General features: G+C 41.2%; 45 protein-coding genes and 5 pseudogenes (2 of these 50 only partly in view). 23 read left to right on the top strand and 27 right to left on the bottom strand.

What is annotated here, in order from left to right:
- The 4 genes from LK453_RS02940 to LK453_RS02925 form a co-directional block, all read left to right on the top strand.
- A protein-coding gene (locus LK453_RS02940) for a hypothetical protein (protein ID WP_007394488.1) crosses the window boundary here: on the top strand, positions 1–106 show its 3' portion. It extends 464 nt beyond the left edge of the window; only the last 106 of its 570 coding nucleotides appear in the window; its start codon lies off the left edge, out of view; it ends in the stop codon at positions 104–106.
- 214 nt (positions 107–320) lie between these two features.
- Positions 321–1910, top strand: coding sequence for a Dyp-type peroxidase (locus tag LK453_RS02935; RefSeq protein ID WP_007394487.1), 1590 nt, complete (start codon positions 321–323; stop codon positions 1908–1910).
- Between the two features lie 81 nt (positions 1911–1991).
- Positions 1992–3146, top strand: coding sequence for a catalase family protein (locus LK453_RS02930; protein ID WP_007394486.1), 1155 nt, complete (start codon positions 1992–1994; stop codon positions 3144–3146).
- Between the two features lie 237 nt (positions 3147–3383).
- Positions 3384–5219 carry a 3-hydroxyacyl-CoA dehydrogenase gene (locus LK453_RS02925; protein ID WP_077449941.1) on the top strand — a complete coding sequence of 612 codons (1836 nt, stop codon included), beginning with the start codon at positions 3384–3386 and terminating at the stop codon, positions 5217–5219.
- A gap of 39 nt (positions 5220–5258) precedes the next feature.
- Here LK453_RS02925 and LK453_RS02920 read toward each other — a convergent pair.
- Positions 5259–6314, bottom strand: a pseudogene (locus LK453_RS02920) (HlyD family secretion protein); the annotation flags it as partial.
- Positions 6315–6426: 112 nt separating this feature from the next.
- On the opposite strand from LK453_RS02920, the gene LK453_RS02915 reads away from it, so the two are divergent.
- Positions 6427–7592 (top strand): IS3-like element ISPpy1 family transposase gene (locus tag LK453_RS02915; protein WP_227954061.1). Its coding sequence is split into 2 segments (ribosomal slippage): positions 6427–6700 and positions 6700–7592, totalling 1167 coding nucleotides; the frame shifts between segments, so codons are not numbered across the junction.
- Positions 7593–7735: 143 nt separating this feature from the next.
- Here LK453_RS02915 and LK453_RS02910 read toward each other — a convergent pair.
- Positions 7736–9388, bottom strand: a complete 1653-nt coding sequence (locus LK453_RS02910) for an MFS transporter (protein WP_201542067.1) — start codon at positions 9386–9388, stop codon at positions 7736–7738.
- Between the two features lie 355 nt (positions 9389–9743).
- On the opposite strand from LK453_RS02910, the gene LK453_RS02905 reads away from it, so the two are divergent.
- Entirely contained in the window at positions 9744–10748 is a 1005-nt protein-coding gene (locus tag LK453_RS02905; protein ID WP_007394481.1) for an oxygenase MpaB family protein, read from the top strand.
- A gap of 35 nt (positions 10749–10783) precedes the next feature.
- The gene (locus LK453_RS02900; RefSeq protein ID WP_455566952.1) at positions 10784–11092 is read left to right on the top strand and encodes a WCX domain-containing protein; all 309 of its coding nucleotides are present in this window, start codon (positions 10784–10786) and stop codon (positions 11090–11092) included.
- Between the two features lie 621 nt (positions 11093–11713).
- Here the strand turns inward: LK453_RS02900 and LK453_RS02895 are convergent.
- From LK453_RS02895 to LK453_RS02870, 6 genes and pseudogenes are all read right to left on the bottom strand, one after another.
- A pseudogene (locus LK453_RS02895) lies at positions 11714–11935 on the bottom strand (transposase); the annotation flags it as partial.
- Between the two features lie 85 nt (positions 11936–12020).
- Complete coding sequence (locus tag LK453_RS02890; protein ID WP_201542068.1) at positions 12021–15623, bottom strand: DEAD/DEAH box helicase; 3603 nt, start codon at positions 15621–15623, stop codon at positions 12021–12023.
- 100 nt (positions 15624–15723) lie between these two features.
- A pseudogene (locus tag LK453_RS02885) lies at positions 15724–16509 on the bottom strand (IS1 family transposase).
- A 91-nt stretch (positions 16510–16600) separates the two neighbouring features.
- Positions 16601–17227 carry a hypothetical protein gene (locus LK453_RS02880; protein WP_201542069.1) on the bottom strand — a complete coding sequence of 209 codons (627 nt, stop codon included), beginning with the start codon at positions 17225–17227 and terminating at the stop codon, positions 16601–16603.
- Between the two features lie 48 nt (positions 17228–17275).
- Positions 17276–20341, bottom strand: a complete 3066-nt coding sequence (locus LK453_RS02875) for a tyrosine-type recombinase/integrase (protein ID WP_201542071.1) — start codon at positions 20339–20341, stop codon at positions 17276–17278.
- Positions 20334–22841, bottom strand: coding sequence for a hypothetical protein (locus LK453_RS02870; RefSeq protein WP_201542073.1), 2508 nt, complete (start codon positions 22839–22841; stop codon positions 20334–20336). The genes LK453_RS02875 and LK453_RS02870 overlap by 8 nt, the downstream gene beginning before the upstream one ends.
- Positions 22842–23040: 199 nt before the next feature.
- On the opposite strand from LK453_RS02870, the gene LK453_RS02865 reads away from it, so the two are divergent.
- Positions 23041–24330: a molybdopterin molybdotransferase MoeA gene (locus LK453_RS02865; protein WP_201542075.1), complete on the top strand. Its 1290-nt coding sequence runs from the start codon at positions 23041–23043 to the stop codon at positions 24328–24330.
- A 39-nt stretch (positions 24331–24369) separates the two neighbouring features.
- Here the strand turns inward: LK453_RS02865 and LK453_RS02860 are convergent.
- A protein-coding gene (locus LK453_RS02860) for an IS5 family transposase (protein ID WP_265578863.1) occupies positions 24370–25121 on the bottom strand; the annotation gives its coding sequence in 2 pieces (ribosomal slippage) (positions 24370–24908 and positions 24908–25121; 753 coding nt in all).
- A gap of 478 nt (positions 25122–25599) precedes the next feature.
- Between LK453_RS02860 and moaA the strand changes: the two genes are divergently transcribed.
- The 6 genes from moaA (at position 25600) to LK453_RS02830 (ending at position 29938) form a co-directional block, all read left to right on the top strand.
- Complete coding sequence (gene moaA / locus LK453_RS02855; RefSeq protein WP_201542198.1) at positions 25600–26949, top strand: GTP 3',8-cyclase MoaA; 1350 nt, start codon at positions 25600–25602, stop codon at positions 26947–26949.
- 122 nt (positions 26950–27071) lie between these two features.
- Positions 27072–27599 (top strand): molybdenum cofactor biosynthesis protein B, encoded by a 528-nt coding sequence (gene moaB, locus LK453_RS02850; protein WP_201542200.1) that lies wholly within the window; start codon positions 27072–27074, stop codon positions 27597–27599.
- Positions 27592–28356: a molybdenum cofactor guanylyltransferase gene (gene mobA / locus LK453_RS02845; RefSeq protein WP_201542202.1), complete on the top strand. Its 765-nt coding sequence runs from the start codon at positions 27592–27594 to the stop codon at positions 28354–28356. The genes moaB and mobA overlap by 8 nt, the downstream gene beginning before the upstream one ends.
- 124 nt (positions 28357–28480) lie before the next feature.
- On the top strand, positions 28481–29032 hold the full coding sequence (moaC, locus tag LK453_RS02840; RefSeq protein ID WP_201542204.1) for a cyclic pyranopterin monophosphate synthase MoaC: 552 nt from the start codon (positions 28481–28483) through the stop codon (positions 29030–29032).
- A 72-nt stretch (positions 29033–29104) separates the two neighbouring features.
- The gene (gene moaD / locus LK453_RS02835) at positions 29105–29347 is read left to right on the top strand and encodes a molybdopterin converting factor subunit 1 (protein ID WP_201542206.1); all 243 of its coding nucleotides are present in this window, start codon (positions 29105–29107) and stop codon (positions 29345–29347) included.
- Positions 29348–29422: 75 nt separating this feature from the next.
- Complete coding sequence (locus tag LK453_RS02830) at positions 29423–29938, top strand: molybdenum cofactor biosynthesis protein MoaE (protein WP_201542209.1); 516 nt, start codon at positions 29423–29425, stop codon at positions 29936–29938.
- 77 nt (positions 29939–30015) lie between these two features.
- On the opposite strand, the gene modB is transcribed toward LK453_RS02830, so the two are convergent.
- Positions 30016–30771, bottom strand: a complete 756-nt coding sequence (gene modB / locus LK453_RS02825; protein WP_201542219.1) for a molybdate ABC transporter permease subunit — start codon at positions 30769–30771, stop codon at positions 30016–30018.
- 138 nt (positions 30772–30909) lie between these two features.
- On the bottom strand, positions 30910–31812 hold the full coding sequence (modA, locus tag LK453_RS02820) for a molybdate ABC transporter substrate-binding protein (RefSeq protein WP_201542221.1): 903 nt from the start codon (positions 31810–31812) through the stop codon (positions 30910–30912).
- A 306-nt stretch (positions 31813–32118) separates the two neighbouring features.
- Here modA and LK453_RS02815 point away from each other — a divergent pair, with 306 nt between their 5' ends.
- On the top strand, positions 32119–33237 hold the full coding sequence (locus LK453_RS02815; protein WP_201542223.1) for an RNA-guided endonuclease InsQ/TnpB family protein: 1119 nt from the start codon (positions 32119–32121) through the stop codon (positions 33235–33237).
- 508 nt (positions 33238–33745) lie between these two features.
- Positions 33746–34873, top strand: coding sequence for a transposase (locus LK453_RS02810; protein ID WP_227954059.1), 1128 nt, complete (start codon positions 33746–33748; stop codon positions 34871–34873).
- 305 nt (positions 34874–35178) lie between these two features.
- Here LK453_RS02810 and LK453_RS02805 read toward each other — a convergent pair whose 3' ends face one another.
- Entirely contained in the window at positions 35179–36267 is a 1089-nt protein-coding gene (locus tag LK453_RS02805) for an IS4 family transposase (protein WP_227954058.1), read from the bottom strand.
- Positions 36268–36366: 99 nt separating this feature from the next.
- Entirely contained in the window at positions 36367–37563 is a 1197-nt protein-coding gene (locus LK453_RS02800) for an amino acid aminotransferase (RefSeq protein WP_201542316.1), read from the bottom strand.
- Positions 37564–37780: 217 nt separating this feature from the next.
- Between LK453_RS02800 and nhaC the strand changes: the two genes are divergently transcribed.
- On the top strand, positions 37781–39178 hold the full coding sequence (gene nhaC / locus LK453_RS02795) for a Na+/H+ antiporter NhaC (RefSeq protein ID WP_201542318.1): 1398 nt from the start codon (positions 37781–37783) through the stop codon (positions 39176–39178).
- Between the two features lie 47 nt (positions 39179–39225).
- On the opposite strand, the pseudogene tnpC (LK453_RS02790) reads toward nhaC, so the two are convergent.
- The 7 genes and pseudogenes from tnpC (LK453_RS02790) to tnpA all read right to left on the bottom strand — a co-directional run bounded on the left by tnpC (LK453_RS02790) (position 39226) and on the right by tnpA (position 45597).
- Positions 39226–40887, bottom strand: a pseudogene (gene tnpC / locus LK453_RS02790) (IS66 family transposase).
- A 69-nt stretch (positions 40888–40956) separates the two neighbouring features.
- The gene (locus tag LK453_RS02785) at positions 40957–42258 is read right to left on the bottom strand and encodes an IS4 family transposase (protein ID WP_227954057.1); all 1302 of its coding nucleotides are present in this window, start codon (positions 42256–42258) and stop codon (positions 40957–40959) included.
- 168 nt (positions 42259–42426) lie between these two features.
- Positions 42427–42771, bottom strand: a complete 345-nt coding sequence (gene tnpB, locus LK453_RS02780; protein WP_115342938.1) for an IS66 family insertion sequence element accessory protein TnpB — start codon at positions 42769–42771, stop codon at positions 42427–42429.
- Positions 42768–42932, bottom strand: a complete 165-nt coding sequence (locus LK453_RS02775; RefSeq protein WP_227954056.1) for a hypothetical protein — start codon at positions 42930–42932, stop codon at positions 42768–42770. Before LK453_RS02775 ends, tnpB (LK453_RS02780) begins: the two co-directional genes overlap by 4 nt.
- 128 nt (positions 42933–43060) lie before the next feature.
- Complete coding sequence (tnpC, locus tag LK453_RS02770; protein ID WP_227953990.1) at positions 43061–44818, bottom strand: IS66 family transposase; 1758 nt, start codon at positions 44816–44818, stop codon at positions 43061–43063.
- 42 nt (positions 44819–44860) lie between these two features.
- Entirely contained in the window at positions 44861–45205 is a 345-nt protein-coding gene (gene tnpB / locus LK453_RS02765; protein WP_193031469.1) for an IS66 family insertion sequence element accessory protein TnpB, read from the bottom strand.
- A complete protein-coding gene (gene tnpA, locus LK453_RS02760; RefSeq protein ID WP_227945149.1) occupies positions 45202–45597 on the bottom strand; it encodes an IS66-like element accessory protein TnpA in 396 nt (131 codons plus the stop codon). Before tnpA ends, tnpB (LK453_RS02765) begins: the two co-directional genes overlap by 4 nt.
- 173 nt (positions 45598–45770) lie before the next feature.
- On the opposite strand from tnpA, the gene LK453_RS02755 reads away from it, so the two are divergent.
- Together LK453_RS02755 and LK453_RS02750 are read left to right on the top strand one after the other, a co-directional pair.
- A complete protein-coding gene (locus LK453_RS02755) occupies positions 45771–46118 on the top strand; it encodes a hypothetical protein (RefSeq protein WP_201542384.1) in 348 nt (115 codons plus the stop codon).
- Between the two features lie 170 nt (positions 46119–46288).
- Positions 46289–46441: a hypothetical protein gene (locus LK453_RS02750; protein ID WP_201542386.1), complete on the top strand. Its 153-nt coding sequence runs from the start codon at positions 46289–46291 to the stop codon at positions 46439–46441.
- A gap of 9 nt (positions 46442–46450) precedes the next feature.
- Here the strand turns inward: LK453_RS02750 and LK453_RS02745 are convergent.
- Positions 46451–47616, bottom strand: a protein-coding gene (locus tag LK453_RS02745) for an IS3-like element ISPpy1 family transposase (RefSeq protein WP_227954044.1) whose coding sequence is annotated in 2 segments (ribosomal slippage) — positions 46451–47343 and positions 47343–47616 — 1167 coding nt in all. Because the reading frame shifts where the segments join, the coding sequence is not laid out codon by codon here.
- 79 nt (positions 47617–47695) lie between these two features.
- On the opposite strand from LK453_RS02745, the pseudogene LK453_RS02740 reads away from it, so the two are divergent.
- The 3 genes and pseudogenes from LK453_RS02740 to LK453_RS02730 form a co-directional block, all read left to right on the top strand.
- Positions 47696–48454: pseudogene (locus LK453_RS02740) on the top strand (transposase); the annotation flags it as partial.
- 181 nt (positions 48455–48635) lie between these two features.
- Positions 48636–49378 (top strand): IS5 family transposase gene (locus LK453_RS02735; protein WP_265578862.1). Its coding sequence is split into 2 segments (ribosomal slippage): positions 48636–48837 and positions 48837–49378, totalling 744 coding nucleotides; the frame shifts between segments, so codons are not numbered across the junction.
- Between the two features lie 86 nt (positions 49379–49464).
- The gene (locus LK453_RS02730; RefSeq protein ID WP_227954054.1) at positions 49465–50349 is read left to right on the top strand and encodes an IS982 family transposase; all 885 of its coding nucleotides are present in this window, start codon (positions 49465–49467) and stop codon (positions 50347–50349) included.
- 150 nt (positions 50350–50499) lie between these two features.
- On the opposite strand, the gene LK453_RS02725 is transcribed toward LK453_RS02730, so the two are convergent.
- Both LK453_RS02725 and LK453_RS02720 read right to left on the bottom strand, forming a co-directional pair.
- On the bottom strand, positions 50500–51978 hold the full coding sequence (locus tag LK453_RS02725; RefSeq protein ID WP_201542326.1) for a capsule assembly Wzi family protein: 1479 nt from the start codon (positions 51976–51978) through the stop codon (positions 50500–50502).
- An 84-nt stretch (positions 51979–52062) separates the two neighbouring features.
- Complete coding sequence (locus LK453_RS02720) at positions 52063–52533, bottom strand: sugar transferase (RefSeq protein ID WP_265578861.1); 471 nt, start codon at positions 52531–52533, stop codon at positions 52063–52065.
- 38 nt (positions 52534–52571) lie between these two features.
- Here LK453_RS02720 and LK453_RS02715 point away from each other — a divergent pair.
- Positions 52572–53737, top strand: a protein-coding gene (locus LK453_RS02715; RefSeq protein WP_227945133.1) for an IS3-like element ISPpy1 family transposase whose coding sequence is annotated in 2 segments (ribosomal slippage) — positions 52572–52845 and positions 52845–53737 — 1167 coding nt in all. Because the reading frame shifts where the segments join, the coding sequence is not laid out codon by codon here.
- Here the strand turns inward: LK453_RS02715 and LK453_RS02710 are convergent.
- From LK453_RS02710 to LK453_RS02695, 4 genes are all read right to left on the bottom strand, one after another.
- Positions 53710–54561: a sugar transferase gene (locus tag LK453_RS02710; RefSeq protein WP_227674479.1), complete on the bottom strand. Its 852-nt coding sequence runs from the start codon at positions 54559–54561 to the stop codon at positions 53710–53712. The two genes, LK453_RS02715 and LK453_RS02710, sit on opposite strands and share 28 nt — an antisense overlap.
- Positions 54562–54771: 210 nt before the next feature.
- Positions 54772–55911: a glycosyltransferase family 4 protein gene (locus tag LK453_RS02705; protein ID WP_201542159.1), complete on the bottom strand. Its 1140-nt coding sequence runs from the start codon at positions 55909–55911 to the stop codon at positions 54772–54774.
- Between the two features lie 40 nt (positions 55912–55951).
- Positions 55952–57112, bottom strand: a complete 1161-nt coding sequence (locus LK453_RS02700) for a hypothetical protein (protein ID WP_201542157.1) — start codon at positions 57110–57112, stop codon at positions 55952–55954.
- Between the two features lie 13 nt (positions 57113–57125).
- Positions 57126–57671: the final stretch of a phenylacetate--CoA ligase family protein gene (locus LK453_RS02695; RefSeq protein WP_201542155.1), read on the bottom strand. Its footprint extends 801 nt past the window's final position; only the last 546 of its 1347 coding nucleotides appear in the window; the start codon falls outside the window, past its right edge; it ends in the stop codon at positions 57126–57128.

Genomic DNA, 57671 nt, shown 5'->3' with positions numbered 1-57671 from the left:
CGCTACCGGTTGGTATGTGGGTGTACCGCATCTGACGGTTCGTGATATTGCGCGTAATGACAAAATCGTGCGTGGCATTAATAAAGCAATTGAACAAGCCCAATAAGACGACTTAGAACCTGTATTCACCATATCACGTTTATCAGCTCACTTTTATCAGCGTACTATTCTAAGCGTACTCTAAATGGGCAAGCTTTAGGTTAAAATTTCGATACAAAAGCCATTTGTTGCGTGATTTTTACCATAAACGATATTTAGCGTGGTGTATGGTGAGCAGGTTCTTAGCATCAAATTTTTGAAATTCTCTGCTAGGAACGACCATGAATAACGACAACCCAGCGAATGAAAGCCTACTTGGCAAATTAAAAACCCATCTACAGGATGGTATCGAGCATGGCATAGAGGCCATTAAAGACAAATTTGAACACAGCGATACACCCGCTGAAGAAGGCAGTGTCAAAGAACGGGTACATGAAGCGAAACAAAAAATCAGCACGCAGCTGCACAGCGTCACCACACGGGCAACGAACGCTATCTATCCCAATATCGCCACGATGGAGCTTGAGGATATTCAAGCCATCATCTTACATGACCGCCCTGCGCCTTACTATGGCACGCTTGTCGCGCTAAAAGTCAATGATAGTAACGCGGGTCGTGAATTACTAAAAGCGGTATTACCAAACGTCACAGGCTCAAAAAATTTCCAAAAAGATATGGATGCTAATTTGACCATTGTGATGACGTATGAGGGGCTAAAAGCCTTGGGCTTACCGCAAAGCTCGCTTGATTCTTTCCCAGAAAATTTCAAAACAGGTATGGCAGGTCGCTCAGATATCTTGGGTGACAAAGGCGATAATGACCCGAGTAACTGGCTTGCGCCATTTGGTGATAAAGGCGATATTCATATTTGCGGCGCGGTGATTGCCGATAGCCAAGAAAAATGGCAAGCCAAACTTGACGAACTTAAACAGGCGTTTGCCCCTTATCTAGATACCAGCCGTAACGCCATCGAAATCTTAGTGGAACATGATTTTGGCGCAGATGGTGAGGTCAAAAACGTGTTTGGTTATCGCGATGGCATCAGTAACCCAGAAGTTGATGGCAGTGGTATCAGCCTTGAAAATAACACCGAACGTCCGATTGCGGCGGGTGAATTTGTGTTAGGTTATAAAGGTGAAGCGGGCGTGGTACCTCCCATGCCACAGCCTGAAGTATTGGGAAAAAACGGCTCGTTTATGGTACTGCGAAAATACCGCAGTAATGTGGCTGACTTTCACCGCTATTGCCTTGAACAAAGCGACAATGACCCAGCTAAAGCCGATAAATTGGGGGCAAAAATGTTTGGTCGCTGGCGTTCGGGTGCCCCCATCACCCTAAGCCCAGATCACGATGATGAAGCCCTAGGCAAAGACAATGTAGCAAACAATAAATTTGACTACACGGACGATCCCTATGGCAAAGGCTGCCCGTTTGGTGCCCATGCTCGCCGTATGAACCCCCGCAATACCAAAGACTTTATTCTAAGCGATGTGCGTCTTCATCGTATTATCCGTCGTAGCGTATCGTATGGCGATATCGTGCCACCCAACGTGACCCAAGACGATGGTCAAGAGCGGGGTCTATTTTTTATCGGTATCAACGCGCATGCCATGGACACGCTTGAGTTTTTGCAAAGCCAATGGATTAATGACGGTAACTTTATGAACCTTGGGGAAGAACGTGACCCAATGCTAGGCGTACACGCAGGTAGTGACGCTGATAGCGATGTGTTCACCGTACCCGATGAGCCAATTCGTAAGCGTCATACCAATATTTTGCAATTTAATACCCTGCAAGGCGGTGAATATCTTTTTGTACCGAGCTTGTCGGCACTTAAATGGATTAGTGAGCTTAACGAAAATTCATATTAGCGTAAAACTAAATAAAAAAGGTTAGGCGTTTTTAGTACTGCTAACCTTATGAAATAATGAAAATAACAAAGGACAATCATCATGTTAAATAAATTATTCGGTCGTCGTTATGCCAAGTTTGACCCAGCCATCGACCAGCTCACTAGCGACGATGAAAAAGCCATCGACCAAATCACCGCAGATATTCGTGACTATATCGGCAAATCAGACACCGTTAGCAAAATCAACTATCACACCCGAGACGCCCATGCCAAAGGCTACTGTGCATTAAAAGCCAACTTTGAGATTTTACCAAAACTGCCCAAAGAATATGCCCAAGGTATCTATGCCAAACCCGCTCGTCATGAAGCGGTGATTCGTTTTTCTAACGGCTCATCTCGTGTGGCTGCCGACAACAAGTTGGGACTTTCTCAAGGGTTGGCGATTAAAGTCTTTGGTGTCAAAGGCGAAAAATTACTGCCAGATGAGCAAGATAGCCCAAACTTTGACTACAATCTGATTAATTTTCCTATTTTCTTTTGTAATACTATCCAAGACTATAGTTATATTTCACGACTATTTTTACAATTAAATGATTATTTTGCCAAAGGGGCGAAAGGTCAAGCCAAATTTGCCTTTGACTGGCTTACCCAAAATGGCACAAAACTGCCATCCAAAGAATCCCTCAAGACTTTTAGGGCTTTTAGTAAATATAAAACCATCAAACCGCAAAATACCTTGTTATACAGTTTTTACTCACAAGGGGCGGTGCGTCATGGCGACTATATGGCAAAAATCCGTGTCGCCCCGACCAAAGCATCACAAGCCAAAATCAAACGCCGTGATCTTGATGTCAACGCCACTAACGAGGCGATTCGTCCTCTGATTTTACAAGAAATCCGTGAGCATGATTATGAGTTTGATGTGCAAATCCAGCTGTGCCGTAACTTAAAAGACCAACCCATCAATGACTTGACCAAAGAATGGGATGAAAAAGACGCGCCATTTGTGACAGTGGCAAAACTTACCATCCCTTGCCAAGATGTGCCAGATGACGGTAACTTTGACATCATGGAGCATTTGTCATTTACCCCGTTTCGCTGTATTGAAGCCAACCGTCCGATTGGTAATCTGCAGCACGCGCGCCTGCGTGCCTATCAAACCGCCTCGACCACGCGCCATCGTTTAAATCATAAAAAACGTGCCGAGCCAACCAATCTAAAACAGGCATTTGATAAAGATTTTTATAACCTTTAAATTTGGCAAAAAACCAGTAGCGGGGCGGTTATGGGGGCATTGTTTGAGGTAAAATTTCACCCATTGGGTGAAAAACCACATCGCCCTCAATCATTCAACAACCGTTAGCCTGTGACTGGGCTAACGGTTTTTTACCTTTTTATGCCATTAAACCTATGCTATTAAACATAGTGATTAGCAAATACGATAATACCAAAAATAAAGTTGCGTATTTGCCTGTTAATCTAGGAGTATTGTATGTCAGAGTCGAATCCTCTTGTTAATTTTACCCATATCACAGTCGCAGGCAGTGGTGTTTTGGGCTATCAAATCGCCGTACAAGCGGCGTTTCATGGTTTTAAAGTCATTGTGTATGATATCAATGACGAGGTGCTCAATAAAGCCAAAACCAAATTTGCCGATATCGCCAAACGTCATCAGGATGATTTGGGCGAAACAAGCGAACAAGCCAAACAGGCTGAGCAAAACTTGCGTTATAGCTCAGACTTAAGCGCCGCCTTGAAAGACGCAGACTTGTTGATTGAAGCGGTGCCTGAAGATGTCGCCATCAAAAAAGATTTTTATCAAAAAGCCTCAGCTGCCGCACCCGAAAAAACCGTATTTGTCAGTAACTCATCTACCATGTTGCCCAGTGATTTGGTCAACTTTACCGACCGTCCTGCTAAGTTTTTGATGATGCATTTTGCCAATGAGATTTGGAAGCGCAATCTTGCCGAAATTATGTCACATGCCGATACTGACCCTAATGTATTTGATGCGATGACCGCGTTTGCCAAACAAATCGGCATGGTGCCTATTATCGTCAACAAAGAAACCTCGGGCTATGTACTAAATTCACTACTCAATCCTTGGTTAAATGCAGGGATGCAGCTGTATATCCAAGGCATTGCTGACATTCAAACCATCGACAAAACTTGGATGCTTGGCACAGGCTCGCCGATGGGACCATTTGCTTTTTATGATATGCTTGGGCTCACTACCCCTTACAATATTTACAAGCTCGCTGTGGCTAAGGGCAAACAACAAGACCAAGCGGTCGTTGATATGCTCAAAAAAGAGTATATCGAGCAACATAAACTGGGCGTACCAACGGGTGAAGGGTTTTATCAATACCCCAATCCCGCCTTTAAAAATCCTGATTTTTTAAAACCACCGAAAGCGGATTTATCCAAAGTACCCTATAAAAATATTACCGTGGCAGGCAGTGGCGTATTGGGTAACCAAATTGCGGTGCAATGTGCGTTTCATGGGTTTAACGTGACTATTTATGACATTAATAATGATGCGATTGCTAAGGCGAAAACCCGCTTTACCGACCTTGCCAATCAGCATCAGCATGACCTAGGTGAAACCGATGCCCAAGTGGCAGCAGCTAGCAACAATTTGGCTTACACCACGGACTTGAATGAGGCGTTAAAAGATGCAGACCTATTGATTGAAGCGGTGCCAGAAAGCTTAGACATCAAAAAAGATTTTTATAGCAAAGCCTCAGCCGCCGCCCCTGCCAAAACCGTGTTTGCCAGTAACTCATCGACGTTATTGCCAAGCGTGTTATCAACCTTTACTAACCGTCCAGAAAAATTCTTGATGCTGCATTTTGCCAATCATATCCATATCCGTAATACGGTGGAGTTGATGGCGGCCCCAAGTTGCGACCCACAAGTCTATGCTGACGTCATCGAATTTGCCAAAGCCATTGCTATGCTACCGATAGCGGTGAAAAAAGAACAATCGGGCTATGTGCTTGATAGCTTATTGATTCCGTTATTGGTAGCGGGGTTAAAACTGTGGGCAAACGGCGTTGCCAACGCCGCAACCATTGATAAAACGTGGATGATAGCCACGGGTTCACCCTTTGGACCGATGGCGATTTTGGATAAAAATGGCATGACAACCAACTACAATATCTTTAATGAACTGGCAAAAACGGACCCTTCTTTGCAGCAGCCCGCTGAAAAGCTCAAAGCAGAACTGGTCGATACCAACAAATTGGGTGAAGCCACGGGTGAAGGGTTCTATCAATATCCTAACCCAGCTTATTTAGCGAAAGATTTTTTAAGCTTAATTCACTAAACTGCGTTTGGCCAAGGAGAATAAAAAAGGGTCAATTTGCTAACTTGACGTATCTACTGTTGCCACTACCGACATGCCGGGTATCAATTCATTCAGACGACTTTGGTTGCCATCGATGTCAATGCGTACAGAAATGCGCTGTACCACTTTGGTAAAATTCCCGGTGGCATTGTCGGTTTTAATGACACTAAATTCTGACCCTGTTGCGGGGGAGATGCTTTTGACTACCCCCGTAAATTTTTGTTTGCCTAGGGCATCGACAGTAAACCACGCTTTTTGCCCGATTTTCATTTTATCAATTTGGGTTTCTTTAAAATTGGCAATGACCCACATCGATTTTGGAATGAGATAAACCAACTGCGTGCCTTGTGTCACCAACTGACCGGTACGGATATTGATTTGCCCTAATTTACCTGAGGTCGGGGCGGTGATTAAGCCATACTCTTGGTTGGTATTGGCCTGTTTTAACTGTGCATTGGCGCTTTTAATCTGTGCCACCAAACCAATCTTTGTCACTTCCGCGGTTTTTTGACCTTCGCGGGCGACATCGACACTGGCGATTGCTTGGCTCAACAGTGCTTCATTGTTTTTTACTGCCGCTTTGGCAGTATCGACTTCATTTTGTGACACTGCGCCAACGCCGACCAAGGATTCAAGTCGTTTAAGCTGTTGGATAGACAATCCTAACTGGGTTTTAACTTGTGCTACTTTTGCCTGCGCGGCTTTGACATCGGCTTTGCGCTGCTCGATGATTTGTTGTTGGTTGGCTAAATTGGTGGTCGCTTGTTCCAGTCCTGACTCGGCTTGTACTACTTGCTGTGAGTAGTTAGCACTGCTGACTTTAACTAACGGCTGACCTTGTTTAACGTCCTCAAAATCACTGACGTAGACTTTTTCGATATAACCATTAATTTGTGCCGACAATAGGGTGATATTGCCTTTGACATAACTGTTTTCGGTTTGTTGCAGTGGCGTATTAAACGGACCCAAATGCCATGCCCATAAAATCACCCCAACACCGAGCAAAAAAACCAATAACATGATAATTAAGGTAAGCGGCCTAGGCTTAATAATCTTTTCAGGCGCCTGTGCGGGTTTGTCATCGCTGTCATCAGCTGGCGCATCATTCTATAATACTCCCGGAAAACTAGACCAAAAAATTGTAGCAAATAAGATAGAATAACCTTTAGAAAAAGAGGTCTATCTAATGACAAAAGTACGTAAGCGTCACAATGCTGAATTTAAAAGCAAAGTCGCCGTTGAAGCCATCAAAGAACACAAAACTCTCAACGAGTTAACCGCAGAATATGGGGTTCATGCAACCCAAATCAGCAACTGGAAAAAGCAGGCTTTGGCAGTTATCCCTACTGCATTCAATACCAAACAGCAAGCCAACGAACAAGCCCAGCAAGCTATTATCGATGAACTACATAGGCAACTAGGGCAAGTTATAAGCGAAAGAGACTGGCTTAAAAAAAAGTCCTTACAGCTACCCTGAGCACTCGTAAACAACTGCTAGAACCTGATAACAAGGATTTTAGTGTTCGTAAGCAATGTGAATTACTCAGTATCAACCGCTCAAGTTTGTACTATCAGCCAAAGCCCATCAGCGAGCTTGATATTACCCTGATGAACTTGCTTGACCAGCAGTACACCAAGACCCCATTTTATGGGGTTAAACGCATGACAGCGTATTTGAGGCAACTAGGCTATCAAGTGGGAGAAAAGCGAGTTAGGCGCTTACTACGGCAAATGGGGCTAGACGCTATTTATCAGCATCCTAATACGAGTAAGCCTAACTCTGAGCATCAAGTTTACCCGTACTTGCTTAGGCATGTACCGATTAGCCGTTGTAATCAAGTGTGGAGTACTGATATCACCTATATTCGCCTAGCCAAGGGCTTCGTGTATTTGATGGCGGTGATAGATTGGTACAGTCGTTATGTTCTAGACTGGTCGCTATCTACCACGCTTGAGGCAGATTTCTGCGTGGATACGGTAAGTAGCTTACTGCACAATGGGTTACGCTGTGAGATTTTTAATACGGATCAAGGCTCTCAGTTTACCAGCCCAAGATTTACCAGACCGCTCATTGAGCAGGGTATTGCCATCAGTATGGATGGTCGCGGTAGGGCACTGGATAATATCTTTGTGGAAAGGCTTTGGCGGTCAGTGAAGTATGAATGCGTGTATTTGCGACAGTTTGAGACAGTCAGTCAGGCAAGAGCAGGTTTGAAAGAGTATTTCGAGTTTTACAATCATGAGCGTTTACATCAGTCGCTCGATTACCATACTCCTGCACAGGTTTATCTGGCTAACAATAGTTCGGATAATAAATCGTTTTATCAACCCAATTCTATCTTAATTTTATGATAATTTGGTCTAGACATTGGGGAGTACCTTATTCTGGGTTGTTGGTTCACTACTCATGAGTTGGGTTTTCCGTAAGCATTTTATTTATCATTAAACAGTTATCTAATTGGGTCGCCTTGTTATACCCATCTAGCGTATCCAGTCTATGTTTGCTTAATTGCTGCTTTTTGCCGATTTTCAATGTATTTTTTGCGGGCGATATTAATCATACCCCAAGCAAATAAAAACGTGGCAATGTAACTGTTGACAGTAATGATATCGCCATACGCTTTAATCTGCGCTTCTCGCGTGACAATTTGGTTGAGGGATTGTTGGGCTTGTTGCTGTGAAAAATTGTTGTCGGTGATAATGGGTTTAAACCCTGCTTGGTATTGTTGAAGCCGCTGGGTTACTGTGGCATCTGTCGATTGCATTTGCTGTAAAATACTTTGTTTATGATACTGGGTGCGCTGCTGTTGCAGGGTGCTATAAAAAGCCCAGCCTACCAGCCCGCCAAAGTTTTGGGTCGCACCAAACAAGATGATAAAGGTGATGACATGATTGACGCTTTGTCGCAGCGTGAGCCCAAATCCCATCAATACCAATGGACCCATAAACAGTGAGCCTGCAAACGCGACTGCAAATTGACTGAGATAAAAATTTTGGGGTCGCACTTCACTGGTGAGCATATTGGCATCATACACACTGGCAACCGCCACGAGCAAAGTCGCTACCACCATCGGCGGAATCAAATGATCCCGTGAAAAGGTCAGTGCGCTGACTATCAAACCTGCCAACATACCAAAAAATATGACCGTATAAAAACCCACAAACTGGTCGGACATGATGCCTTGGGATTTTAAAAAATTCACCACCGCATAACTTTGCTCAGACATAATCAAACGCAGTAAAAAAGCGCCTACTACAAAACGCCATAACGCAACACTCCCCAGCCAGCGGGTCATAATCAAGGGATTTTTGCGGTAATGCTCAAAGAAAAAGCCTGACATCAACAGCGCCAACGCGCCAATGAGCATATACGCCAATAACGGTGAGTTTTCCCACCACAAAATCGACCCTTTTACCAACACCCCACACAGCAACCCAAAACCGGGCGCCAATAACAAAAAGGTGAGAATGTCTTTCTTTTCATACACTTCGATACGTAAACTTCGTGGCAACTTGACGGCGACCACCATCGCAAAACAACACAGCGCCAAACCAAACTCAAAGGTGTAAAGCCGAGTCCAGTCGTTCACATTGACCAAATAAGGCGACATTATCCAAGCCAACGGAATCGCCAGCGCACTGACCCCAAAACCAATATACAAACCTTGCAGACGATACTGACTACTAAAGGCTTGCATCACATAATAAAGCCCCAGTGAGGATAACGGTGCCGCGACAAAGCCTCCTATCGCCCTGACCAGTAAAGCCATCGGATAGTTTTGCACAAATATATGAATAAACATCACCAGCATGAACATCAGCAGGGATATTTCAGAAAACCAGCGCAATCCAAATTGTTGACGCGCTTTAAACAGCAGCAGGTTGGCGCTGACATTTGCCATAACATACACAGCAGGTATCCAAGCCACTTGTGAGGGTGTCAGCGCATATTCGCCTTGGATTTGCGGTAAATTGGCGGTAATAATGCCGTTGCCCAAGCCACCACAAATTGCAATAAAAACGCCGATGATAAAGTACACAATGCTTTTTGATCGAGAGTGAGCAATACTCGGCGGGGAACCGGGTAGCGCGGGTTTTTCATCCTCGGTCCAATTGGGTGGCGTTTCTAAGATTCTAGGTGATTTCAAAGGGTGGCTCGATTTTGATACTGTTAAGACAAGAGAGGTTGGCTATAGTGTAATCAAAAATAGGTTTAGCGTCAGCGACAAAATAGTTCTATAAATGTGACATGATACATGTGACATGGACTAGCGCTATGCTTGCCATCATTACCCAACCCATCATTATCTAACCAATCATTATCACACTGGTCATTGAAACCCATCAGGCAAGCTACGGTCAAATTCATCCAGTAAATATACCCAGTCGATTAAGGGCTAACATTTTTAAACAAAAAAATTTGATTTTTTTGCTGTATAGGTGTTTTTTAGTTGCCAAAATGCGCTAGGCTATCCATTCATTCATCATTGATTTATCACTGCTATGAACCCGCTTCACCAAACCGATTTGCCGACACTGGGGCGCAATACCGACATTGACCACCATGCTGATTTACAAGTGTTGCAGCGTATCAAACGATTTTTATTGCCCCGTGATTTTGAGGTGCCAAAGGATTTATTGCAACAGATGCAGCAAGGGTATGGTATCGCAGATCAGCCTGTCGATGCGCTGTTATCCAGCGATATCAAATTTGCCAAACCTCTGCAGCAATTGATTTTGCATGAGCAAGGGATAGCGCAAACGAATGACGTATTGGCAGCCAAAGCGTTATTGCAACAGCCAGCGTTTGAAACACTGTATCAGCAGTTTTGCCAATATCCGAGCTGGTATGATGCCAAGCTTGCCGAGATTGGCGCAATTGCCTATCGGCGCTATCCGTTGATGCTGATTTGGTTACTGCGTAATGTCGCGCTAATGGCAGGGTATAGTATCCCTGCGCTCTCATTGCCACTCATCAAAACAGGGGCGTTAGTGCATGATGCATTGCCGAGGCTCATGCGAACCTATGCCTATATTTTGGCAGTGTCTGAGTACCCAGCGATTAGCCGCAACCAGCAACCCCCATTGGCAATTGGCACAGAAGGCTGGCGGCAAAGTCTGCAAGTGCGTCACATACACGGTCTGGTACGACAACAATTATGCCGCCATGATTGGGACAGTGGCTACTGGGGGTTGCCCATTAACCAAACTGATATGGTGGCGACCCACCTGCAGTTTTCGCTACTCATTATGCGCGGACTAAAATTACTGGGGGCAAGAATCAGCGCCGAAGAGTCCAAAGGCATTATGCACTTATGGCAACTGGCGAGTTGGTGGATGGGGATTGAGCTGGCACGGATTCCTGAAGATGAAACCGAGGCGTGGGCATGGCTTTATAGCTATTTGGCAACTCAGCAATTAGATTTTGAATTTGGTAAACCCCTCGCCAAAGCGCTGCATGATTTACCCTCTACGCCATCATACGCATCCAATCAGTACAGATTTTAGAAGAGCCAATACCCAATTGGGTGAATGATTTAAGTTTGGAAGAATTAAGTCGAAAAGGCGTGCTTGAAACCCATTTAACACAGCGAGGAAAGCCAATTATATTAAGGCTTAAAATTAATCATATTGCTGCCCAACATCTGACCGAGCGACCACTATCAAACGATCAGACGTTAGAAAAGCTGGATGAAAAAAACTTGTTACTTACAGCGACCGTGATGAATACCGTAAGGCTTGAAGATTGGCTAATCAGTATGTCGCATATGTCAGAAGTGCTTGAGCCTGTTAAGCTTAGAGAAATGATTATTGATAGATTAACAGATGGACTGAATCAATACACCAAATAAAATTATCAACTAGTAGTTTTAGATTAAAATTAAAACAATGTCAAATTAGTGATAATTAAAAACCAAAATAGAACTAATTTTACATTAATGATTTAAGATTAATATGCTTTTTTATGTCATTTAAAGTGTCATCCATAACTACTCAATTTAATCGTAAAGCCAACAAAACATTTGGCGAAAAAGCTGCTATTCCTAAAGCAATCTACGTGATCGATGAACTATATGTAGCATAAATATCTCATCAATATTAGGTCAAAAAGTTTACTTATAAACCATGGGGTAGGGGAGGATTGTGAATTATTTTTAAAAAATCGCCAATATTTGGTAAAATAGTCGTGGCAAAAAATAGCTCATTTCAGGTGACAAATATCAGAGTTTGAAGAAATAAACCGATATTAAATGACTGTAAAATATATCGTAAAAAAATCCCTGTAACTAGTGTAGTTTCAGGAATTTTGCCTTAAAATCATTTAAGGTAATTAGGTGTAATTTTCGCGCCGCAACTTTGCCAAGGTCGGGGTCGCGAGTTCGAATCTCGTTTCCCGCTCCAATTTCTAAAAAGGCCTCACCTAATAGTGAGGCCTTTTTTTGTCTTTAAAATCAGTAGGTTGATAAGGAGTTAACGACAATACAGTCTAAATACACAATAGGATATAAGCTACTTAGTGGCCGGTTCTGCCATGCTATGATGTTGTCAGTAACTCTGGAAACGAGGCTCGTTGAGATATCAACGTCATAGATATCTTTGATACTCTCAACAATCTCAGTGGTTGTCTGACCTTTGGCGTAAAAGGATATAATTTTATCATCGAGCCCAGTGATACGGGTTTGGTGTTTGCCAACCCGTAGAGCCCATTCCGGATTCTGTGTAACTGCAATTTGCTAACAGGGTATAAGCAGTTACACAAAGTTTGGGAAAGTCTCTAAATCAAATAAACTTCTCAAACAATCCTAAAAGCTCATTTTCACTTAGCTTGACTTCCCCTTCATGATCAGTGCTTAAGATAGATTTAGCAAGCTCGGCTTTATTTTTTTGCATATCAATAATTTTTTCTTCAATGCTTTGATTGGTAATCAGTTTGTAAACGAATACAGGCTTGTCTTGTCCAATCCGCCATGCCCTATCAGAAGCTTGGTCTTCGGCAGCAGGGTTCCACCAGGGGTCATAGTGAATTACAGTATCGGCTGTGGTTAAATTCAGACCTACACCGCCCGCTTTTAGGCTGATTAGAAACACAGGTACTTGCCCAGTCTGGAAGGCATCGATTGCTTCATTACGTTTTTTGGTTTGCCCCGTAAGTGTAGTAAAATCGATTTTTTGAACAATAAGTTGCTCTTCTATTAACGCAAGCATACTGGTAAATTGTGAGAAAATTAGAATTTTGCGACCCTCGCTGACCATATCTACCACCATTTCTATCAGATAATCAAGTTTGGCGGACTTCATAGTTTTATATTTGGTAGGTTTTTTGTCTTTTGGCAAACTATCCAAATTCAGCAAGCTAGGGTGACAGCAGACCTGTCGCAGCTTGAGTAACGCATCTAAGATTTGGATTTGACTGCGTTTAAAGCCTTTTTGAGCGATGATTTTTTTGATGCTATGCTGCATGGTCGCTCGCACTGCTTCATACAGTTTGGACTGCTCGTTATTCATGTCAATATTGACTTCGATGGTAGTTTTGGGAGGTAACTCTTTGACAACGTCAGTTTTCAGACGACGGAGCATAAAAGGTTTGACTCGATTGATCAGTTTTTTGCGTTTGTGTTGATCACCTTTTTTCTCAATAGGATGGCGGTAGTTTTTATTAAAAACATCTTGACTGCCCAAGAACCCTGGCATCAGAAAGTAAAATAACGACCACAATTCACCGAGATGGTTTTCCATGGGAGTTCCTGTCAGACATAGACGGTGTCTGGCGGTCAGTGAGCGTAACACTTGGGCGGATTTACTGCGGGGGTTTTTGATATTCTGAGCTTCATCAAGAATAATTTGGTGGAATTGATGGTCTTTTAGAACCTCTTCATCACGCACTACCAGCGGATAAGTAGTAAGCACGATATCATGCTGTTTGATCTTGTCAAAATCATCATGGCGATTTGGGCCATGCAGTAGCAATACGGACAGCTCTGGAGTAAATTTCTCGGCTTCTTTTTGCCAGTTATGCATTAGTGAAGTGGGAGCAACGATTAACACAGGCCGGTCGGTCAAATGCCCTGCCTGTTTTTCCATTAAAATATGAGCAAGCGTTTGGGCGGTTTTACCAAGTCCCATATCATCAGCAAGGACACCACCATGTTCAGTTTGGGCTAAAAACTGCAGCCAAGCTAAGCCCTGTTGTTGGTAGGGCCGCAATTCCCCATGGAAACCTTTTGGTGTAGGCAGGTTGGACTGATAGCCTGCTTTTAGCTTTTCACTAAACCTTTTGAGTTTTTCAGGCATTTGCCATGCCATACCTAGGGTGTGCTCAAGGTCAAATAATTGGTGGGCATCGTATCTATCGATTTTTCGATCATCTTGTGATAACAGATGACTTAAATTTTGTAAAATCGGTAAAATTTCTTTAAAAGCCACTGCTAACTTAGGGCGACCGCTACCTACATTCACCGCAAATAGATGATTTTTATCAATGAGATTTTCAATATCTTTCTGCATCAGGTAAGGATACTGCTCCAGCAAATACGCCACGATACTCAGCAAATCATATTTATGCCCTTCGCTATCGCTGACCGTTGCCCCCACTTCAAACCAGTGACTGCCCTCATCGCCATTATCAATTTTATCATCAGTCAAAGTTTCGACAACCAACTCTGGATTGTGCGACATTTCAGCATCAATCGGACTGTCCGCTAAATGCTCAACTTGCCAACCGATTTCGGCAAGTTTATCTATAGGCAATAAGGCGTTGAGTGCTTCGTCCAATTCGATAGTGGCTTGATTTTTACTGACATTTTCCGCTGTTTTGAGCCATTTAAAAGAGTTCAGCTGTTTTTTTAACGTTCTTAAGGCTTTGTTCTCGGCTTTAATATCTCGGTATTGATGGTAGCGCTTGCCTTGATATCGCGTGGTAAAAAACTCAGTTTCAGCGCCCATTCTGGCAGGGATTTCCCCTGTTTTATAGGAAAAAAACAATTCCGCCTTGACAAACTTTTTGTCAATCCATTGCTCTTGCCATAGTACTTTTTTCATTTGCCAAGGTAAGTAGCGTTCGTCGATACTGCTAAAACGGATTATCGGCTGTGATATGCCGTGGACATCTTCAATGGGTTGGACGGATTTGGGTTTAGGTAATTTTTGAGTTATTTTATGACTTGATAAAACATCGTCTACTTCATTTACTAATTGTTTGGGAATAACAGGCATGCTCATCAGTCTAAATAGCATGTCGCTTGGCATATCACCGATAACATCGGTATTGACTAACCCAATCTGACGTTTAGCGCGATTAAAAAAGGTTAAAGGCTGAGTAAATAGCACATCAAAATTTTCGATTTGACCAAACTTATAGCGATTTTGGTCTTTGTCGAGTAAATTAAATTGGAGTTTTTCGCCATGCTGGTGGTCGTTTTCAAGCCACTCAACTTCCATATTTAAAATCTCATCTGACCAAGTGATAGGATGAAATTGCTCTTCTTCCCAATCTTTATCCCACTGGGTTTTATAGTACAAAATCTTATCTTCTATAAGTTGCTTTATTAAGTTGAGCGGTAATTCGTTAACCACCATGTAAGCCTTAGAAAAAACGGCTAGCTGCTGTGCTTTGACATGGTCATAAATTTGATTAAATAACGCTTTAGTAGCTGCGGGGAATTGTGAATAGCTGTAATAGATATTGCTGTATTGATTATAGGTTTTGGGAGCTCTAATTTCGCCTGATTTGATGCGCCGAACTTTGATTAATTCTAGCTGTAATTCCCCAAACTCTTGTTCAATTAGATATACAAAAGGGGAGGACTGATGAGTGACTGGGTAACTTTTTGTGTTTTTATCTAATTTAGTTAAGTTTTGGCGTAAATTCTTGAGCCAACGCAAAGCCTTATCATGTTGGGTGCTGTTATTTAAAGTTGTGTTAAGGCCAGATTGGTCAAATCTGCTAGTTGGTGGTATAGGTAAGGGTTTAGCTAATACCGAGATTAATTCTTGGTACTCTGATAGATCGTTAAGCTCAGATTTTTTTTGCATTAAAGCTTGCAGGAATTCTTCACCTTCAAACGAAAACTCACGCATGGAATTGTTTTTCTCGGCTTCTTCGTTTCGAAAAAGACGTGCTAATGCCGCTCCGTGCTTACAAAAACTTCCCACAGGGCAAGAGCAATCACTTTGTGTGATACGCTGACTTGCTTTGTGGTAAGCAATTTTGGTGTGGTACTCTTTCGTTCCTTTAACATTAGCTTGTAGTAGAGTGGCTTGAGCGCTTTCGGTTCTTTCAAGACTGGCGAGATCAATTTTGCTGACATACTCAAGGCTTCGGTTAATGGTTTGGCTGTTAAATTTATAGAGTAAGTTGGCAAGAGTAGTGATAGGTTTTGACATGGAAATTCAAGCTCTTATTTAAGGTTACGCAAAAAAATTATATTATCTATTATTTAGGACTTACACAATATCTGGTGGTGGTTCAAAAAGTAGGCTAACATTAGACATACCCATGATTGATGTAAAAGAAAGCTAAATCAAAGGCTTTAAAGTGATTTTCCAGTTTTTTAGAAAAGTTACAACTTCGCCTAAATGCTCGCCTTACTCGATGTCTGATAGTGCAATTATTACCTTCAATGCCGACCGTGAAAAACTTGCCAATGATTTGGGTAAAGCCCTTAAAACCGGTAACAAAGCTATCCCAGGTTTCACTAGCGATTTTAGCACAACTTACGCCTAAGGCTTTCAGCTTAGCTTTAAGCTTGTTAACAGTGTCAAGGTCTCGTTTTCCCCATACATAGGCAACAACTTCACCTGTGTCACGGTGATAGGCATAAATTAACCATTGTTTGTTGGTCTTTTTACCTAAAAATGTCTCAGGGCAAACGCATACTTTTAAAAAACATTAATATTTTCAGTAACTTATAAACTTAGAAAATGAAAATCTAAATCCATAACTATCTGATTTTAAATAGAATTCCTAACTAAAAGTGTGCGTTTGTCCTGACAAAGGTCTAAAGCTCATGGACTTCAAGACAGTCATATTGCCTTTGATGATTTTTTCAACGCAAGCGATGTCTTTTATGCCACTGCCTCGAACCATAAGATGTCGTATTTTGCTATCTTTTTGGGAGTGACAGCCTTGGTACGTTAAGGCATGGTCGCCAATAAACTGCCGTTTGCAGTCTTTGCATTTATAGTTTTGTTTACCATAGCTTTTGAAGCCATTTTTCTTTATACTGTCACTTAGACAGGCTGGGCATTTGATGTATAGTGTCATTTGCATTTCACTATTTTATCAATTTCTCAGTCTGTCTTTTCAGCCTACTTTTTGAACCACCGCCCAAAATAGATCATCAGCAACTGTTCTGGGTTATTCAGTTAGGCCACTTGACTGAAGTGTGGGAGGAAGACTTCTGTTGGTTGATAGCCGACCTTGCTGTATTAGTTAATAGTACTAGATTTGTTAGCTGAAAATAACTATGTTTATTGCCGAATATATCGCGCCAGATCCTACTATGGTATTCATGAGAGATTTGGCGTAAATAGTTAGCCATCAAACCTGGTTTTTTCAACGATAACAATGAAGCTGCTCTAATAAAATCCATATAAATAAAATCAATAATTAATTGTTCAAAGTCAGGCTGAGCATTGCTATTAAGTCTTTTTCGTTCCGCTTTAATTTTGCCCCTCTTTTCAGCTTTGATAGCAGAGGTATAGGTTAAAAGAAGTGTGTTATTACGGTTTAAGTTATTGATATTGAAAAGTGGAGAAAAGCATCCTCCGATAATTTGGTATTCATTTATACCGACATTTATTACTGAAACCTGATGCAAGGGAAAGTTAGATATACCTGTTGTTAACTCATCTATCTGAGTTAAATATTTTACTTGCTCATTATCTGTATAAGCTTGAATGAAGGTGTTATAAAGCTTTTTAGCTAAAGGATGAAACTCAAACTTATATTTTTGTTGCATAGCGATACTTTTAACTGTTAAATCCATTTTAATCCTCTTTACTAGCATTCCCTAGCTCTGTAGGTGGCGAGTGGCTCATTTCTCGTTACTTTCAATAATATTACCCATCATGATATAGGCATGATGACAGAAAATTTGAAGTGTACGTACAGTCCATTGTTCGATAGGCTTTTTAATATTATTAGCTATCCTTTCTTCTTCAGTCTGACTTGCTATAGAGATAGCCACCCTAAACGTCGATCTATTATTATGCTGCTTTGTACCCTCATGCTTTATATGAGGCCTATAACTCTTCATAATATATAAGACCTGAGCTAACTCCTTTTCTTCAAACTTTGTAGCCCGGGCTTCATTGTAGATAGTTAGACGTATATTTTTTTTATGAATTAACTCAGATAGCACTTCAATATAGCCTTTAAGATGACTGATATCTCTAAACATAATATAGTTTCTCTGGTGAGTAGAGTTCATAAGAGTTAATAAAATAAACTTAAGCAATAAAGGCCTTGGGAGTTTTGATTCAGTATAAAGCTTACGAAACTTCTCAGTTATATGAGTTAATATCTTTTTATCTTCATCGAATTTATCTAACTTTGGTACTAAGCTAACTTTGTCATTAACTTTAAAAAGTTTTGAGTTGCCTGCACTTGTTTTAAAGCGTGCATCACTTCTTAGTCGACGCGCGTTCTCTAACCAACTCATAAAAGTAGCTTCTTCAATAGATAGCTTTAAAAGCCATTCTTGGTAATCTTCTTTTGTGGCATACGCAGTTAAAACTAGGCGCACCTCATTAAATCCATAGCGTCTTTTAGCCGTAGGATGGTTGATGGTATTTAATTTCGTCGTTGACCTTGGCTTAGGAAGTTTTTTAAGTTTTAATTTTTTAAGCAAGTAGCTGTTTAATAATAGAGGGTCGTGTATCGACTTTTGTTGTCTTCGGGGCAGTTTCAATAAAGCGGAGTGCGCTTTTGATAGTTTAAAGTCTGTATGCCAAAGTAATAAGCCAATTTGAATATCTAAAAGATGAACATAGGATGAGTAGGTTGTTGTTGGAGATGCATGTCCAGCTAATCCTGCCAAAGCCAATATTTTTTTGTAAGCTAGTGGGCTTTCAATAGTGGTTAAGATTTCATGTGCTTCTTCTTGAGTATAGGGTATTAGGCTTTGTAGCCAGCTATAACATATATGATCGTTATAGGCGTTATCATCGTCATAAATGAATGACATTAACTGAAAGTTAGTAATAAAGCTATGTCGCAGGTGATGCGTTGATAAGTAGGATAATCCAGTGCAAGCTTTTATGGCTTCGCTAAGTAATCTGGAAAGGTCGTTAGGTTGGTAGGGGAGACCTGCTTGGGTTGCGATCAACGTCTCTCCTTCGCTAGAAACCCGTTTGGCATATACACGCTTAAAGAGTTCGTAATCCTCTTTAGTTAGTAGCTTTGATAATAAGATACGACGTAATGCAGAACTGGTTTTGTTGTTCCCGTATTTATTGTTTCTAATATCTAAATAAGATACGGCAAATATATCTTTTATTCTTATTTTGGCTATTTCACCGACCCTAAGACTACAGCGATGGGCTAATATTAATGCTAGTTTTAATGACTCTATCGCTTCAAGATTTAAATCTAAACTATCAATTTGATTTAAGATAGACTGGAACATGGTTTCAGATATATATCCGGTTTTACGATGAGGACGTACTTTAGAGGACAAAGCGGCGATAGGCTCAATATCATGATGGGTGACTAAGTAGCTGTGAATCTCGTCTATCAAGCTAGCAGTCGCATTTTTTGCTTTCTCCGTCCTGCCAAGCTCAATCAGCTCATCATAAAAATATAAAAAATCATCTTCATCGAAATCCTCCAATTCCATACCACGACTGACACTTAGCCATCGATTAGTAATTCTATTGCTGTAAGTTTGCACGCTACTCACTTCACAACCGCCAGTAACTTTTGATAACAGCCAACCAGTTAAGGCAATCTCATTTAAGGGAGCTTCGTTTCGCAAAAGCTGTGAATGAAGCTCAGTTAAGCTTGCTGTGAATTTAGTTTTTGATATCTTTTGGGCACCTGTTTTTTTAAACAATTTGGCTATATCGACTGCCAAATCAGTCTTACTACGAGCTTTATAGTGCTGGGTTACATTAGGCGCTGGAGTACTTGGTGCTGAAAGGGCGCTGATCTTAGCATCCCTGTGGCTAATATTATGTACAATAGACTGCCAGTTATTAGTAGGTATGGTGTAAGCTCTATCTTGTCCCATTAATAAATACCATAGATACTCTGGAAGATTTACTTCAAGATAATCCTCAAGTACGTAGATAGCTGAAGTTAAAAAATCTATTAATGGCATAGATTGAGATATAGCCCCTACCTCTTTAAATACCCTTAGACGTCTATAAATAGTTTGCGTACATATTTCAGTGCTTGTCGGATGCTCATGCTTTATGCTATTTAGATATAGCTTAACTATTCTTACAGTCAAGGGGGATAAAAATATTTTAGCTTGATGAATGGCCTTAAGATTATTTTTAATTTGAGTATAATAGTTAGTAGGCGTGGCATTATCGTTAATAATAATATCAATAGCAGGTAGCTCTTGAACTGTTATTAATTTAGGGTTGCCCTTAACGACATCTAAGATAATTTGATCGAGAGTCGGTTTGTGTAATATTGCGCTATGAAAGATAAGTGACAAAAGGACATCTTCAATGCTTGGTGTATGTGTAATTTCGAGTCTTTTCATCCATGCTAGATAAAAGCTTAAAGTCTTTTGTCCGTTATAGAACCAAGACTCAGTGCGAAAGCTTTCAGGACGTGAGGAGAGAATTATTAATTTTGGAAAACCAACATTAATATTATGATTTTCCAGCATATCTTGACAGTGCTCTACACCAGTATTATAACCGTCAACATAGGATAAGTAGTTTTTGAATAAGTTATCCTTGCTAAGAGCCTGATCAAACTGCGTCCACATAGAACTAAATAATTGCTGGGGACAATCGCTTTTAACTAACTTTTTAAAATCAATTTTACTGTTAATCAATTGTCGTGCTCTTTTATGCCTTCGCTCACCCTGTCGGTCGCGATTCATGTTTCGCTTTTCGATGCCAGATATTTCAGTATTAGCCATACAGGTCTCCTAGCTTTACGACCCCAAATCCACAGGTTTCAAGCAAATCATTTAATTTATAAGATAAACGGCGCAGTTCTTTTGATTTTAAGCCACTGAATTTCCCTAAAAAACTATAGCCCAATTCATCAGCATGCCCCATGAATGCCCCTATAACATCGTATCCAAACAAATTATCCTTGTCGCCCTCATAAGGAGAATACGCACTAAGATATCCATTAATTTTATACGAACGGATAAAGTGACGCGACCAATTAAGAGGTAAGCTAATAAAAGGAGCTAAGCGTTTTGCAAGGTAGGTATTATTAATTTTTTCCTTATAAATAGTAGTACCCTTCTGATCGTATTTTAAATAGGTAATAAGGCCCGTTTTACTCATAAGGATATCGTTAAAAATTTGGCTAACAGCATAATTTAGTCTGCCGTATGCCTGCACATATACATCCAAATAGTCGTAAAAGGCAATAATTTGAGCAGTTACTGTTTGTGGTAAGTAAATAAACCTGCCTATACTGTCTTGGTGGTTCTCTTTATCACTGATGAAATATTTTGAAGTTCGCGTATCTATGTGTTGAAGCCGCCCAAAAGGCTCAGTAACAGGCCTATAGCCAGTTGATGCAGCTAACATTAAATATAGATAATCAGTAAATAAGTTATGGAGATCAACCACTGATTCTAGTTGCATCAAATCTCTACGTTTTATTGCGTCATCTAAGTCTTTTTTGAGCGAGGAGATAATTGGTTCTAGAGCGGACTCGGTTATTGCTAATACTGTCCCTGTTTGTTTATCCCAATAGTCCGTCTCTTCATCCTCGGGAATTTGTAAAAAACTATCTAGGTCTTCTTTAGGTATTTGGAAGCGTTTAGAGCTTATCAGTTCGTCACGAAGGTGGTCATAAAATGTACTTTGACACTTATATACTTCAAGCTGGCTGGCATTAAAATACGGAAGTGCAGATACACTATGGATGGGTTTATTAGTTAGAACACTAACAATCGCATGGTCATAGCCTTTTTGAAGCAAATAGTGAGCTAAGTAAGCTTTGACTTTATTTAACGATAACCTTGTACCCTTGCTTTTATTCAGATCTTTTAGTTGTTCGTATGCTTTATTCTGTATATGCTTAAGTGCCTCATCATTATCACTATCATTATCATTAACAAAAGCAAAAAGAGCGTCATAAAGGCAGCCTATGCGTTCAGAGAGATAGCCATATATATCTTCCGTATTTTTAGCACATAGCTGGCTATTCCAGTCATCCTGAATTTCACTTCTAGTGGGCTTAAATATGATCTTATATGTTAAGGCGTTAAAACTTACTTCCATGCGGTCAGATACAGGCATCTCATCAGTGCCAGTTAATAAAAGTATAAAAATATAAAGAGCCGCTTGATGGGATATGGTGAAGCTTATTTGTTTATCGTTATCATTTAAGTCTTTGAGTGCTGCTAAATCTATTTGCTTTAAGGTATGAATTAAAAAATCAAGCAGGACTAAAATTTCATCAAAATGGGCAATATTGACATCGGTAACTTGGCTCATCGAACGCAAACGCCGACAGTTAGCTTGTTGGTCTGCGTTAACTTTATCAATATAGTAATTAGTAGGGCGAGAAATAATCACTTGTTCAATGGCGTATTTCTCATCATCTTGTCTTTCTGATACTTCAAAGCAATTATTAGCATCCTCTTTTTCTGTGATGAAGCTCAAGGTGCTAATAGTGTTGCCGGTTATCTCGTCTTCATATAAAGAGCTAGTAACCACTTTTTCTTGTTGCTTTGTTATCTTTTTTACCCCCCGTTTTTGATCATAAATTAAAGTTAACGGATATGAAAAGTTGTATAAAAACTTTGATAGACGGTGATTACACAGGTCACAGTCAGTCCATTCTAGATCTTTTTCATCTTCATGTGGATTGGCCCTAGCATTTGAGATAAAGCGTTCAAGCTCCTCACTATTAATTTTTTTCCATTGCTCATAAAAATTGGTGTTTTCTAATGATTGAAAATAAGACAGAAGGTCTGATAGAGTCTTAATAGTAGTAAAATCAGGTAAAAATGGAATTAGAAAGCTTCGTTTTTTTGATTCGAGTAGGCGACACTCAGTTAAGGTTTGTTTTATACGGCTGTCGTGCTTTGTCAATACTACTAGCTTTAAGCATACAAATAGGTAAGTTGACCTAATCATACTAATTTTAGGATCATCGGAGTGAGTAGCCAGAAATGCAACTAATGGTCTATCTACGATGTATTTTAGTTTGAGTTGCTCTAAAGGAGTATTTTGAGAGTGAGTTGATTGTGCTATAAAAGTACTATTATCAGGAAGATTTAACCATGACGTAAGTGCCTCTTTCTCGACTTTGAATTCTTTACATGAAAGAGGAAGTATCTGATGTAAATTGTACAGCTCTCTAATCAAAGGCTGAGCTTCATTTAGATCTGCTTTTAGGGTAAGCTCATCGTTAAGCCAACGCGTGATTAGCTCTGTATTAGTCTTCACATCATATTCCATCGCTAGTATTAGTAAATTTATCAGGGGTATCTTAAACATTAGCTTAATTTGTCTGATGCATCCACTGGGGTTTTTAGTCTAAATTGCATTTTTAACAAAATTAAACAAAAGCGTAGGTTTACGTTATCCTTACGAGAGTAATGGGTTTGCCAATCAAGGTTCATACTAACAAAAAAAGAGCAATTTCATGATTACTGTTGAAGCATTAAAGGGCGCCATTACCGAGCGTATCACGGCTTATAATGAACAAGACTTACCGTTTACTAAACGTGCCACAGAAACTCGGGATTTATTGGTCAGTCAAAATCATATTCTAGCCACCGACATCGTTTCTCCGTTCGATGTGCCACGTCAGAACCTATCGGCTATGGACGGCTATGCCATAGCAACGGGCAGTACGCTAGAGCAGGGGAAGATTATTCAAATTATTGGTGAGTCACAGGCAGGTTCTGCATTTACCGGCACTTTACAAGCAGGGCAAGGGGTACGTATTTTTACCGGTGCGGTGGTGCCGAGCGACTGTGACACTGTAGTGATGCAAGAAAATACCAATTTTGCTGAGATTAAAGACAGCATCGATAAATCACAGGCTTATGACATTGAATTGATCCAAGCGGCAAAAGTAGACCGTAATATACGTAAACAAGGCGAGGAAATTGAGTCTGGTGAAGTGGTACTTCAAGCGGGCAAACGCCTCAATCCTGCAGACATCAGTCTATTGGCCAACTTAGGGTTAGCAACTGTCGACATCTATAAGCCGTTAGTGGTCGGTATCTTGGCCACCGGGGATGAGCTGGTAAAAGTAGGTGAGCCCCTGCAAACCCTTGCTCAGATTTATAATTCCAACACCCCAACGCTAAAGAGTATGTTCGCTGATATGCCGGTGGTTATAAATGATTATGGCATTATTCCGGATCATCTTGAGTTGACCAAAAAGGCGATACTCAGTGCGATGCAAGAGTGCGATGTTCTTATTTCTACCGCAGGGGTCTCAGTAGGAGATTATGACTTTTTGACCACAGTGATTGAAGAGTTGGGTCAGATTAACCATTACAAGGTAGCTATGAAGCCAGGCAAACCATTTGTCTTTGGTGAGCTAACTCAAGGTTTAGAAGTGCCTGTGTTGTACTTTGGGTTACCTGGCAACCCCCTATCTTCTGTGGTCGGTAGCTTACAGTTTATTATTCCAGCATTGTGGCAGTTATCAGGCGTCGCTCAAGAGGACATGCCGATGACATTGACCGTCACTGCAACTTTGAGTAATGACGTGAGAAAATCCCCCGGTCGTGCTGATTTCCAACGCGGCATCTTGAGTCAAGATGAAACAGGGCAATATGTGGTCAGTACTGCGGGTAAGCAAGATTCACATCGTATTAAGCAGCTTAGTTTGGGCAATTGTCTGATCGTACTGCCCAAAGACTCTGGCAATGTTAGTGCGGGTGAGGAAGTTTTGGTACAGCCGTTCCCATGGTCTTAACTGCTATATGAGTTTAGCTACCAATACTAGGGCGTGTCCTCAATTTAACCTACAGTGAATAATAGTACAAGCTAGGTAAAGCATAGATTTAAAATTGCGTGCTAGCTTATCATAGCGTGTTGCTATACTGCGAAAATGCTTTAATTGAGCGAACATATTTTCAACTAGATGGCGTAATTTATAAAGGTAACTGTCAAACTCTGGGTTAGGTTGTTTCGTATTTTTTCTTCTAGGAATAACCGCTCTCATGCCATGTTCTATCGCTTTATCTCTGATTTTCTGCGAATCGTATCCTTTATCAGCTATAAAATATTCTGCCTGTTCAATCACTTCTATTAGGTCGTTTGCAACTTGACTGTCGTGCACTTCACCCCCAGTGATTTTAAAATCGATCGGATTTCCATGCGCGTCCACACATAAGTGTATTTTTGTCGTGTTTCCGCCACGACTGAGTCCAATTGCTCGCTCTTCACCACGCCGAGCTCCACTTGCATGTTGATGACACCGTACATAACTTCCGTCAATGAATACCCATTCTTTATCAGTTTGTGTTCGTAGGTCAAAAAAAAATTCTGCCATAGCCCTTTTTTAGACCATCGATTAAAGCGGTTATAAGCGGTTTTCCATGAACCTAGTTCGGTAGGTATGTCTCGCCATGGAGCACCTGTTCTTAGTTTCCAAAGTATGGCTTCCATTACGGTGCGGTCATTCTTCCATTGATGGCAACCGTGAGCCTTCATTGTTGTTTGTAGTTGTTCCCATATGTTGTCAGTTATTACTGTTCTCGCCATGGCTTGAGTTTCCCTATATTTTGTTGATATATAGGATTAAAATAAGGCTTTACTGTATTTTTCAAATTAGGGACACGCCCTAGAACCTTCACCAGAACCTTAATTTCAATAGCGAGCGTGCATGTTTTAACAGAGTGACAGTAGAGGCACAACAAAACATAGCTTTAGCACACTATTTTTAATCCCTATCTATAACCTATACTACTAAAGAGGTAGAGGAGTGGTAATCGTGATCCCCATTAGGGTGAGTATTTATTACCCCTCGACCTGTTATAATCTAATCATAAAGTTTAAGCATAGACAACATAAAGAGTGACCGCATTCACCTTGTTAAATCTACGAAAGTAGCACTCGGTTGCATTTACCCTTCTTTATCTGTTTATGACCATAAATATTTAATACGCTTTTTGTTATTATTCTTTTTTTATAAAGATTCCATTCACAACCTGAGGCAATGCTTAGAGCACATTAACTTTAGATGATCACGGTATCCAATATGACCCCTCTCAAATCCAACCTAGGGAAAGCTAGACTGTATACACCTACCCCCAATTCAGTTATGTTTGATGGTCATGACCTAAACTCATCTGTTAATACGGCCTACCACAATACCCCTTATTCTCGCAGTACTTCTTCATTAGCAGCTTTGATTAATGTTCCTTTTTCTTATCAAAATAAAGTTTCCAAAGCGGCTACCTGGCGTAACGTGACTAGCAACCCTAAAATCGCGACAAATACTAACACCGCTAAAAACAATAAAGCTGCTAAAGACGCTAAAGTCTTTAAAGATGCCAAGGGTGTTACTGCTTCACTGTCTTCTAACGCTACGGCTACTGACTCTACCAATGGTGAAGGGTTGTTGACTGATGGTTTCTCGCGTCGGTTGACCTATTTGCGCCTGTCGATTACTGACTTTTGCAATTTCCGCTGTGGCTACTGCTTACCCAATGGCTATCAAGGGAAGCGTCCGGATAATGAATTGACCTTGCCTGAGATTGAAGTGTTGATTAAGGCATTTGCTCAGGTAGGCACCAAAAAAGTTCGCTTAACGGGCGGCGAGCCCTCCATTCGTAAAGATGTGACTGACATTATACGATTGATAAAGGCAACCCCAGGTATTGAAACCGTGGCAATGACCAGTAATGGCTATAAGTTGGGTAAGCATATTGCTAATTGGCAGCAAGCTGGCCTAGATCAATTGAATATCAGTGTCGATAGCTTTGATCCTGCCACGTTTAAGCAGATGACAGGCTTTGATATTTTGCCGCAACTTCTTGAAGATATGGACACCTTGCTACAAACCACAGACATCAAGCTTAAGCTAAATGGCATCTTGATGGAAAATACCGCTTACGACAGCCTGTTATCCGCTCTAGAGTATGTAAAAACGCGCCCAGTGACCTATCGTTTTATCGAATTTATGCAGACCAGTGATAACAGTGATTTGTTTTTTGCACAGCATGCGCAGTCAACCTTAATAACCGAATATTTGCTAAATAATGGCTGGCAACCTCATGAGCGCTCTCAGAATGATGGTCCAGCGATAGAATATAGCCACCCTGATTATGTGGGCCGAATTGGTATGATTGCCCCCTATGCGGCTCATTTCTGTGACAGCTGTAATCGACTGCGGGTGAGTAGCTTGGGCAAAGTACATTTGTGTTTGTTTGACCAAGGCAACTATGACATTCGAGAGTATTTACAGCAGCAAGATGTGGCGGGGCTAATAAAGGTATTGCATCAATTTATGCCGATTAAACCTGAGCATCATCATTTGGCTGAGTCCAATAGTGGCATTATGAATAACTTATCTATGATTGGTGGTTAACTTATATTAGCCAGTCAATAATTATTAGTAGCAAGTTGTTTTGGGGTTACTCTTTTAAAGTGGGTTATCCCGTTCAGTTTTTTGATTTCATTTTATTTTGTTTTAACGATAAGGCCGTTTTTATGTCAAAAGAAAAAATATTTACCCCATTAAATGTGGCTGTGTTGACGGTTTCTGATAGCCGTACTTTGGCAGAAGACACATCAGGTCAATACCTAGCAGACTCGCTACGAGAAGCGGGTCACAAATTGGCCGACCGTCAATTAATTACTGATGATATTTACAAAATCCGTGCCGTGATTAGTGACTGGATTGCCGATCCTGAGGTGCATGCAGTAATTACTACCGGTGGGACTGGCTTCTATATCCGTGACAGCATGCCAGAAGCGGTTAGCGTATTGTTTGATAAAGAAGTCGATGGCTTTGGTGAGATGTTCCGTTTAATTTCAAAGGATGAGATTGGTATGTCGACCATTCAATCACGCGCTATTGCCGGTATGGCCAATAATACGGTTATTTTCTGCCTACCAGGCTCGTCTGGCGCTTGCCGTACTGGGTGGACGCAGATTATTAAAGAGCAGTTAGACAGTCGTACGGGTCCGTGTAACTTTGTACCGCATTTAATGCGTATTAACCCCGGTCATGACTAATCCACTGTCTCTAGAGTTAAGTAAAAGTGAGTTGGTGGGGCTGGCGGGAATAGTCATCTTAGCCGGTGGCTTATCAACTCGTATGGGCTCTCCTAAAGCGTTATTGACCTTGCCTTCTGGACAGAGCTTACTGGATTATCATGTGCAGCGTGCCAGTCAGCTTGGCGTACCGATTCTGATCGCTGATAATGGACAGGGATTCAGCACTCAAATAGAGGATGCTGTTACTTCGCTTATCCATGTTGAAGACTACCAACCGCAGAGTAGCCATCCAGATGCTAAGCACAAGCATTCAGCAGGGCCATTAGGGGCGATATTGTCTGCCATGCAGCAATTGCTATACGTGCCTGTCACTGGTCAAGCTATGCTGACGGATGCTAGCGATATTTCTCAATGGATGCTTGTGGTGAGTTGTGATAGTTTGATTTCAGCGACTGATATCTGGAAACAGGTTACTGAGTTTATAGAGACAACTGCTCAACCAGTAGTAAATGCAGGCCAACAAGCTGTAACCCAGAATGCCTGTCCTCAAGTCTATTGTTTGACGGACAATGAGCGAGTGTATCCACTATTGGGACTGTATCAACTCAGCGTGGCTGAGACTCTACAAACTTATTTAGATGCGGGAGAGCGGCGAGTAATGGGGTTTATTAAGCCTATTTGTCAACACGTCGCTATGCCAGAGTCTTGGTACGCCTTATCTAACCTAAATACTCCGGAACAGTTTAAACAGGCCTGCCAAAGTTTACCGTCATAACCGCTTAATGATAAACGCTGTTGTATATTTTTATTTTCTAACTTCACTTTTTAACTTACTGCTTAAATAGACCTCTTATAACCACCACCTTCCTCTCTAAAATGCTATTGGATTAACCTCAATTATGTCAAAGTCAGTATCCGAATCTAACCATCAACCGTCATTAGAACCAACTGAAAAACAATCTTCAAAGCAATCTACAAAACTGTCACATCTGGATGCGGATGGTGACATTCACATGGTGGATGTGGGTCATAAGACGGTGACCACACGTGAAGCAGTGGCACAAGGCTATGTGATTTTCCCAAAAGATATTTATACCGAGATTAAAGCGGCGGATGGACTGATTAAGAAAGGTAGTATCACTCAGACAGCGCATATAGCAGGTATTATGGCGGCAAAACGTACGCATGATTTAATTCCACTGTGTCATCCGCTTCCTTTAGATAAAATCGGTTTAAGCTTTAAGTATGAGGATGAACAGAGTGCCATTCGGGTAGAGTCCACAGTGCGAGTGACCCATAAGACGGGCGTGGAAATGGAAGCGTTAACGGCCGTGAGCGTCGCCTGTCTAACGATTTATGACATGACCAAGGCGTTATCACACGACATCATTATTAATGATATTCGCCTAGTCACTAAGATAGGTGGCAAATCAGACTACCAAAGTGCGTAAACACTGAGCATTAAGTATTGGGTGTTAAATATTAAGTCGAAGACAAATTGAAATTATTATATTGAGAGAACTATGAATATTACCGTTTTATACTTTGCCAGTTTGGCAGATAAGTCACATAAAGGCAGTGAGTCGCTTACACTAGAGACGGGTACCAGTTTAACTGAGCTGTATGACAGCCTGCAAAATCGCTACCAGTTTCGACAACAGCCTGCAGAATTAAGAGTGGCGATTAACGATGAGTTTGCCAGTTGGGATGAGGCCATTAAAGATGGTGACACCATTGCTTTTATTCCCCCTGTGGCCGGTGGCTAGACGTTAGTTTTAACTGGCTATGAGAAAGCTGTTTAGATAAAAGCTATTTAGAGAAATGTTTTTTGGAGTCACACAATGGACAGTCAAACTGATTTGGACACTGCCAATCAGCCTCATCAGCAGGCAAGTAGCCTCTCACATACCGTAGAAGAAGCGTATCAGATAGCTCAAACCCAAGGCTTTGCTCTATTGGATGAAGCGATTGACGAGCAGCGTATTAAAGACTTCTTGCAAGACGAGCAATGCGGAGCCTTAGCCACGTTTGAAGGTTGGGTGCGCAATCATAATAATGACAGCAAAGTCACCCGCTTAACTTATTATGGCTATGAGAAATTGGCGATTAACCAAGGTAAGCTGATTATTGCAGAAGCTAAACGCTTATTTGATATCGAAAATGCGGTGGCGATTCATCGTATCGGGGCGTTAGAGATTGGCGATATGGCGGTCTGGATTGGTGTGTCATCTAAGCACCGTTATCCAGCCTTTGATGCATGCCGTTGGATTCTTGATACCATTAAGGCGGACATTCCAGTATGGAAACAAGAATATTACCAAGATGAGCCTTCTAAATGGCTGAGTAACAATGGTTAAAGACTTTATGATTTAGAAATCGTTTAATGCAAGACGCTTTAATACAAGACAGTATTAGACCAGCTTCGGCTGGTTTTTTAGTCTTTTAAAGTGAGTTTGGTAACGTTTTTATGAGTATTAATTTTATTAAAAGGGCGATTAACCTTATTGTTAACACTGGCAATCAAAGCCACGAGAACGATGCCCAAAGCAATCAATAACAGTGACATGGTATGTGCCATCTCGTAATTGAGGGCTTCAACTTGCTCATAGATGGCGATAGAAATTACCTTGGTTTCTCCAGCGATACTGCCGCCAATCATCAATACCACGCCAAATTCGCCGATGGTATGAGCAAAGCTAATCAGATTGCCTAAAATGATACCTGCCTTGGCCTGGGGTAAAGCGACAGCAGTAAAGCGACGCAAACGGCTAGGTTCTAACAATAACGCCATGTCACTGACACTTTTGGGAATACGTAAGAATTGAGCATATACTGGCTGCACATAAAAAGGTAGAGAATAGACAATAGAGCCGATCACTAACCCTTCAAAAGTGAATGCTAAAGTGCCAATGTTATGGGCCATCATCCATTTACCTAAGGCAAAATTGGGACTCATCAATAACAACAAATAGAACCCAAGCACAGTCGGTGGCAATACCAAAGGCATAGCAATTACGCCCATTAGCATGATTTTAATGCGGGCTATTAGGATGGTTGAAGACGGTTTGGCGAGCCAATACGCCACCGGTGTAGCAAAGATCAAAAGGCACAAAGTGGTAATGCTGGCAAGCTTAATACTGAGCCACAGCGGCTGCAACATGTCTGATAAGTGAGGGGAGAGAAGCGACATAGGTTGGGCAATACCACAAGGCTTAAAGCATTGAATTAAAGATACTCACACAGCATAGCAATATTTGCTCGATTTACCTAGTATAAAGCGGACTCTACATGGTTATAGACTTTAAAATATCATTAGTGGCTACTCTTATTAACTAGTGGCCGATGTGGTTGATCCAACCGGTAAATAACCGGCCTCAGCAAATAACTTTTGTGCAGGCTCAGATCGTAAATAATTAGTAAAATCAGTCGCTTGGGTACTGTTACGAATGACAATACCATCTTGCAAGATGGCCGGATAGCTCTCTGGCTGTAGGATGATGTATTTGGAATCTGCTACTTTGGCACTAATTAATTGCGACAATGCCACGAAGCCATAATCAGTGGTAGCTGTATGCGCATATTGAAAGGTTTGTCCAATATTCTCTGCTTGAATCAAGACTTTTTTATTACTTAAGGTGTTATATAGCCCTTGCTGTTGTAAAAAAGATTTTGCAGATGCGCCATACGGGGCCAGTTCAGGATTGGCCAAAGTTATTTTAATAGAGGTTTTACTTTCGCTAGGCTGAGTGATAAACAGCTGTTGTAAGCTAGCTTTATCTAAGGTTTTCAATGTACCTAAGTCATGATTACTGCTATACAGTGCCAATTGCCCACGAGTATAGGTAAAAGGCGTTTGTACCGTAGCATTAGCACTGGTTTGCTGCTGCGCATATTTTGCTGGGAAATCTTGATCGGCTGATAAAAAAATATCGTAGGGTGCCCCAGAGTTGATTTGAGCAAACAGCTTACCGGAAGAGGCATAAGTCACTTCAATTTTTGGTTTTTGGTTTTTGCTAGTTTGAGTATCAGAGGTTTCATAGACGTCAATCACAGCAGGTAATACGCCTGCTAGGTTAGCAGCGGCAGCAATACGCAATACGTCAGTGGAATGTTGTGTTGAGGTCTCTGATTGACTGTCTGGGTGTGTCTGTGCAGTTTTAGCGTCATTAGAACAACTGGCCAATAGTAAATAAAAAGGCAAGGTGGCGATAAGTTTTAGGTTAAGATTCATCTTTGGTCCTTAGAGTGTTCGTACCATGGGCTCTAGAGCATGAAGAAAACACCATAGTGATGAAATATTGATTACTCAGGGCAATCGCACTACAAATCAATTTTAGCCACATTTTAATTAATTATTGACCTTTTGCAGATGTTGTTAGCTGCCAATAATAAAAATACAAGATATATAAAAGGATTTTAGTTATATTCCCTAACTTTTCACTTGCTTTAATTTAGCAAATCTAATTTAAAACGAGTATTTTCTATAGTGCGATTGCCCTGATTGATTACTCACATTATCAATGATAAAATGTGAAATATGAAACATCGTGCTTATAAATTCCGCTTTTACCCAACTGATGAACAAGCTAAACTGCTTGCTCAAACGTTCGGCTGCGTGCGGTTTGTCTATAACACGATATTGCGCTGGCGTACTGATGAGTATTACCAAAGCAAGGCAAAAATAGGCTATATTCAAGCAAGTGCTCAATTGACTGAATTGAAAAAACAACCTGAATTTGCTTTTTTGAATGATGTCTCTTGCGTTCCCACACAACAAGCTCTTAGACACCAACAAACGGCTTTTAAGAACTTCTTTGAGGGTCGTGCCAAATATCCAACATTCAAAAAGAAAACTCATAAACAATCGGCTGAATTTACCAAAAGCGCCTTTAAATACAGGGACGGTAAAATCTACATTGCCAAAAGCAAAGAGCCGCTTGATATACGTTGGTCTAGGCAACTGCCAAGCGCACCAAGCACCATTACCATTTCCAAAGATTGTGCAGGACGTTACTTTGTATCGTGCCTGTGCGAGTTTGAAAATCAGGTCTTGCCAAAGTCTGATAGCAATATCGGTATTGATGTTGGCATTAAACACCTGTTTGTTACCGATAGCGGTATTAAAATCGACAATCCTCGCCTGACTGCTAAATACGCCACTAAACTCACCAAAGCCCAGCGCGCCTTAAGTCGTAAAAAACTCGGCTCGGCTAATCGCGCTAAAGCTAAGATGAGAGTTGCTCGTATTCACGCCCAAATCTCCGATTGTCGATTGGATAACCTGCACAAGTTGTCCCGCAAATTAATAAACGAAAACCAAGTTATTTGTGTTGAATCGCTTCGAATAAAAAACATGATTAAAAATCCTAAGCTGGCCAAGCATATCGCTGACGCCAGTTGGGGTAACTTTGTTAACCAGTTGGAATACAAAGCGGACTGGGCTGGTCGGACTATCTCTAAGATAGACCAATTTTTCCCAAGCTCTAAACGCTGTTCCAACTGTGGATATACCTTGAATTTTTTGACACTTGATACACGGCATTGGGATTGCCCTGAATGCAAAACTACCCATGACCGTGATATCAATGCTGCCAAAAATATTTTAACCGCAGGGCTTGCGGGGTTAGCCTTTGGAGAGAATGTCAGTCTTGTGTAGTTAGTCTGCATGGGCTGTTCTCGTTGAATTAGGAAGTTCTCGGTAGCAATAACGGGAATCCCTTCATTGTATGGAGGGAAGGAGGTCAAACGGTACTCTATCTACGCTAAGTTTAACAAAAGCTATGATTTAGAATGTAATTAGAAATTGGTTATAAATTGATTAGAAACTATATCATTATAGTATTGCTCTTATAGGACTGCTATAGTCAAATAGGACTGCTATAGTCAAATAGGACTGCTATAGTCAAAGAACTTTAAATATGTTACCAAGCAACCGAGTGCAGTTACTAGTACAGTAGGCTTAGCGAGATTAGTACTGTAACTATTTATATGTTCGCCCACTATATCTTTAACTTATCGTGCGTAATTCTCCACCTATAATCTTTGATTTAGGTGGAGATGTAAGCACGGGCGACCTATTCTAAGGATTTAGGTTTATTGCTGATAATTGATGCTAAATGCAAATAATGCTAAGTTATACCTATATTCAAGTTGACTGACAAACCATGCTTAAAGCCTATAAATACAGAATTTACCCAAACTACGAACAGCGAGTGCTAATCGAAAAGCATTTTGGCTGTAGTCGGTTTGTGTTCAATTGGGCGTTGGCATTGCAAAAACGCTACTATGCTATGTTTGGCAAATCATTATCACGTAGCAAAATGCAAAGCCATTTAGTAAAAAAGAAAAAGAAAGCTCAGTTTGCATGGCTAAACGAGGTCAATAGCCAATCACTACTAAATGCCTTACTAAATGTCTATACCGCTTTTACTAACTTCTTCAAAGGTCATGCCAAATTTCCACGGTTCAAATCTAAAAAAATCCCACAGCGTAGTTATCAATGCCCTCAACATTGCACCGTAAACTTTGAGCAAGGTATTATCAATCTACCTAAAATTAAGGGCATTAAAGCGGTGTTTAGCCGTGAATTTGTCGGCAAGGTGAAAACAGTAACGATTAGTAAGACAGCAACAGGCAAATACTATGCAAGCGTACTGGTTGATAATGCTGATATATTGCCAACGCCTACGACCATTGAACCTAGATTAACGGTTGGCATTGACTTAGGTATTAGTCACTTACTCAATCTATCAGATGGTAGCAAATTTGATAACCCAAAGCATTTAGCCAAAGCCAGTAAACGACTTGCTATACAGCAAAAAATCTTTGCTCGTAAACAAAAGACCAGTAAGAACTATCAAAAACAAAAATTAGCTGTTGCTCGTATTCATGAAAAAGTACGCAACCAACGCTTAGACTTACACCACCAAATCACGCATAGCCTTATCTGTGAAAACCAAGCGACAAGTTATGCGATAGAAGATTTAGCGGTGAAAAACATGGTAAAGAACCGAAAACTTGCCAAAGCGATTAATGACGTGGGTTGGGGGCAGTTTATTACCCTGCTTACCTACAAGGCGAATTGGTATGGTAAAAACATTCTAAAAGTGAGTCGGTTCTTTGCTAGTAGTAAAATTTGTTCGCATTGTCATTACAAATTAAACACTCTGCCGTTATCGGTGCGTCATTGGACGTGTCCTAGCTGTCAAACACACCATGACCGTGATACCAATGCAGCAAGCAATATACGCTCTCAGGCGTTAGCTGATGTAGCAGGACGTGCTACTGTGTAAAGAGTTCCTCCATGCCTATACCTATTAGCGTAGGTGGCATGGCGAAAGGTAACAACTTAGGTTGTTATGGGTCACAAAGATTCCCCCACCATAACCGTTAGGTTTGGTGGTGGGAGTATGTCAATCCAGAAGACTTAATGCCTTTAATATCTAACTCTCAAGTGGAGTCAATATCTATATCCATACAAAAAGCCGAGCTATTGCTCGGCTTTTGCATAATCAATTAAGACTTAACTCATTCAGCATAATTACCCTTTAAATAACACCTATTTAAATGACTGCTACTCTGTACACGACAAAAATGCTCAAAGTCTCAAAGGTCGTGGACTAGGAGACAAATAACTTATTAGAACCTCAAACACACGTCGATTGCCAGCAAAGAAATACTCACGCAAACCATCAATCAAAACATCCAAACCAATAGCAAACAAACTTTGCTGTGGTCGACCATGTTTCTTAAGCTTTCGTCTTTTAGGGTGTTGCTGTACAGTTTTAATCCCAATGCGATATGACCAACAAAATGCTAGCGCACAAACTGCCACTAACTTACTCACCCGATCCAACTGTGTAAGATGCGTATCTTCAAGATTAAACCCTCGTCCTTTAAAACAAGAAAACAAGGTTTCAATCTCCCAGCGTCTGCTATAAAGAGCCATAGCATCCGTATGATCTAAATTGTTAGTCGCTATAATGACATAATCGTTGTCAGCATCACGCTTTGCAAATAGACGAACTTTAACGCCATATACGGGAACAACTCTGGCTAACATAAACGTTTCATGAGGGGATAGATGACGTAACAATGTCTTTATTTGTACCAATTTACCCTGATGATTGGCTACTAGGGTGTTGTGTTTGATGCGAATGCAAAACTTTATTTGCTCTTTATTTAGCCATTGAAACCACTCTTTGCCAACAAACTCTCTATCGGCTAATACATACTGTATTTTGTCTGCGCCAAAGGTGTTGATGAACTTTTGTATGAGCTCACATCTCTCATTACTATTACTGTTACCTTTTTTATCAAGTAGGGTCCAGTATAAGGGAATAGCGATTCCTTGATGAACAACGCTGAGCAAAAAGATGTTAATGTTCTTTTTACCCCATTTCCAGTTGGTTCTGTCTATGCTGATGATGACTTCGTCTAAGTCAAAGAGTTGATAGATGAATTTGGCTAACTGGTCTTGGTCTATGTCAACTTGTGCAAAGAAGCGTTGTAGCCGTCTGTAATTACTGTTTGTCCTACCTTTGACAAATCCTCTTGCTATTTGTTTGAGGTTACTACTTTGTACTTGTATTATCGCTAGAGTAATTAAGCCTAAACACGTCAATCTTGCCTTGTTCATGGTTAGGTTTTGCGATAATATATTTATGAGCTGATTAAGGTTTGGCATAGTGTGGTTCGTAAGAAAAATTACTATTATGCCTTGTCCTTAGTCAGCTTTTTTTTGTCGTGTACAGAGTGACTGCTATTTAAAAAAACAAAGACTCAATTAGTCTTTAAGCACTTCCGCCATAGCATTGGCCACATAATCAATGTTTTTGGTATTTAAACCAGCAACACACATACGTGAGTTTGACACCATATAGATACTGAACTCTGCTTTTAGGCGTTCAACTTGCCCAGGTGTTAAACCAGTGAAGCTGAACATACCATTTTGAGTGGTTAGATAGTCGAAGTTACGCCCCGGTACTTTGGCTTCAAGTACTGATTTTAACTGTAAACGCATGGCTTTGATACGATCACGCATGCCATAGACTTCGCTTACCCATTGCTCATGTAAAGCTTCATCATTCATCACGATGTCTACCACATGGCCACCATGTGATGGTGGGCTTGAGTAAATACGGCGTACAGTGAACTTCAACTGACCAAAGACGCGAGCCGCTTCTTCCTCAGTAGGACACACAACAGATAGGCCACCCACGCGCTCACCATATAAAGATAGGTTTTTGGAGAATGAGTTACTGACAAATAAAGGTAGACCCATATCAACCGCTTTACGAATGGCATAGGCATCGCTGTCCATGTCTTCGCCAAAGCCTTGATAGGCGATGTCCATGAATGGGATTATCCCACGTGCTTCGATGACTTGTAGTAATTGATCCCACTGCTGCTGAGTTAAGTCCACACCTGTTGGGTTGTGGCAGCAAGGGTGTAACAGCACCACGTCATTCTTATTTAAAGTGTTGAGAAACTCAATCAATGCATCGAATTTCACTGTGCCAGTCGCTTTGTCATAGTAAGGATATTTACCTACTTCAACGCTGCTGCCTTCAAAGATGGCAATGTGGTTGCCCCAAGTTGGGTCACTGACATAGCATTTTGATTCTGGGAACCAAGTATTGATAAAGTCTGCACCAACTTTTAAAGCACCTGATCCGCCGATAGTGGCGATGGTCGCTACACGGTTTTGTTGTAACACAGGCGCGTCTTTACCGAATAATAGGTTCTGACAAGCTTTACGATGTCCTGGCAGACCTTCCATAGGCAGGTAAGGGCGGGCTGAGATAGGATCTGCAATGCGTTGTTCTGCAGTCTTCACGCACTCAAGCACAGGCAATACGCCATCATCATCATAAAAAACGCCAACGCCTAAGTTTACTTTATTAGGATTGGTATCATTTGCATATTCGACCATAAGGCCTAAGATTGGATCACCAGCATAGAATTCGACACGTTCAAACATTTTATTTCCTTTCAGAAGGTGGTTGGTCGTACAGTATTAAAGAATAAACCAGATTGACGGTTAACTCAACGTTAGATTTTAGCAACGGGTCATTTAGTGTTATGGAACTCGAAACGAAAGTATCTAAGCGGACTGACTGCTAAAATTTATCTAAAAGTGACAAAAATTGTTATCATGTGCCGATTCATTCTTCTGACTGCAACCAAACGGATGGCGTATGTTGACCGATTCCCAAGCACAGATTCCACAACTTAATCCCAAACTTGCCTTTTTAATGGCAGGGCTAGTCATCTTGATTATGGGCGAGACCATGATCAGTTTTGGCTGGGTGCCGCATTTGTCTTTAATTTTAGCGTTGTGCTTTTTGCTATTGATGGGATTAATGCGAGGACTAAGTTTCAGTCACATGCAGTCAGAGATGGCTGCTGGGGTAATGAGTGGTATTGGGGCCATTTATCTGTTCTTCTTCATCGGACTGATGGTGTCTGCATTAATGATGTCTGGTGCCATTCCTACGCTGATGTACTTTGGCTTTAAACTTATTTCACCGCGGTTTTATTATATCTCTGCCTTTGTGTTGACCTCTATTATTGGTATTGCTTTGGGCAGTAGTTTGACCACAGTCGCCACGCTTGGCGTTGCCTTTATTGGTATGAGCAATGCCTTCGATGCCAATGTTGCTATTGCCGCAGGGGCGGTGGTCTCAGGGGCATTTTTTGGCGATAAAATGTCTCCCTTGTCAGATACGGGTACTATTGCTTCCTCTGTAGTCGGCATTGATCTGTTTGAGCACATTCGTAATATGGTCTATACCACAATGCCTGCTTGGATTATCAGTGTGCTGTTATTTTGGATACTGTCCGGACAGACTCACTCTGGCAACTTATACCAGGTTAAGGTATTGCAACAGCAGTTAATTGATAGTGGTCTGATACATGGTTATGCGGTACTGCCCTTTGTGGTATTGGTGGTATTGGCTTTATATCGTGTTAATGCTATTTACACTATCATTTGTACCATCATCACAGCGATGATAGTGACTTATATCCACAGCACACCTTCTATCGAGCAGTTGGGCAGTTACTTCTTTGCAGGTTATGCCCCAGCAGGCAATTTGGAGCTAGGAGAAGTCGGTGGTATGTTGTCTCGCGGTGGTATTCAGAGTATGTTCTTTACTCAGACCATCGTGATATTGGCGTTAAGCTTAGGGGGGCTGTTAAAGACACTGGGTATCTTGCCAGCATTGCTCTCAGGTATGCGTGATAAGCTGACCACAGCGGGTCAGGCCATTTTTGCCGCAGCCATGTCGGCATTGAGCATTAATGTATTAATTGGCGAGCAGTATCTCAGTATTCTCTTGTCGGGTACGGCGTTTAGGCCTACTTTCGAGCGTTTGCATTTACACCCGAAGAATTTATCTCGCACGGTTGAAGACGCGGGGACAGTGATTAATCCATTAGTCCCTTGGAGTGTGTGTGGGGTGTTTATTAGCCAAGCACTGGGTGTCCCGGTATTAGAATATTTGCCTTATGCTTTCTTCTGTTATTTGTCGTTATTATTGACGATTATCTTTGGCTTTACGGGAGTCACTATTAGTCGGTTGGATGAGGAGTAGAGTAGTATCAAAAGTTTCTTTATTTCTTGGTAAGCATCCGACCACCCCTATTGCGGTGGCACCCAGCGATGAGGTAACAACTCATCCAGATCCTCTTGAATAGGCAGGCGTCTTAGCACGTCTGTCAAATAAGCAGACACATCCAAACCATTTAAGCGAGCTGACTGAATGATTGACATAATATTCGCAGCCCGCTGCCCACTTCGCAGCGAACCGGCAAACAACCAGTTTTTACGCCCAAGTGCCCACGGACGCATCTGATTCTCCGCCTAATTATTATCAATCGGCAGCCTGCCATCATCTAGATACTGAGTCAGCGCCTGCCAACGTTTCAGGCAATAATCCATCGCCTTACTAATACTGGCATTTTTAGTGGTTAACTGCCTTTTTTCTTGTAACCATTGGTGCAGCTTATCGGCAATCGGTTTGGCTTTTTCTTGCCTGATTTGCCGAACTATTTGGGGATCTCTTGGTATTGGGGGTGTATTTTTTTCAAATCGCTCATCAATCTCACGTTCAACAGCATACAACTGCCTAAATAACGTTAATGCCTCAATGCTCACGATACTTTGCCCAGTGATATGCAGTTCATGAAATTTACGCCGTGCATGGGCCAGACAACCGATTTCAGTCACACCTTGATGAAATAAGAACTTATACCCGCTGTAATCATCGCAAACCAGCTTACCGCGCCACTTATCTAAAAAGGCTTTAGGATGCTCATTACGACGGCTTTCAGCAAAGTCATAGACCACCGCTTTTAAGGAGCTTTGCTGTGGCGTAAGATACGCCCAGATATAGCCTTTTTTTAATGATTTACTGCCTACCTTTACATGGTTCTTCATGATAGATACCGGGGTTTCATCGGCATGTAAGATAGGCTCTGACAGTAATAGTTCATGCAAGCGACTGACTAAAGGCTCAAGGGCAACGCCGCAGCGTCCTACCCAATCTGCCATAGTAGCATCGGGGATAGTTACCCCACTTCGCTGATAGATAATATTCTGCCGATATAGCGGCTGATGGTCTGCATATTTGCTAATAAGGATGTGTGCAAGCAGCTCTGGGGTGGCGATGCTTTTGTTAATAATCTGCTTGGGGGTAGCCGCTTGATGAATGATGTCACACTCACGGCATACCCATTTAGGATAGATGTGACGCTCAATATAAAACTGCTTAGGGATAATGCCAAGTTTGTCTTGTTTATCCTCTCCAATTCGCTTCATTTGACAGCCGCAGTCACAGACGGTGGTAAGTGGTTCATGAACCTGGGTTTTCACCTCAAGGTTGTCAGGAATCACTGTGTATTTGGCACGCTTTGTTTTTTTAGGCTGATCAGTGGCTGAGGGCAGCTCATCTGTAATCTCTTTGCCGGCTTCAAGCTCACCCTCATCGATGAGGATTTCTGCCTCAGTACGATCAATCGCAGGCAGCTTGGCAAGCTCCTCTTTGCTTAAGCCGCTAAGGTAGTCATCTCGGATTTGTTCAAGCTGCGCTAAGTCCTCTTGCGCCGCCTCATAGTTTAAGCGGGTTTGTCTGTCAGTGATGCCTTCGCTTTTTTGTCCATAGAGCCGGTGAATAAGCCGCTTTTGTTTTTCGATGAGTTCAAGCACTTGTTCATACAGCTTGTGGTTTTCTTCAACCACTTGGTTAAAAAGCTGCTGTAGTTGATCGTGACTTGTGTTTGTTTGATCAATTTGTTGCTGCAGGTGCTCATTACGCTGTTCAAGCAGGTGGATTTTCACCAAAAGCTCGGCGTAAGTGGTAATGCCAGTCAGTTAAGGCTGACTGGTATTTTTTTTGGGATATTTCTGTGGTTTGCCCTTAACCACCCTCGGGCAAGATCGCTTTCTGCGTTCAGGAATGACAAACAATTTTCCTTCCTCTAAAACTGCATCTAACAACTTAGGGAAGAGTCCTGCAGCCTGTAAAGGCGCAAACCGTAACAGATCAACAATCGTAATAGACGCCATATGAAAGCTAATTCGTAGAGGGCTAACCTTAGCTCTAACTGCCATATAGCGCATCAAACGTCTTATTAGATTATAAGCAATCATAAGCCCCCAGAACTCTTGTAACACAAGCTGTGGCAGCTTACTTCTTAACAACAGCCCCTGCTGTAGATCAGACTTAATTTCCCTGAAAGCCATCTCAATCTCCCAGCGCTGCAAATACAGCTGTGCCACTTTATCCTTAGTAAAGCGTTTATCATCTATTAAAGAGGTTATGTATCGTCTTGTCTTACCCTCATAACGACACTCAATTAATCGAGCTTGCCAAGTATCGGGTAGGTTTGGGTTTTTCTTTTGAGCTTGGGGAGAAACCGGCATTTGTATCAAGTAGTCCCCTTCACTAAAGGTTTCAATCACAGTGTAACGCAGATTATCTTTAGCCCGCATAAGCCAATGACTGTTTGGATGGGTTTGTTGCCAACTGATAAGTAGGTCTGCTGAGAAATAGGCTCTATCAAATAGCGTAATGCTATTGTCTTGAATATTTAGCTGACGGGCTAATGTGATCTCTCCTTGACCCATATCTCCAAGGGTTGTGTCAATGATCTCATGCGTGTCAGTATTGATCAGGCATACCGAACGCATTTGGGGATAGGGCGCCTCTTTAGTTCTGCCTTTGCTTGAACTAAAGTGCTGAAGGTTCTCATCAGTATAGGGTAGTGAGTATACGACACCGTCTACAGCTTGGACGCTAAGTCCCATAAAGTCTTGCTGCTGGGCTCGTGATTCTGTTTGGTAGTGAGCACTTAGTTGATGAAATAGCTGCTTTAGAGGCTCATGCCCGAGGCGTTGTCTTGCTTGTACCACAGCGCTGGGTACGCAGGCCTGTGTGTCTATATTAAGCCGCATTTGCTCTGTGATATACCAAATTGAACGGTTACGATATAAAGCTGTGCCGATGACTATCCAAACAACGTGTTCGGCAGGTAGCTTACGTCTTCTAATGCTCGCTTTGCCGGTATACTCTAAAGCCTGCTGTATCCACTCAGGGTCTATTAATTCACTAAATTGTTCTAGAGTGTCTGGGATCCTTTTATGCGTCTCATTAATAGCGTTTTGTAGTCTCATAGTAAAATAGCCCATCTACTTATTAGATGGGCTATTTTATTACTTTTATTGAGTTTTTGCCTTAACTGACTGGCATTAGGCGTAAGTGGGGTCTTTTGATAAGTCGGATAAGTTGGCAACAGTCATGGCGATATGTTGCCAGAGTTTTATTTGCCTGTCATCTGCTATTTATAGGATGGGGGTTAATTTATCTTTGCCCATGTTACGCCAAGGCAGTCCACTGATTAAGGCATTAAATTGTTCACGGTTGATACTGATGCCAGTCTGAGTGGTGGTGAGCGGCTTGGTTAAGCCATGAAATTTATTGTCATCGAGCTGACGGCTACAAAGCCATACGCCAAGCCCATCATGAATGAATACTTTTAGGCGTGTGCCTGCTTTGTTGTAAAACAGGTAGGCACAGTGAGGGCGAATGCTTTGGTGCTCGGTGAGGATGTAGGCCAGTAGTTTGCCACTACCACATCGCATGTCCATGGGCGTGGTGGATAGCCAGATGTGAGTGATGGGTATCATTGCAGTCCTCGTAGTAGGTCAATCAAGCTTTGAGTGTCTATTTGGGCAATGTTGAGGCTTATCGTCCCAGATGCTCGAGATGTGGTTTGCAGTTTGATGTTCTTTATGACGGAGGCTGAGCGTAAATGCGCACCTTCCCCCTGTGTCAGGATAGTTGTCACCCCTAAAAATCAAGTAAAAGGGGGTAACAAGGAACAAAGATGTCCAGATACAGTGAAGAGAGAAAACAAGCTATATTAAGCAAGCTATCGCCGCCACATAACTTAAGTGTAAGCATCCGACCAACCCCCTATTGCGGTGGCACCCAGCGATGAGGTAACAACTCATCCAGACCCTCTTGAGTAGGCAGGCGTCTTAGCACGTCTGTCAAATAAGCAGACACATCCAAACCATTTAAGCGAGCTGACTGAATGATTGACATAATATTCGCAGCCCGCTGCCCACTTCGCAGCGAACCGGCAAACAACCAGTTTTTACGCCCAAGTGCCCACGGACGCATCTGATTCTCCGCCCAATTATTATCAATCGGCAGCCTGCCATCATCTAGATACTGAGTCAGCGCCTGCCAACGTTTCAGGCAATAATCCATCGCCTTACTAATACTGGCATTTTTAGTGGTTAACTGCCTTTTTTCTTGTAACCATTGGTGCAGCTTATCGGCAATCGGTTTGGCTTTTTCTTGCCTGATTTGCCGAACTATTTGGGGATCTCTTGGCATTGGGGGTGTATTTTTTTCAAATCGCTCGTCAATCTCACGTTCAACAGCATACAACTGCCTAAATAACGTTAATGCCTCAATGCTCACGATACTTTGGCCAGTGATATGCAGTTCATGAAACTTACGCCGTGCATGGGCCAGACAACCGATTTCTGTCACACCTTGATGAAATAAGAACTTATACCCGCTGTAATCATCGCAAACCAGCTTACCGCGCCACTTATCTAAAAAGGCTTTAGGATGCTCATTACGACGGCTTTCAGCAAAGTCATAGACCACCGCTTTTAAGGAGCTGTGCTGTGGCGTAAGATACGCCCAGACATAGCCTTTTTTTAATGATTTACCACCTACCTTTACATGGTTCTTCATGATAGATACCGGGGTTTCATCGGCATGTAAGATAGGCTCAGACAGTAATAGTTCATGCAAGCGACTGACTAAAGGCTCAAGGGCAACGCCGCAGCGTCCTACCCAGTCTGCCATAGTAGCATCGGGGATATTTACCCCACTTCGCTGATAGATAATATTCTGCCGATATAACGGCTGATGGTCTGCATATTTGCTAATAAGGATGTGTGCAAGCAGCTCTGGGGTGGCGATGCTTTTGTTAATAATCTGCTTGGGGGTAGCCGCTTGATGAATGATGTCACACTCACGGCATACCCATTTAGGGTAGATGTGACGCTCAATATAAAACTGCTTAGGGATAATGCCAAGTTTGTCTTGTTTATCCTCCCCAATTCGCTTCATTTGACAGCCGCAGTCACAGACGGTGGTAAGTGGTTCATGAACCTGGGTTTTCACCTCAAGGTTGTCAGGAATCACTGTGTATTTAGCACGCTTTGTTTTTTTAGGCTGATCAGTAGCTGAAGCTGGCAGCTCATCTGTGTTCTCTTTGCCGGCTTTAAGCTCACCCTCATTAATGAGGGTTTCTGCCTCAGTACGATCAATCGCAGGCAGCTTGGCAAGCTCATCTTGGCTTAAGCCGCTAAGGTAGTCATCTCGGATTTGTTCAAGCTGCGCTAAGTCCTCTTGCGCGGCCTCATAGTTTAAGTGGGTTTGTCTGGCAGTGATGCCTTCGCTTTTTTGTCCATAGAGCCGGTGAATAAGCTGCTTTTGTTTTTCGATGAGTTCAAGCACTTGTTCATATAGCTTGTGGTTTTCCTCAACCACTTGGTTAAAAAGCTGCTGTAGTTGATCGTGACTTGTGTTCGTTTGAACAAGCTGTTGCTGCAGGTGCTCATTACGCTGTTCAAGCAGGTGGATTTTCACCAGAAGCTCGGCGTAAATGGGGTCTTTTGATAAGTCGGATAAGTTAGCAACAGTCATGGCGATATGTTGCCAGAGTTTTATTTGCCTGTCATCTGCTATTTATAGGATGGGGGTTAATTTATCTTTGCCCATGTTACGCCAAGGCAGTCCACTGATTAAGGCATTAAATTGTTCACGGTTGATGCTGATGCCAGTTTGAGTGGTGGTAAGCTGTTTGGTTAAGCCATGAAATTTATTGTCATCGAGCTGACGGCTACAAAGCCATACGCCAAGCCCATCATGAATGAATACTTTTAGGCGTGTGCCTGCTTTGTTGTAAAACAGGTAGGCACAGTGAGGGCGAATGCTTTGGTGTTCGGTGATGATGTGGGCCAGTAGTTTGCCACTACCACATCGCATGTCCATAGGTGCGGTGGATAGCCAGATGTGAGTGATGGGTATCATTGCAGTCCTCGTAGTAGGTCAATCAAGCTTTGAGTGTCTATTTGGCTAATGTTGAGGTTTATCGTCCCAGATGCTCGAGCTGTGATTTGCAGTTTGATGTTCTTTATGACGGATGCTGAGCGTAGATGCGCACCTTCAGGCTCAAGATGGATTGGGATAAAGTGCGGGTTTGGATCATGAGACCTGTTTATAGCACCAGGTAATGTGTCAGCTTGAGCATGTGCCCGCTGATACTGGCGTTTCCAGTTATGTAGAAGGTTTTGGTTAATGCCATGCTCTCGGGCAATGCTGGCAATTGATCGACCTGAGTCTGTCGCTTCTTTTACTAAAAGCGCTTTAAACTCAGCGCTGTAAGTTCTTCGTTTGGGTTTATTAGGGGGTTGTGTTGTCATGTTAGTGTCCACGATTATTTGTTCATGGACACTATCTCGCATTTTTTAATAGAAAAAAAGATGGGATGGTCGGATGCTTACACTTAAGTGTATCAGAAGTTGCAAGAAGTGAAGGCATAGGTGTACAAACCCTATATAATTGGCGTAATGAAGCTAGAGAACAAGGACAGCCCATGCCAGGTAATAAAAACACTCCCGACAACTGGTCAAATGAAGCAAAACTTGCCACCATCATAGAGGCCAGCGGCTTATCAGAGACCGAGCTTAGCGAATACTGCCGTAGTAAAGGCCTATATGTCGAACAAGTCAAAGCATGGCGAGCCGGAGCCTTATCAGGATTCAATCAAAGCCAAAAGCAGAGCTTAGCAAGCAGACGACAACAACAAGCCGACCGTAAAAAGATTAAAAAACTAGAGCGTGAACTTAATCGCAAAGAGAAAGCTTTAGCCGAAACAGCTGCTTTACTGGTACTGAGAAAAAAGCTGGATGCGCTCTGGGAGACACAAAGCGAGGACGACTAACCTCACTGCCACAGCGCAAGCAATACATTACATGGATTCAAGAAGCTAATATTTCAGGGGCAAGGCTAAAGCAAGCATGTAACGAGGTCGGCATTAGTCTACGTACCTACAGGCGTTGGTATAAACAAGGTCAAATAGCTCATGACAAGCGTGCTGAAGCTGTGCGTCCTATGCCTAGCAATAAGCTGACTGATAATGAGACAGCAACTATTATCAAAGTCTGTAACGAACCCCGCTTTGCAAGCCTACCACCGACACAGATCGTACCCACTTTGCTCGACGAAGGTATCTATCATGCCTCTAAGGTACTCCCCAATGTCTAGACCAAATTATCATAAAATTAAGATAGAATTGGGTTGATAAAACGATTCATTATCCGAACTATTGTTAGCCAGATAAACCTGTGCAGGAGTATGGTAATCGAGCGACTGATGTAAATGCTCATGATTGTAAAACTCGAAATACTCTTTCAAACCTGCTCTTGCCTGACTGACTGTCTCAAACTGTCGCAAATACACGCATTCATACTTCACTGACCGCCAAAGCCTTTCCACAAAGATATTATCCAGTGCCCTACCGCGACCATCCATACTGATGGCAATACCCTGCTCAATGAGCGGTCTGGTAAATCTTGGGCTGGTAAACTGAGAGCCTTGATCCGTATTAAAAATCTCACAGCGCAACCCATTGTGCAGTAAGCTGCTCACCGTATCCACGCAGAAATCCGCCTCAAGCGTGGTAGATAGCGACCAGTCTAGAACATAACGACTGTACCAATCTATCACCGCCATCAAATACACGAAGCCCTTGGCTAGGCGAATATAGGTGATATCAGTACTCCACACTTGATTACAACGGCTAATCGGTACATGCCTAAGCAAATACGGGTAAACTTGATGTTCAGAGTTAGGCTTACTCGTGTTAGGATGCTGATAAATGGCATCTAGCCCCATTTGCCGTAGTAAGCGCCTAACTCGCTTTTCTCCCACTTGATAGCCTAGTTGCCTCAAATACGCTGTCATGCGTTTAACCCCATAAAATGGGGTCTTGGTGTACTGTTCGTCAAGCAAGTTCATCAGCGTAATATCAAGCTCGCTGATGGGCTTTGGCTGATAGTACAAACTTGAGCGGTTGATACTGAGTAATTCACATTGCTTACGAACACTAAAATCCTTGTTATCAGGTTCTAGCAGTTGTTTACGAGTGCTCAGGGTAGCTGTGAGGACTTTTTTTTAAGCCAGTCTCTTTCGCTTATAACTTGCCCTAGCTGCCTATGTAGTTCATCGATAATAGCTTGCTGGGCTTGTTCGTTGGCTTGCTGTTTGGTATTGAATGCAGTAGGGGTAACTGCCAAAGCCTGCTTTTTCCAGTTGCTGATTTGGGTTGCATGAACCCCATATTCTGCGGTTAACTCGTTGAGGGTCTTGTGTTCTTTGATGGCTTCAACGGCGACTTTGCTTTTAAATTCAGCATTGTGACGCTTACGTACTTTTGTCATTAGATAGACCTCTTTTTCTAAAGGATATTCTATCTTATTTGCTACAATTTTTTGGTCTAGTTTTCCGGGAGTATTATACTCAGAATCCACCTTTTACCTTGTACTTAACCATAATCAGCTAAACCACAGAGGACGTAGCCTAGCTCCTAAAGTCAGTAGTAAACCGCAATCATTTACCGCTACAGGGCCATGCTAAGTGTTCTGTTGGGACATCACATACCTGCCAAGTCCTGTACGAGGTCAGTTCTATTATCTTTATATGATTGAGGATGTGTATAGCCGTAAGATTGTGGGATGGGAAGTGTACGATCATGAGTCAGGTGAGCTTGCAGCACAGCTTCTACAGCGTACATTAATTAAAGAGAAGTGTTTGCATTCAGGCTTAGTTCTACATTCTGATAATGGGGCACCGATGAAGGCGCAAACGATGCGGATGAAAGCTTATGAGCTTGGGGTGGTGACTTCTTATAGCAGACCTCGGGTAAGTAATGACAATCCATTTGCTGAGTTGCTGTTTAAAACGTGCAAGTATCGCCCGGATTGGCCAACAGATGGGTTTAATAGTCTTGATGAAGCGAGAGCTTGGGTGCTTAGGTTTGCTCATTGGTATAACATGGAGCATAAGCACAGTCAGCTTAGATTTGTGACCCCTAATGAGCGCCATATGGGTGAGGATAAAGTCATTCTAGCAAATCGTAAGCAGACGATAGAGAGTGCGAAAGCATTAAATCCTGCGCGCTGGGGCGGCCGAGAGGTGAGAGATTGTACACCTGTGCCCCCAACGACTTTAAATCCAGTAAAAGAGCCAAAATCGATTGATAAGATGAGGGTCGCCTAATTCATTAAATGGTGACAACTATGTTGACAAACACCGCTATCTCGCATTTTTTAATAGAAAAAAAGATGGGATGGTCGGATGCTTACCTTTATTCCTGCTAGGGCGTGTCCCTAATTTGAAAAATACAGATAAAGCCTTATTTTAATCCTATATATCAACAAAATATAGGGAAACTCACACCATGGCGAGAACAGCAATAACTGACGAGATATGGGAACAACTACAAACAACAATGAAGGCACACGGTTGCCATCAATGGAAGAATGACCGCACCGTAATGGAAGCCATACTTTGGAAACTAAGAACAGGCGCTCCATGGCGAGACATACCTACCGAACTAGGTTCATGGAAAACCGCTTATAACCGCTTTAATCGATGGTCTACAAAAGGGCTATGGCAGAATTTTTTTTTGACCTACGAACACAAACTGATAAAGAATGGGTATTCATTGACGGAAGTTATGTACGGTGTCATCAACATGCAAGTGGAGCTCGGCGTGGTGAAGAGCGAGCAATTGGACTCAGTCGTGGCGGAAACACGACAAAAATACACTTATGTGTGGACGCGCATGGAAATCCGATCGATTTTAAAATCACTGGGGGTGAAGTGCACGACAGTCAAGTTGCAAACGACCTAATAGAAGTGATTGAACAGGCAGAATACTTTATAGCTGACAAAGGATACGATTCGCAGAAAATCAGAGATAAAGCGATAGAACATGGCATGAAAGCGGTTATTCCTAGAAGAAAAAATACGAAACAACCTAACCCAGAGTTTGACAGTTACCTTTATAAATTACGCCATCTAGTTGAAAATATGTTCGCTCGATTAAAGCATTTTCGCAGTATAGCAACACGCTATGAAAAGTTAGCACGCAATTTTAAATCTATGCTTTACCTAGCTTGTAACCTGAGTTCGGGATAAGCAGGTCAAAAAAAGGCAAAAAAAAAGAAGTCCAAAATTGTTAAAGTTAATGTACTAATAAAAACTCAACAAAAAGGACTTCTTACATGGACAACCTAACCGAATTATACTGCCACATTGACGACTTTTACCAAGCATTCAAACCAGAATTTGAACGTCAGCTGATCGAAAATGGGACAAAGCGATTAAGAGCATGCAAGATAAGTGTACCAGAGATAATGACTATATTGGTACTGTTTCATCAATTACGTTACCGTCAATTTAAAGGGTTTTACTATCATCATATGCTAGGCATGATGAAAAAAGATTTCCCAGACTTACCAAGCTACTCACGTTTTATTGAATTAGTACCCCGTGCTCTTATGCCTTTGTGTGCTTATCTTAAAAGCTTGATGGGAAGTTGCACAGGTATTAGCTTTGTGGATGCCACCAAACTATCTGTATGCCATAACCGGCGGATTAAGCGTCATAAGGTGTTTGAGGGGATTGCTCAAAGAGGGAAGACAAGTATGGGTTGGTTCTACGGATTCAAACTGCACGCGATTATCAATCATCACGGTGAGTTATTATCGATTAGAGTCACTCCGGGAAATATAGATGATAGAGAGCCGCTAAGAGAGGGCCTAGCAAATGATATATTCGGTAAACTGTTTGGTGATCGAGGGTATGTCAGTCAAGATTTAAAAGATAAACTCTTTAATGACTTCAATATCGATTTTATAACCAAGCTTCGAAGGAATATGAAACAGCAGATTCTTCAACCTATTGATGCGGCGTTACTTAACGGACGCTCTTTAATTGAAACTGTCTTTGATGATCTTAAAAACCTGTGTCAAATTGAACACTCAAGGCATCGAAGCTTCACAGGTTTCGCTGTTAATCTTTTAGCAGGACTCATTGCTTACTGTTGGTTTCCCTTTAAGCCGACACTAAAAAACGTGTCGGCTTATGGACAGGCCGCAAAAAACTAAGCTGTTTCAATGATTTAGGCAAGCTCTTATCCCGAACTCAGGTTAGCTTGTACTATTATTCACTGTAAGTTAAATTGAGGACACGCCCTAATAAAAAAGCTCTAAGCCATATAATGGTTTAGAGCTTTTTAGTAAGGGATTAGTCAGCTATTAAAAGTTAGCAAACTCAACGCCAATACCACCACCAACATCTGTTGAATGAATATCTGAATCAGATACCCAAGCACGACTAGAGATAGTAGTTTTTGGATTTAACTGATGTTCCCAAGCCACATCTAATACGGTTAGCTTATCTGATTCTGGGAAAGTATAGTTGGTAGTTCGATTAGATTGGTTGACTTTCGCATGTTGGACTTTAGCATTGATAAAATTCTGATTGTCCATCCAGAGTTTACTTCCAATAGTGTAGCTCTCTGCATCACCACCTAGAGCATGACCTAAAGGATAGCCATACTGATAGTAACCATCTTTATAAATATAATGGTTGTAGGATATGCCTCTAATGTCACCTCCAGTGCGAGTGTCGGCCCATTCAGCATACAGTTGGTAGGGTATAACGCCTTGATTAGGTGTGTTAATAGATGAGGCATAATCAATACCCGCTAAATACATATTTTTGGAGGGTAAACCACCGGCTTCATCTTCACCCACATATTGACCATAGACACCTACAGGGAAGTCACTATTAATTAATGGAGCAAGATTCACTCGGGCATCAAAGCCTGCCAAGCTGTTGGTAGGATCAGTATCGGGATCACCGGTATTGTCATTTTTACCGGTTAAGGCATCGACAAACGAGCTAAAACTTTCAGAACGGCCATCGCCACCCCACATGATCATTCGCGAGGCTCCCAATTCTAGCCATGGGGTAGGACTTGCACTAAGTCTAGTGCCAATAAGCTTGGTATCGGGAATGGCATTATAGTCATCCAGTTGACCTAGAAATAATTGATACTGCCAAGGACCAATCCAGTTAAGATAAGGTGAGCTTGGTGCTGCTTGAGTATCTCGCTGCATTGTCAGCCCAATAACTGGCTTTGAGGCATCACCACGTATTAGACTGCCATCATTACCTGGGCCCCACCATGTTGGAATCTGGCCAGCAATGAGCCACTGGTTAGCAGACTTACCCGCCACATAAGAGCCATCAAAACTGACATCCTTATCATCAATATCATCATCCTTGATATTAGCTTGTATATTAATTTCCCAGTCCTCTTCACTGATACCAGCTTGAGCGCTCGCCTCAAAATTTGCTAGTTTATCATCAGCGAAGGTTTGAGGAAGCTGCTTTCTATCTGTTTGCCCATAAGCAGATACAGTCGTGTTCACTAAAGACTTAGGCTGCTTATTCAATGTATGACGTACTGACTGTACTATCTGTTGCTGTTCAGGAGTGCTAATGTTAGCACTTTCTAATGCACGATTAATTTCATTAGTAGTTAACGGCCATGTGCTAGTGCTAATTTGGATCACTCCCTGGACCTGTAGCCAGTCAAGTTCTGACTTTAAGGTAACGTCATTCATTTGCAAGTTTTTGGCGCTAGCTACCACACTGACTAAACTTATACCTATTGCCAGGACGGTTAGGTTTGATAGTCTAGAAGAGGTTGGATTTAAATTTGGCATAGGAGATACTCAATCATGATAAACGAATAGTTTATCTTAATAATTAAGGGTTATAGTTTGTTGTTTTGTACAACAGGATAGGGACTAGCGAGATCCAAATCCTGTCAACATAGTATGTATGGTTTTGAAGAATATCAGTAAGTCTAAAGAGAATGAGATATGCTTGATGTAATAAAAATCATACTCAATTTTAATTTTGGTTTCTTCTGGACCTGTGGCATAGCCTTGATTGACTTGTGCCCATCCTGATATACCTGGCTTAACAATGTGACGATAATTAAAAAAAGGCACTTCTTTTTCTAACTCAACAGCGAAATCAAGAAACTCAGCTCTAGGTCCTATCAGGTTCATCTCACCTTTGATAACATTTATAAATTGTGGTAATTCATCGATACGGGTTTTGCGGATAAATTTACCGACTTTGGTTATTCGGTTATCATTTTCAGTAGTTAACACTTCTTTTGATTTTTCGCGCATACTACGGAATTTATAAACTCGAAATACTTCACCCCGATTATAATACTCCCGGAAAACTAGACCAAAAAATTGTAGCAAATAAGATAGAATAACCTTTAGAAAAAGAGGTCTATCTAATGACAAAAGTACGTAAGCGTCACAATGCTGAATTTAAAAGCAAAGTCGCCGTTGAAGCCATCAAAGAACACAAAACCCTCAACGAGTTAACCGCAGAATATGGGGTTCATGCAACCCAAATCAGCAACTGGAAAAAGCAGGCTTTGGCAGTTATCCCTACTGCATTCAATACCAAACAGCAAGCCAACGAACAAGCCCAGCAAGCTATTATCGATGAACTACATAGGCAGCTAGGGCAAGTCATCAGTGAAAGAGACTGGCTTAAAAAAAAGTCCTTACAGCTACCCTGAGCACTCGTAAACAACTGCTAGAACCTGATAACAAGGATTTTAGTGTTCGTAAGCAATGTGAATTACTCAGTATCAACCGCTCAAGTCTGTACTATCAGCCAAAGCCCATCAGCGAGCTTGATATTACCCTGATGAACCTGCTTGACCAGCAGTACACCAAGACCCCATTTTATGGGGTTAAACGCATGACAGCGTATTTGAGGCAACTAGGCTATCAAGTGGGAGAAGATCGAGTTAGGCGCTTACTACGGCAAATGGGGCTAGACGCTATTTATCAGCATCCTAACACGAGTAAGCCTAACTCTGAGCATCAAGTTTACCCGTACTTGCTTAGGCATGTACCGATTAGCCGTTGTAATCAAGTATGGAGTACTGATATCACCTATATTCGCTTAGCCAAGGGCTTCGTGTATTTGATGGCGGTGATAGATTGGTACAGTCGTTATGTTCTAGACTGGTCGCTATCTACCACGCTTGAGGCGGATTTCTGCGTTGATACGGTAAGTAGCTTACTGCACAATGGGTTACGCTGTGAGATTTTTAATACGGATCAAGGCTCTCAGTTTACCAGCCCAAGATTTACCAGACCGCTCATTGAGCAGGGTATTGCCATCAGTATGGATGGTCGCGGTAGGGCACTGGATAATATCTTTGTGGAAAGGCTTTGGCGATCAGTGAAGTATGAATGCGTGTATTTGCGACAGTTTGAGACAGTCAGTCAGGCAAGAGCAGGTTTGAAAGAGTATTTCGAGTTTTACAATCATGAGCGTTTACATCAGTCGCTCGATTACCATACTCCTGCACAGGTTTATCTGGCTAACAATAGTTCGGATAATAAATCGTTTTATCAACCCAATTCTATCTTAATTTTATGATAATTTGGTCTAGACATTGGGGAGTACCTTAGATAGCCGACTCGTGGCTGAATATAGAAAACTTTACCACCATCTTCGAGTTTAATCGCTATAGCAGTAATGAGGCAAATAATAAGGGTGAATGGTAGAGAAATTAAGATAAGTAAAACATCAAAACAATATTTCAAAAACATATAGTTAGGCGAGGGCTGTAGCGATCCTAGCTCATTTTCATACATATGATCAATACGAACTCTACCTGTAAGGGACTCTCTAATTGCTCGGTGATGATAAACGGGAGTGCCTTTAAGGGTTCTTTCGGTAATAAAGCGTTCCCAATCATCAGTTAAATCATCACTATGCAAATCGGTAACTATGCCATTAACCTCTTCCTCTAGATGAGGGATATTTAATGGGAGCCACTTTACGGATGGAATCTGTTCAGGTATTTGCTTGGCTCTACCTACTGGTATATAGGCAAAGGTGTAATTTTCATGTTTGCGGTTAATGATATCTATAAAAAATGTGTAAACTAAAAGTAGAAGGCTACTAAAACCATAATAATATAAGGAATAGGATATGCCTGTGAATTTTACTATGAGTAATATAAGTAAAAACCAGAAGGCGATAACGGGAACAATATAGGTACTGGAGGTAATACCTGGAAAACGCTGGATACTGTACAATGTTATAAGGGTTGTACAAACTAATAAAGCACTCACAACAAGGTTGACGTATCCACCTGTATAGAATATTTGATTAATAACGTCTAAACCTGAGCCTATGAAGGGTAAAAAAGTACAGAGGGCTAATCCGAGAATTAATTGAGCTGGCAGAAACCGCATTATTGAACCTTTATGTTTATACTATACTAATTTGATTTTCAGTCATTAAAATGTACTGAGTACGTATGACCACTAACTATACAAAATAAATTTAATAAACGGTTTGATTAATTTAAATATCAAAATGCCACACATTTTTGGTTAATTAAATTTTATTCGTTCACAAAGTGAAACTTAGCTATTCTACCAAACTTTTTAGCGTTTATAAGACTATAAAGACATTTCTTTTATCATATATTCATTTACTTTATTCACATCGAATTTATCCTCAGTTAGCTTCCTAGATGCTTTACCCATTTTTTTGATGAGCTCAGGGTTTTTAATAAAATGTTCCATGGCTTCTACAAGTTCATCGACGGTCTTAATAGGGACTAAAAATCCATTTATTGAGTCATCAACGGTTTCACGACAGCCTGGAGCATCAGTAGTTATTATCGGTCTTCCCATAGCCATTGCTTCTAATACTGAGCGTGAAGTACCTTCTCTGTAAGAGGGAAGCACATATACCGAACTTGCTGCAATGGCTGGTCTGACATCCTTTAATTTACCCCAGTAGTTTACTACACCAGAGTTCACCCACTCATCAAGTTGTGACTGGGTAATTGCTGCGGGGTTTTCATCAATATAACCTACTAAGTGAAACTCTGTCTTAGGATGTCTACTTTTAATGATTTTTGCCGCTTCAATATATTCAATAAGTCCTTTGTCTTTCAGTAATCTGGCTATTAGTAAAAAAGAGGGTTTTATAACTCCAGAAGAATAGGTGGGGAAGGGAATAATATTGAAATTGCTTATATCTACCCCTGAGCCATTGACTACCGTTGCAAGGATATTGGGCTTCAGTATTCCTAGCTTCTTAAAAAGGTTGAGATCATCAGGGTTTTGAAAAAAAACCTTATCAGATTTAGATAGAGCTTGGGTATATAAGCTATGTATAAACTTCTGTAATGAAGTACGTGTATCATTCTCATCTACTTCAGAAAAGGTATAGCCTAATCCGGATATAAGTACAAATCGCTTAGGAATATTGGCGAGCCAAGCCGCTAGAGTACCGTAGATGACTGATTTTATAGTATAAGATAATATAACATCTGGTTGAATCTTTCGTAATAAACGATAGGCTGAAAGTAGGGTGCGAAAATCAGTTAAAGGATTAGTTCCTGTACGCTGCAAAGGAATTTCATGCACATGATACCCTAGTTCAGACAAATAATTTAATTCCTGTTGGTAATCATCTATGTGAGGGGCTAAAACATGTATTTCATAACCAAGGTTAGAAATAGCTTCCAATAACTTTCCTCTAAAGTTAATAACATGAGGTAGATAATTAGCAAATATTAGGAATTTCAATATTATCTCCAGACAAAGTTTTAGTTAACAGCTTATACACTTAGCTAGTTGTATTTTTGCGTTTTGGCAATAACTGTTGGATATTACAGTCTGCACAAACGAAAAGCACATAAATCATTACGAAGGGATAACGATAACGTACAGCGGTACCATAATTGAAAACTACTAAACCATAAATCGACATTGAGAAAGCTAGAAATAGCAACCAAAAAGCTAATTTGTCGAGGCTTTTTTTCCAAGCCTGTCGAGTTATGAGATATAAAATAAATAAGATAATAACATTTTCAAAAGATTGAATTAAAGGCAATAAACCCTGAGCTTCCCATATAAAAGGCTTAGATAGAAAGTAGATTCCTGAAGTCAGTCCTTGAATTATAAAGTCTCCTACACCATTAATTAAATTAATATTATCTCTAGCACCACCATCTTCAATAAACATAGCAACTCTGAATTTATTAATTTCTGGTATAGCTATGGGAAAAGATATTAATAAACCGACTAAAGCTATTAAGGCAATCATAGATGCTTTTACTATTCTCATACCTTTTTTTGCAACACCAAATAGAAAATATAACAAAACAATAGGAAAAAGAATAAAAAAGTTTTGAAACTTTATCATATAAAGTGGGATTAAAAAAAACATACTAATAAAGAAATTAGATTTTCGAGCGTACATAATACTTAAGGACATGAATAAAAATATTAATGTTTCCCTTAAACTCAAGGCGCTATATAAAGCTGCACTTGGAAAAAGTAGATAAAACCATATAGAAACTTTAGTGAATACTTTATTTTTATATAATATGAAGAATAAACAAATATATATAAAAGTGTTATAGAAGCCCAAACTAATGACCGTTGTCGGTGAAGGGAAAGGAAGTACTGATAGGAATGCTCCTGCCTCACTTACGTTATTATTAGTGCCTATTAATGCTTCATATATAGTCAACTCATTATTTCTAATTGCATGGACTATTCTCCAGTATTTGATTTGATCAGGCATATATGAAGGTGCAAATAGCAATCCATTCAATACAAATGGTAGGAAACAATGTAATGCTAAAATTAATTGAAATTTTAACGGTACACGAAACTTATAAGATAGAATTAAAGCTAATAATAAACATATTAATAAATTGGGCAAATCAAAGAGACGAATTCCAATAAATCCGTAAGAACTTAACCATGATAGTTCTGACACTATTAACCCTCAATTATTTCAGATTATTTTTTACTATTCTAAATTTGCCACTTTTCTCATTTGGAATATCATCTACCAAATCAATATCGACTGTAATTTTAGAACCCAATCTTTCCTTTAATGCCTCTAAAAATTTCTTCTGTTCTACACTTGTAAAAGAGTTATTACTAACTATAAGTAGTTTGACTTTATCGGCACTATTTTGTATCAATTGAAATTTTATTAAACCTTTAATATTTTTTGTGCTATTGCTAATATTTCCTAAATTGACTTTTCCATTTGTAGGTGAAAGAATATAATCATTTGATCTACCTTCAATATTTTCAACAATTGGGAAGATTGAGCCACATCCACACTTTTGATTTGGAGGTGCAAGTTTAATATGATCGCCAATATTATATCGTACGAGAGGTGTTCCATGAGTTGTAAAGGATGTAACTAATATTTTACCTTCACTATTTGGTAATATATTATCGTCGACTACTTCAAATATTCCAGTAAGAGGATGTATATGTAAGTTGCCAGCTTCACATTCTAAAATAAAAGGAGCTCCTTCTGA

Origin of the sequence: Psychrobacter sanguinis (assembly GCF_020736705.1) — a bacterium.
In the GTDB taxonomy this organism is placed as follows: domain Bacteria; phylum Pseudomonadota; class Gammaproteobacteria; order Pseudomonadales; family Moraxellaceae; genus Psychrobacter; species Psychrobacter sanguinis.
This window is presented reverse-complemented; position numbering and strand designations above follow the sequence as displayed.

Bases quoted from the DNA above. Each gene is read 5' to 3' on its own strand.
- LK453_RS02930 (WP_007394486.1), top strand. From the start codon at position 1,992: ATGTTAAATAAATTATTCGGTCGTCGTTATGCCAAGTTTGACCCAGCC.
- LK453_RS02805 (WP_227954058.1), bottom strand. From the start codon at position 36,267: ATGCCAAACCTTAATCAGCTCATAAATATATTATCGCAAAACCTAACC.
- modA (WP_201542221.1), bottom strand. From the start codon at position 31,812: ATGAATCTTAACCTAAAACTTATCGCCACCTTGCCTTTTTATTTACTA.
- tnpB (WP_193031469.1), bottom strand. From the start codon at position 45,205: ATGATACCCATCACTCACATCTGGCTATCCACCGCACCTATGGACATG.
- moaC (WP_201542204.1), top strand. From the start codon at position 28,481: ATGTCAAAGTCAGTATCCGAATCTAACCATCAACCGTCATTAGAACCA.
- tnpA (WP_227945149.1), bottom strand. From the start codon at position 45,597: ATGACAACACAACCCCCTAATAAACCCAAACGAAGAACTTACAGCGCT.
- LK453_RS02935 (WP_007394487.1), top strand. From the start codon at position 321: ATGAATAACGACAACCCAGCGAATGAAAGCCTACTTGGCAAATTAAAA.
- LK453_RS02800 (WP_201542316.1), bottom strand. From the start codon at position 37,563: ATGTTTGAACGTGTCGAATTCTATGCTGGTGATCCAATCTTAGGCCTT.
- LK453_RS02925 (WP_077449941.1), top strand. From the start codon at position 3,384: ATGTCAGAGTCGAATCCTCTTGTTAATTTTACCCATATCACAGTCGCA.
- moaA (WP_201542198.1), top strand. From the start codon at position 25,600: ATGATCACGGTATCCAATATGACCCCTCTCAAATCCAACCTAGGGAAA.
- nhaC (WP_201542318.1), top strand. From the start codon at position 37,781: ATGTTGACCGATTCCCAAGCACAGATTCCACAACTTAATCCCAAACTT.
- LK453_RS02865 (WP_201542075.1), top strand. From the start codon at position 23,041: ATGATTACTGTTGAAGCATTAAAGGGCGCCATTACCGAGCGTATCACG.
- LK453_RS02875 (WP_201542071.1), bottom strand. From the start codon at position 20,341: ATGGCTAATACTGAAATATCTGGCATCGAAAAGCGAAACATGAATCGC.
- modB (WP_201542219.1), bottom strand. From the start codon at position 30,771: ATGTCGCTTCTCTCCCCTCACTTATCAGACATGTTGCAGCCGCTGTGG.
- LK453_RS02755 (WP_201542384.1), top strand. From the start codon at position 45,771: ATGCCAGGTAATAAAAACACTCCCGACAACTGGTCAAATGAAGCAAAA.
- LK453_RS02830 (WP_201542209.1), top strand. From the start codon at position 29,423: ATGGACAGTCAAACTGATTTGGACACTGCCAATCAGCCTCATCAGCAG.
- LK453_RS02730 (WP_227954054.1), top strand. From the start codon at position 49,465: ATGGACAACCTAACCGAATTATACTGCCACATTGACGACTTTTACCAA.
- moaD (WP_201542206.1), top strand. From the start codon at position 29,105: ATGAATATTACCGTTTTATACTTTGCCAGTTTGGCAGATAAGTCACAT.
- LK453_RS02890 (WP_201542068.1), bottom strand. From the start codon at position 15,623: ATGTCAAAACCTATCACTACTCTTGCCAACTTACTCTATAAATTTAAC.
- LK453_RS02785 (WP_227954057.1), bottom strand. From the start codon at position 42,258: ATGAGACTACAAAACGCTATTAATGAGACGCATAAAAGGATCCCAGAC.
- LK453_RS02725 (WP_201542326.1), bottom strand. From the start codon at position 51,978: ATGCCAAATTTAAATCCAACCTCTTCTAGACTATCAAACCTAACCGTC.
- mobA (WP_201542202.1), top strand. From the start codon at position 27,592: ATGACTAATCCACTGTCTCTAGAGTTAAGTAAAAGTGAGTTGGTGGGG.
- LK453_RS02810 (WP_227954059.1), top strand. From the start codon at position 33,746: ATGCTTAAAGCCTATAAATACAGAATTTACCCAAACTACGAACAGCGA.
- LK453_RS02815 (WP_201542223.1), top strand. From the start codon at position 32,119: ATGAAACATCGTGCTTATAAATTCCGCTTTTACCCAACTGATGAACAA.
- tnpC (WP_227953990.1), bottom strand. From the start codon at position 44,818: ATGACTGTTGCTAACTTATCCGACTTATCAAAAGACCCCATTTACGCC.
- LK453_RS02905 (WP_007394481.1), top strand. From the start codon at position 9,744: ATGAACCCGCTTCACCAAACCGATTTGCCGACACTGGGGCGCAATACC.
- tnpB (WP_115342938.1), bottom strand. From the start codon at position 42,771: ATGATACCCATCACTCACATCTGGCTATCCACCACGCCCATGGACATG.
- LK453_RS02710 (WP_227674479.1), bottom strand. From the start codon at position 54,561: ATGCGGTTTCTGCCAGCTCAATTAATTCTCGGATTAGCCCTCTGTACT.
- LK453_RS02750 (WP_201542386.1), top strand. From the start codon at position 46,289: ATGCCTAGCAATAAGCTGACTGATAATGAGACAGCAACTATTATCAAA.
- moaB (WP_201542200.1), top strand. From the start codon at position 27,072: ATGTCAAAAGAAAAAATATTTACCCCATTAAATGTGGCTGTGTTGACG.
- LK453_RS02880 (WP_201542069.1), bottom strand. From the start codon at position 17,227: ATGGATTTAACAGTTAAAAGTATCGCTATGCAACAAAAATATAAGTTT.